This window comes from Streptomyces sp. GL_141 (assembly GCF_057834385.1).
The window spans coordinates 398614-455550 of the sequence record NZ_CM174402.1; the positions used below are offsets into that span (position 1 = coordinate 398614).

Here is a 56937-nt window from a genome sequence, read left to right on the forward strand (position 1 = left end):
TGGACCGGCCTCGGCATCGGGGCACTGACCCTCCCCCAGGAACCCGCCGCGGGCCTGCCCGACGCGGGCGACTTCCTGTGGGGCATCCCCATGGCCGCCCTGATCGGCGTCGTCGTCGCCCTGGGCAAGTCCGCGGGCCTGCGCGTCCACGGCTGGGTGGGCACCTCCGCGCAGCGGATCGTGCTGTGCGCGGTGGCCGTCGGCGTCTGCGTCACCGCCTACGCGCTGATCACCGGACGCTCCCCGGAGGAGGTGGCCCTGTCCGGCCAGAACACCGTCGGCCAGCTGGCCGCCGAGCCCTCGTCCTGGGCGGTGGGCGCGCTGGTGGCCCTCTCGCTCTTCAAACTGATCGGCTGGAGCATCGCCCTCGGCAGCCTCCGCGGCGGCCCCATCTTCCCCTCCATCATGATCGGGGCGGCGATCGGCGTGGCCTTCGGCAGCCTTCCCGGATTCGGCATGGGCCCCGCGCTGGCGGCCGGCATCTGTGCGGCGGGGGTGGCCGGCACCCGGCTCCCGGTGACCGGTGTGGTCCTGGCCGCCGCCCTGCTGGGCAAGGAGGCACCCACACTGATGCCGCTGCTCGTCCTCTCCGCGGTCACGGCGCTGCTGGCCTCGGCCCTGATCGACCACCAGCGCCCCGCGGACCCGGCCCACCTCCAGCCCGCCACCACCGACGCCTGAGCCCTCCGGCCGCTAGGGGGCGCCTCTGAGGGCGTCCTGCCCGAATGACCTACTCTTTGCCCTTTTCATAACTTTTGGTGACGAACCGTTCCTCATCTCAGGGGCTCTCACTCCCCGGCAGCCAAACCGGCGGCCTCCGTACAGGGCTCAGGAGTCACGCACGATGAAGCACGGCACACGCCGGGAGGCGCAGCACGGACACGGCCGGGTCCACGGGCACACCGGCGGGCGGCCGCCCCGGCGGCGGCGGTGGATCGGGGTGGCCGTCGCGCTGGCGGTCGTGGGCGCGGTGGCCGCCGGGGCGATCGCCTACCTCGACCCGTTCGACGACACCGGCGACACCGTGCGCCTCGACGAGCCCCGCACCACGGCCCAGGGCAAGGCCGGTGGCGCGTCGGGTGACCCGCTGACCCTGATGCCCACCGGACCGGCGCCCGAGCTGAAGGTGTCCGGGACCATCCCGGAGGACGGCAGCAAGGTGATGGTGACCACCCTCGCCGGGAAGAAGTCCCACTTCACCGGCAAGGTCTGGCTCTGGGTGCCGCCGCAGTACCACGACCCGAAGTACGCGCACAGCGGCTTCCCCGTGATGATCGCGCTGCCCGGCGGGCCCGGCTTCAACGAGAACTACTGGAGCGGGAGCAACCTCAAGCTGGAGGCCGACATCTCCAAGTGGTCCAAAGAGGGCGCCAGCCTCCCCTTCATCCTCGCGATGCCCGTGCTGAACCCGGCGTCCGACAAGGACGGGCTCTACTGGGACGGCAGCGACATCCCCGGCCAGCCGAAGATGGGCACCTGGCTCACCGAGGACGTCCCCGACCTGGTCCGCGCGACGTTCCGTACGATCAAGTCCCGCGACGGCTGGGCCTTCATGGGCAGCTCCTCCGGCGGGTTCGCCGGGCTCAAGGCGGTGTTGCAGAAGCCCGACCGATTCCGGGCCGTGATCGCCGGCGGGCCCGACATCGTCCCCGACTCCCGGCTGTGGAACGGCCACCCCGCGGAGAAGGCGGAGAACAGCCCGCCCGAGCTCGCGCGGAAGCTGATCGACCGGGGCGGACCCGAGGTGGACCTCGCCTTCCAGGTCGGCACCAAGGGCAGCGACGTCCAGAACCGGCCCCCGATCGAGAAGTTCATCAAGGACTACGGCAAGGGGCCCGTGAAGACGATGTTCCACGTCGACGAGGGCGGCGGCCATGACGCCTACACCTACGCCCCCGGCATGTACGACGGCGGGCTCATCCAGTGGATCAGCAAGCTCATGCGAGGGCCCGTCCCCAGCCCGTGACGGGCGGCGGCGGGCTCACGGCCAGGACCGGCGCCGCCGGGGAGCCGTGCCGGTGCCCGCAGGGCTCGAAGACCAGGACCACCGGCCGGCCCGGACGCTGGCGCCAGGAGATGCGGTCCGGGGCGTCCTCGCACACCGGGCAGCACGGCAGCGGACCCGCCTGACCCGTCGGGCTCGCCTGACCCATCGGGCTCACCGGGCTCGCCGGGCTGCTCGACACCCGCGACGGCCTCGAGGCACTCAGCCGGCTCGGCTCCGGCCGGCACTCGGGGGCGGCCGCGAGCTGCGTGGAGTGCGGATCGCTCATGGAGACTCCCTGGTCGTGCGGTTGGGCTGCTCGCACTGTGCCATGGACGTGCCCCTTGGCGCACGGGTGAATCCTCCAGTGTTCCGGCGATGTTCCGGCAGGTCAGAAGTGTGCGACCCCGGTTCCGCCCGCCGCTCCCGGGCGACTTGGCGCTCAGCGCGCCCCGCCGGTCACCTCCACCAGGCCCGATTCGTACGCGGCGATGACCGCCTGGGCCCGGTCGCGGACGCCCAGCTTGCCGAAGATGCCGGTGATGTGGTTCTTGACCGTGGAGACGCTGATGTCCAGGTCTGCGGCGATCTCCGCGTTGTCGAGTCCGGTGGCGAGCAGCTGCCAGATCTCCCGCTCGCGGGGTGTGAGTTCGGCCGGGACCGCGGCCGCCTGCCGGGCGGGCCGCTCGGGGACCCGTACGTACGTGGAGATCAGCCGGGTCAGCAGGCGCGGCGCCACCGCGGCCTCGCCGGTGTGGACGGTGCGGATCGCGGCGGTCAGCTCCTCCGGGGATACGTCCTTGGGCAGGAAGCCGTAGGCACCGGCCCGAAGGGCGGCGACCACGTACTCGTCCATGTCGAAGGTGCTCAGCGCCAGCACCCGGCACTCCGGCAGCAGCCGGGACAGTTCCCCGGTGGCCCCGACCCCGTCCAGGACCGGCATCCGGATGTCCATGACGACCACGTCGGGCCGCAGCCGCTCCGCGAGGACGACCGCCTCGGCGCCGTCCCCGGCCTCGCCGACGACCTCGAACTCCGGCTCGGGGGCCAGGATCAGTGCCAGGCCCCGCCGGACGAGCGGCTGGTCGTCCGCAATGAGCACACGGATCATCCGCGTTCTTCCTCTCCCTCTTCCCCGGGCGCGTGCGGCCCGGGCGGCGCCGGCAGGCGCGCCGCCACCCGGAATCCGCCGCCGTCGAGGGCGGCCGCCTCCAGGGTGCCGCCCTGCAGGGCGACCCGTTCGCGCATTCCGATCAGACCGTAGCCGGAACCCGGAACCACCCGCGAAGGCGCCGTCCGCTCCCCCGCCCCGTCGTCGCGCACCTCCACCGTCACCTCGTCGGGGCGATACGTCAGCCGTACGTGGGCCCGGGCCCGCCCGGCGTGCTTGCGGGTGTTGGTCAGCGACTCCTGCACGATGCGGAACACCGTCAGACCGAGGGCCGGCGGCAGCGGGCGGACCGGCCCCTCCACGGTGAACCCGGTCTCCAGGCCGCCGAGCCTGGCTTCGGCGACGATCCGGTCCAGGTCGCCGGTGCCGGGCTGCGGGGCCGGCGGGGTGTGTTCCGGCTCCTCCCCCGCCCGCAGCACGTCGAGCAGCTGCCTCATCTCGCGCAGCGCCATCCGCCCGGAACCCTCCAGGGTGACCAGGGCCTCGCGGGCCACCTCCGGGTCGTGCGCCAGGTTGGCCCGGGCTCCGCCGGCCATCAGCTGCATGGTGGTGATGTGGTGGGCCACGATGTCGTGCAGTTCGCGGGCGATGCGGCGGCGCTCCTCGGCCACCGCACGTTCCGCCAGCAGGGTGCGCTTGGCCTCGGTCTCCTGCTGCCAGCGGCGCGTCAGCAGCGCGGCGGCGACGACGAGGAGGACGGCGACCGTGTTGCCGAGCAGGCCCATGAACCCGGTCGTCCCGCCGGAGCCGCTGCCGACCACCGTCAGCGGCACCGCCGCCAGGGCGGCCGCCGCCGTGACCGCGGGGCCGCGCACGCGGGCCACGGAGTAGAGCGCGACGGTCGCTCCCGCGGAGAAGTGCGGGCCCTGTGACGTGATCAGGTTCAGCGCCACGCCGAGGGCGAGAACGGCGCAGAGCACGGCAACCGGCCTGACCCGCCGGGCCAGCAGGCAGGGCGCGGTCAGGACCACCAGGACGAGGGCGGACACCGTGAGGGGCCGGCCGTTTCCGGCTGCGCCGAACGCATAGCCGACCAGGTCCACGACGGTGGCGGCGATGGCCACGAGCGCGTCGTTGCGGGTCCAGTTCAGGGCCCGGTTCGTGCCCTGAACGGGCGCGCTCCCGCCCGCCCCGTCGTCCGTTTTGATCATCGGCATACTCCATCTTCCCATCGCGCGCCCCGCGGACCGTGGGCCCCGAGGAGGAGTGCGGACCAGGACCGGAGTCCTGGTCGGGGCCCGTACCGGTCGCTGGTCCCGGGCGCGAGCTCCTCCCGGGACCCGACGTTTCGGGACGCGGCCGGTGATGAGCTGGTGAGCAGGCCGGGGACCCCCGGCCGCCGCCCCCTTACGGAGGACTCCTTGATCCGCGCCCTGACCGCCTTCGCCACCCGAAGTCCATGGAAGGTCATAGCCCTCTGGGCCGTACTGGGCATCGCCCTGACGATCCTCGGCCAGGCTCTGGTCTTCCGGGCCACGCAGACGAGCACCGGCGCCTTCCTTCCGGCCTCCTACGATTCGGCGGCCGCGCTCAAGGTCGCCGAGGAACACTTCGGGGTCGAGCCCGACGCCAACCCGCTGACCGTGCTGGTGGCCCGCGCCGACGGTGCGCCGCTGACCGCCGCCGACGAGCGGCGGATCGACGCCGGGGCGGCGAAGCTGACCCGGCAGCGGATCGAAATGCCCCGGCCCGAGGACACCCCGCCCTTCCTGGTCCAGGACCGTTCCCAGCTGCCCCGGATCAGCCCGGCGATGACGGCCCCGGACCGGAGCTTCCGGCTGCTGTCGGTCGAGCTGACCGGCAATCCCATGGATCCCGGAATGCAGGACCTGTACCGGGCGTTCCGGGACCACACCCGGACCGAGTTCGCGGAGGCGGGTCTGCGCACCGGCTTCACCGCCGGGCTCGCGGACACCGTGGACACCGTGGACGCGGAGGAGACCCGGTCGAAGATCGTGGGCGCCGTGATGGTCGCGGTGATCGTCCTGCTGCACGTGCTGGTGTTCCGCAGCGTTCTGGCGGCCTTGCTGCCCCTGGTCGCCGTCAGCATCATCGGCGGAGCGGCGGCCGGGGTCGTGGTCGGCGCCGCACTGCTGACCGGCATCGAACTCGACGCGTCCACGCCCCAGTTGATCAGTGTGGTGCTGGTGGGCATCGGCATCGACTACTTCCTCTTCCTGCTCTTCCGCTTCCGCGAGCACCTGCGCAAGCACCCGGAGCAGTCGGGCCGGGCCGCGGCGGCCGAGGTCGCCGGCCGGGTCGGTACGGCGATCACCTGTGCGGCGCTGACCATCGTCGCCGCGTTCTCCACCCTCGCGGTGGCCACCTTCGGCCAGTTCCGGGTGCTGGGCCCGGCCATCGCCGTGTCGGTACTGGTGATGCTGCTCGGCAGCCTGACCCTGATGCCGGCCGTCCTCGCGGTCACCGGCCGCAGGATGTTCTGGCCCTCGCGGGCGCTGGAGCGGGAGCCCCGCGAGGGCGTGGCCGCGCGGACGGGCGGCCTGGTGGCACGGCGGCCGCTGACCCTGGTGCTCGCCTCGGTGGCCCTGCTGGGGGCGCTGGCCGCGGGGATGGCCGGGATGCGGGTGGACTACGGGCAGAGCGGCGCGGGCGGCGGGCGTACGGCTTCGGCGGCCACGGCGGCCGAGATCGCCCGTGCGCTGCCCGCCGGGGTGTCGGATCCTGCCGGGGTGTTCGTGACCGCCTCCGACGGGAGCACGCTGACGGCCGAGCGCCTCGGTGGACTCTCCCGCGCGCTGGCTTCGGTCGACGGGGTGGGCCGGGTGGCACCGACGGTGCTGAGCGAGGACCGCCGGGCGGCCCGCATCGACCTGTTCCCGATCGCCGATGCGCACGGACAGGAGGCCCGCGACCTGGTCTCCGGACCGGTCCGGGAGGCGGTGGCCGCGCACCGGCCGCCCGGTACCGAGGCACATGTCGGCGGTACGGCGGCGATCTTCTCCGACATCGCCTCCGCGGTGGACAAGGACCTGAAGGTGGTCTTCCCGGTGGCGGCGGCCCTGATCGCGCTGATCCTGTTCCTGCTGCTGCGGAGCCTGCTCGCGCCGGTGGTCCTGATGCTCTCGGTGGGTCTGGGCTTCGTGGCCACGCTGGGTGCCTCGACGCTGGTGTTCCAGCACGCGGCGGGCCGGCCCGGCGTGGACTTCTCGCTGCCGCTGGTGCTGTTCCTGTTCGTGGTCGCGCTGGGCACCGATTACAACATCCTGATCACCGACCGGATCAGGGAGGAGATGGACCGGCCCGGCCCGGCCCGTGCGGCCGTGGCCCGGGCCGTGCGCCACACGGCGCCCGCCATCGCGACCGCGGGACTGGTGCTGGCCTTCTCCTTCGGGAGTCTGGCCGCGAGTCCGGGCTCCGCGACGCAGCAGATCGGCTTCGCCACGGGCCTCGGGATCCTGCTCTCCGCGTTCGTGCTGTCGATCGTGCTGGTGCCGGCCCTGGCCTCGCTGCTGGGCCGCTCCTTGTGGTGGCCGGTCGGGCCCGGCCGCGAGGCGCGGGAGCCGGAACCCGTGCCGGAGCCGGAGCCGGCCACGGCCGGCTGAACCACCCCCCGAACCGTGTGGGGCCGGTGCGCGGAGCCCCGTAGGGGCTTCACCGCACCGGCCCCACGCGTTCGGGCGGCACTCGCTCAGGCGAGCTTGTCGACCTCGGGGTGCTCGGCCAGCCAGGCGCGGACGGCCTGCTGTTCCTTGCCCTTCCCGGATTCCTGGATCTTGGCCTCCAGTCCGGTCAGCTGGGCCTCCGTCAGCTTGAAGGAGCTCAGCCAGCGGGCGACCTTCGGCTCGTCGGCCGCGAAGTCCTTGCGGGCGACGTTGTGGATGCCGTCGCCCTTGCCCCAGGCGCCCTGGGGATCTTCGAGCTTGGTCAGGTCGTAGGAGGCGTACGCCCAGTGCGGCGACCAGAGCACGACCGCGACGGGCTCCTTCTTCTCGTAGGCCCGCTTGAGCTCGGCGAGCATGCCCGGGGTCGATCCGTCGACGACCTTGTACTCGCCGTCGAGCCCGTACTGCGGCAGCACCTTGTCCTTGAGGAGGCCCATCGCGCCGGCGCTGGGCTCGATGCCGATGATCCGGCCCTTGAACTCCCCCGCCTTGCCCTTCAGGTCGGCGAGGGTCTTCACGTCCTTCACGTAGGAGGGCACGGCCAGCTCGATCGAGGTGGGCCCGAACCAGGAGCCGAGGTCGTCGAGCTTGTTCCCGTACTTCTTCCAGTACTCGGCCTGCGTCGACGGCAGCCAGGCGTCGGTCTGGAAGTCGACCTGGCCTCCCGCGAGCCCGGTGTAGAGCGCGCCGAGCTCCAGCTGGCGGGCGTCGACCTGGAAGCCGCGGCGCTCAAGGAGCTCCTTCCAGAGGAAGGTCGAGGCGATGCCCTCGTCCCACGGGATGTAGCCGATGCTGAGCTTGCGGCCCTTGCCGATGTTCTCGACACCGGCCCCGCCCACGGCGTTGACCTGCGACTTCCCGGAGTCGCCGAAGACTCCGAGGCCGCCGGCGACCAGGGACAGCACCACGGCCGAGGCCACGGCGAAGACGGGCTGCGGGCGGTGGCTCCACACCTTGGCGGTGCCGGTGGCGGCGGAGCGCGCCTTGGCGAGGGCGCGGCGGCCGAGCGGGGAGACCTGGCGGCCGAGCGCCCCGGTCATCCGGTCCAGGTACATGGCGAGGATGACGATGGAGATGCCGGCCTCGAAGCCGAGGCCGATGTCCACGCTGCCGATGGCCCGGTAGACGGCGCCGCCGAGGCCGCCGCCGCCGACCATGCCGGCGATGACCACCATGGACAGGCCGAGCATGATGACCTGGTTGATGCCCGCCATGATGGTGGGCAGTGCCAGCGGGAGCTGGACCCGTACGAGGGTGTTGCGCGGGGTGGTGCCGAAGGCTTCGGCGGCTTCGACGAGTTCCGCGTCGACCTGGCGGATGCCGAGCTCGGTCATCCGGACGCCGGGCGCCAGCGAGAAGATGATGGTGGCGATGATGCCGGGCACCACGCCGACCCCGAAGAAGATGATGCCGGGGATGAGGTAGACCATGGCCGGCATGGTCTGCATGAAGTCCAGGACGGGCTTCAGGGCGGAGCTGACCTTGTCGGAGCGCGAGGCCCAGATGCCCATCGGGATCGCGAAGACCAGCGTGACCAGGGTGGCGACCAGGACCAGCGCGAGCGTGGACATGGCCTCGGGCCACAGGGCGACGGAGTCGACCAGGGCGAAGCCGGCGAAGGCGAGCAGGGCGGCGAGCAGACCGCGCAGCCACCAGGCGGCGACGGCGAGGATGCCGGCCAGCAGCAGGGGGTTCGGCGCGGACAGGACGGCTTCGATGCCGTCGTAGAGCCCGGTGACGAGCGCGGCTATGGCGTCGAACAGCCAGGACAGGTGGCTCTGGAGGAAGTCGACACCGCTGTCGACCCAGGATCCGAGGTTGAGGCGGGGCATCAGGCGGCCACCTCCGCGCAGTCCAGCGGGGCGCGTCGCTCGTCGCCGATGAAGGCGACGAGGCGGCCCTGCGGGACGGAGCCGACGACGGTGCCGTCCTCGGAGGTGACGGCGACGGGGTGCGGGACCCGGGCGCTGACGGCGCACACGTCGGCGAGCGGGGTTCCGGCGGAGACGGTGGGGCAGCCGCAGTCCGGCCGGCCGCCGGCCGCTCCGGTCATGACGGCGTCGGCCGTCAGCACCCGCGAGCGGTCCACGTCCTGGATGAACGAGGCGACGTAGTCGTCGGCGGGGCGGGTGAGGATGTCCTCGGCCGTGCCCTGCTGGACGATGCGGCCGTCGCGCATGACGGCGATGGAGTCGCCGAGCCGCATGGCCTCGTTGAGGTCGTGGGTGATGAAGACGATGGTCTTGCCCAGGCTCCGCTGGAGTTCGAGCAGCTGGTCCTGCATGTCGCGGCGGATCAGCGGGTCGAGCGCGCTGAAGGACTCGTCCATCAGCAGCAGGTCGGCGTCGGTGGCCAGGGCGCGGGCGAGGCCGACGCGCTGCTGCATGCCGCCGGAGAGCTCGTCGGGCCAGGACTTCTCCCAGCCGCCGAGCCCGCAGAGGGCGAGCGCTTCGGCGGCCCGCCGTTCGCGCTCGGCCCGGGGGACGCCCTGGACCTCCAGGCCGTAGCCGGCGTTCTCCAGCACGTCGCGGTGCGGGAACAGGGCGAAGTGCTGGAAGACCATGCTGATCTTGGTGGAGCGCACGCGGCGCATCTCGGCCGGCGAGAGTGCGGTGAGGTCCTCTCCGTCGAAGAGGATCCGGCCCGCGGTGGGCTCCAGCAGGCCGTTGAGCATGCGCAGCAAGGTGGACTTGCCCGAGCCCGACAGACCCATGACGACGAAGATCTGGCCGGGCTCGACACGGAACGAGGCGTCGATCACCGCTGCCGTCGTTCCCTCGGCGCGCAGCTCGTCGCGGTCGGTCGCGCCGCTTTCGAGCGCGCGGACCGCCTTCGCGACGTCCGCGCCGTTGTCGGGTCCTTTACCGAACACCTTGTACACGTGCTCGGCTATGAGCGTGGACACATACACCTCAAGGGTCGTACCGGACACGGCCCACCGGCGTGCCTGCGGCCGGCGGGCCGTGGAGCGCGACGGGATCCGCCCGTCACCCGCGCCCCGGCCGCTGTCGGCCGGCGGACGGGTCCGCTCCAGCAGCGCTACTTCCCGGTCTTAACCTCTGCAAACGGTGAAGTGAGTCATGTCACTTACGCTGCGCAACCGCCCGTACTCGTGGGTGCGCCCGTGCCATCGGATTCCGCTTGCTGCGGGGTACCGGCTCCGGACCGCTCAGGGTCGGCGAGCATCGAGGCCCGGAGGTGCGCGAGCACCCGGGTCAGGAGGCGCGAGACCTGCATCTGCGAGATGCCGAGGGCGGCGCCGATCTGGGCCTGGGTGAGCTCCTCGCCGAAGCGCATCGACAGCATGCGGCGCTCGCGGTCGCTGAGGCGTTCCAGCAGCGGCGCCAGCGTCTGGATGTCCTCGACCCGCTCCAGCGCCGGCTCCTCGGCCCCCATCGTCTCGGCGAGGCTGTGGCCCTCGGTGCCGCCGTCGGTCCGCTCGGATCCGGGGGCGTCGAGGGAGCCGCTGGTGTGGCCGTTGGCGGCGACGAGCCCCTCGATGACCTCTTCCTCGGTGAGCGAGAGGTGCGCGGCGAGGTCCCGGACCGTCGGCGGCTGGTCGAGGAGCGCGGTCAGCTCCTCCTTGGCCTTGGCCAGGTCGATCCGCAGTTCCTGGAGCCGGCGCGGTACGCGGACCGCCCAACTGGTGTCGCGGAAGTGCCGCTTGATCTCCCCGGTGATGTACGGCATGGCGAGGGAGGCGAACTCCACCTCGCGGGCCGGGTCGAACCGGTCGATGGCCTTGATCAGGCCTATGGTGCCGACCTGGAGCAGGTCCTCCAGGTCGCCTCCGTCGCCGCGGCCACGGAAGGGCCGCATCGCGAACCGGACGAGCGAGATGTTCATCTCGATGAGGGTCTCGCGGACGTACCGGTACTCGGGGGTGCCCTCGTCGAGCTCGTGGAGGCGGCGGAAGAAGAGCCGCGTCAGCTCGCGCGCGTCCGCGGGGGCCACCTCGCGGGGGTCCGCGATCCGGGGCGGGAGCACGGTGCCGGCGGGGTCCGCGGCGGCGGGGCCGGAGGGTCTGCCGGCGGCCGGGCCCGGCACGGGGCCGGCCAGCCGGCCCGCACAGGGGCCGGGGCGGCGACCGGTCCGGGGACCCGGAAAGGAGCCCGGCAGGGAGCCCGGCAGGGAGCCCGGCAGGGACTCGTTGCGGGGACCGGGAAGGGGGCCGGCGGTATGGGAGAACGGGGCGGGCATCGGCACGGGGTCGCTCCTTGGGCTGGTCGGCTTGCGGCGCATGACCTTGATGGGCGTTCACCCTAGCCGGTTCCGGATCCGTTCCCCAGTTCCCTTCCCAAGAGATCAACCGGACGGATCCCGGACGCATTTGCGGCAGGGATCCGTTCCGGTCGCACATCGGCCGTCCGGCCGCAGTTCCCTCGGCCGTCCGGTCAATTCCCTTCGCCGGCGGGCCTGGTGGCCCTGCCGGAAGCGGCCCCCGGGGTGGCTCCGGAGGCGACTCCCGAGGTGGCGCGCAGTGCGCGGATCAAGGCCTCGACGCCGGCTTCGGCCTTGGAGCGCGGGCAGCCCACGTTGAGGCGCACGAAGCCCGCGCCTTCGGGCCCATAGGCGGTTCCGGGCATGATCGCCACCTTCTCGGTATGAATCAGCTCACGTTGGAGCACCTCGTCGGGAACACCGAGGGGCCGCAGATCGATCCAGGCGAGGTAGCCGGCCTTCGGGGGCTGCCAGTCGATCTCGGGGAAGGCCCGTGCGAGGCGTTCCCGCACCAGCTCCAGGTTCTGCGCGACGTAGGCGTCGAGCGCGTCGAGCCACGGTCCGCCCTCGCGGTAGGCGGCGATGTGCCCGGCCACGGAGAGGACGGCCGGGGAGGACAGTCCGTCGGCGTCCTTGAGGAGGGTGAGGTAGCGCTCACAGGACTCCGCGTCCCCGAAGATCCCGTAACTGCCGGTCAGTGCAGGGATGTTGAAGGACTTCGAGGCGGAGGTGACGATGGCCCAGCGGGTGCCGGGGCGGCCGTGCAGCGCCCAGGGGCGGTGCCGGTGGGGGGCGTGTGCGAGATCGGAGTGGATCTCGTCACTGATCACCGCGACCCCGTGGCGTTCGCACAGCTCCGCCATCCGCTCCAGCTCGGCCGCGCTCCATACGTGGCCGGTCGGGTTGTGCGGGGAGCAGAGCACCAGGACGGTGGTGTCGGGGCGGGCCAACTCCCGCTCCAGGGCGTCCTCGTCGTGGAGCGGGACGCCGCGCATCTGCCGGCCCCGGGCGGCGAGCAGGCGCGGGAAGGCGTCGTAGGCCGGGGTGTGGACGACGACTCCGTCGCCGGGCGAGGACCAGAGGTCCAGGATCCGGCCGAGCTGGTAGAGGACGGCGGGGGCGTAGGCGATGCGGTCCGCGGGGAGCGTGGTCTCGTAGCGGGTGGCGTACCAGTGCCGGACCGCTTCGAGGAAGTCGGCATGGCGCCAGCGGGAGTAGCCGAGGACCCCGTGCTCCAGGCGGCCGCGCAGGGCGGCGAGCACCTCGGGGGCGGTCTCGAAATCCATGTCGGAGATCGTGAAGGGGAGCAAGTCCGGGGTACCGAAGCGGTCCTCGACGTAATCCCACTGCGTGCACCAGGTGCCGTGCCGGTCGACCGGTGCGTCGAAGTCGTAGGCCGCGGGGGCGGGGGCGGGGGTGTGGGCGGCGGCGGGGGCGGGGATGTCGGCCATGGGTCAGCCGATCGGGGTGAGCTTGGCGAGGGCGTCCTTCACGGACTGCACCTGGGGACCGACGATGACCTGCACGTTGTGCTGGTCGAGCCGGACCACGGCGATGGCTCCGAGCCTCTTCAGCCGGGCGTCGTCCAGCAGGGCGGCGTCGCCGACCGTCATGCGCAGCCGGGTGATGCAGTTGTCGAGGGCGTGGATGTTGGCCGGGCCGCCGAGGGCTTCGAGGATGGCGACCGGGTCGTACTTGCCGGCGACCAGCTCGGCCTTCGGGGCGTCCGCGTCGGCTGCGGCGCCGGCGGTGGCGCCCCCGACGGGGCCCGCCGCTCCGGAATCCGAGGGCTCGTCGTCGCGTCCAGGGGTCTTCAGGTCGAACGTGGTGATCGCCCAGCGGAAGAGGAAGTAGTACACGGCGAACCAGATCGCGGCGATCACCGGGACCAGGTACCACTTGGTGGTCGTGCCCTGGAGGACTCCGAAGACCAGCAGGTCGATGATGTTGCCGTCGGTGTTGCCGATGTACACGCCGAGGACGGCCGAGACCAGGAAGCCGAGGCCCACCAGGACCGCGTGGATCAGGTACAGCCACGGGGCGATGAAGAGGAAGAGGAATTCGAGCGGCTCGGTGACCCCGCCGACCACGCAGGCGACGACGCCGGAGATGAGCAGCGCCTTGATCTCCGGACGCATGGTGCGCTTCGCGCAGTGGTACATGGCCAGCGCCGCGCCCGGCAGGCCGCCGAGGTACGCGGCCATCTTGCCCTGGGACAGGAACTGCGTCGCGGTGTGCGCCGCACCGGAGGGGGTGGGGCAGGAGAGCTGCGCGTAGAAGAGGTTCAGGGCGCCGCTGACGTTCTCCCCGCAGACCACGCCGGCGCCGCCGGCGTCGGTGAAGCGGAACAGCGCGACGAGGATGTGGTGCAGTCCGATGGGGCGCAGCAGCACCTCGCCCATGCCGAAGAAGAAGGGACCGAAGACCCCGGCGTGCGCGATGCCCGTGCCGACGGAGGCGATCCAGCTTCCGAGGGTGGGCCAGACCAGCGGGACGAGGAGTCCGACGATGCTCATGGCCAGGGCGGAGACGATCGGTACGAAGCGCAGACCGCCGAAGAAGGCGAGCGCGTCGGGCATCTGCTTGGTGCGGTAGCGCTTGTGCAGCAGGGCCACGATCACACCGACGGCGACCGCGCCGAGCAGTCCGGTGTCGATGGACTTCACGCCGAGCACGTCGGCGATGCCGTAGTGCGCGATCTCGCCCTTGTCCTCGAAGTCCACGCCGCGCGTGGTGAGGAAGAAGTTGACGGCGAGGTTCATGGAGGCGAAGCCGACGAAACCGGAGAAGGCGGCGACGCCCTTGTCCTCCCGTGCCAGGCCGAGCGGAATCGCCATCGCGAAGAGGACCGGAAGGAACTTGAAGGCGACCAGCCCGGTGTTGGACATCCAGGTGAACGCCAGCTGGAGGGGTTCGTGGTCCAGGAAGGAGAGGTTCTGCAGCACGGCCGGGCTGGAGAGCGAGGAGCCGACACCCAGCATGATGCCGCAGAAGGCGAGGAGCGCCACGGGCAGCATGAAGGTCTTGCCCAGGCCCTGGAGGAGAAGGACCCCGATCCCCAAGGCCTGATTCCTCCCGCACGGGCCCTTGTGCGGGCCTCTTGTGCGGAGCTTGTGAACGCAGCACTCTGAGCGGACGACTCAGGGGGGTCCGATTTCATGATCATGCGATCGCATTTACTGCGGCGGTACGGAGCCGTGTTCGCACTCGCCTCGGCGCTCGCGCTCGGCGTGGACACCGGGGCTTCGGCCGCCTCTCCACCGGAGGGGGAGGTCCTGTACGCGGGAGCGCCCGGAGCCGTCGCCGACAGCTACCTCGTCCTGCTGGACCCGGCGCGCGCGGAGTCCCGTACGGACCGGGGCAGGGCCGTGGTCGAACGGTTCGGCGGCGCGGTCGGCCGGACGTACGAATCGGCCGTCAACGGATTCTCCGTCAAGATGACGGAGAAGCAGGCGCGCCGGCTCGCCTCCGATCCGGCCGTGACCACGGTCGCGCAGAACCGGAAGCTGCGCCTGGACTCCACCCAGCCGACCCCGCCGTCCTGGGGCCTGGACCGGATCGACCAGCGCAGGCTGCCGCTGAACGACTCCTTCACCTACGCGACTTCGGCCGGTCTGGGCGTGACCGCCTACGTCATCGACACCGGGGTCAACATCGGCCACCAGGACTTCGGCGGGCGGGCCCGGTACGGCTACGACGCGATCGACGACGACTTCGTGGCCGACGATCTGCACGGGCACGGCACGCACGTGGCCGGGACGGTCGCGGGCAAGACCTTCGGCGTGGCCAAGAAGGCGAAGGTGGTGTCCGTCCGCGTCCTCGACTGGAACGGCGAGGGCACGACGGAGCAGGTGGTCGCCGGGATCGACTGGGTCACCCGCAACGCCGTGAAGCCGGCCGTCGCGAACATGAGCCTGGGCGGGGACCCGGACACCGTGCTGGACGCGGCCGTCCGCGGCTCCATCGCCTCCGGGATCACCTACGCGGTGGCCGCCGGCAACCAGAACAAGGACGCCTCCACGCACTCGCCGGCCCGGGTCTCCCAGGCACTGACGGTCGGGGCGGTGGGCATCCACGACGCACGCTCCTCGTACTCCAACTACGGTCCGCTGGTGGACCTCTTCGCCCCGGGCGACTCCATCACCTCGGCGGCCTACTGGAGTACCGACTGGAGCACCGTGATGTCGGGCACCTCGATGGCCAGCCCGCACGTGGCGGGTGCGGCGGCGGTCTACCTGGCCCTCCATCCGACCTACACCCCGGCCCAGGTGGCGTACTACCTGAAGGCCAAGGCCACCACCGGCGCGGTCCTCTCCCCCGGCAAGGGCTCCCCGGTGCTCTCCCTCTACATGGGGAACGCGCCGAACAAGGTGCCCGTCAAGCGCTTCGCCAACGGGACGAACTACAACGTCGGGGACCTCAAGACCATCCAGGCGCCGATCACGGTCAGCGGGATGTCCGGCAACGCTCCGGCCCAGCTGGACGTGGAGGTGTACGTCAAGCACCCCGACTCCGGGACCCTGCGGATCGACCTGATCGCGCCCGACGGGACGGTGTACCCCATCAAGGACGAGTACACGGACTGGGGCGAGACCAACCTCACCGGGCTGTACGGGGTGAACGCCTCGTCCGAGACCGCCAACGGGGTCTGGAAGCTGCGCGTGTTCGACGCCTTCGCCGGGAACACCGGTTACCTGGACGGGTGGGCGCTGCGGTTCTGAGTGGGTGCCGTGGTCCCGAGTGGGCGCCGCGGCAGTGAACGGCCGGGCGGCCGCGCGCTCCGGGGCTGGGTCCCCGGAGCGCGCCGCCGTTCGCGGTGGCCGGGTCAGCCGTTGGGGACGGTGTCCACGAAGGCCGTGCCCGCGGTGCGGTAGCCGCCGACCTTGGCGGCGACCTGGGCCGGGGTGAGGACCTGGTCCTTGACGTGCAGGACGTAGTCGACCTTCTGGTCGTAGGCGCGCGGGGTCGAGCCCGGCTGCCCGTTGAGGTCGATCAGCCACTGGTTGAAGTTGATCGACATGCCCCGCTCGGGCAGGTACTTGGCGTCGTGCGTGCCGAAGAGCTGCCCGTCGATGTAGTAGGTGATCGTGGAGTTGTCGATGGTCAGCACCAGGTCGTGCCAGCCGGCGTAGCTCTGCCTCGACTCGGTGTGCTGGTTGACGGCCACCCACGGGTCGGCCTGGTACGTCTCCCAGGACGTGGTGTAGAGGATGTTCGAGGGCTCGCCCCAGCCGCCGTTGGGGAGGTACTCGAAGTCGTACTCCGAGTAGTCGTCGGCCAACGGGGCCTTCAGGTCGTTGATGGGGAAGAAGGTCTGCACGAGGTGGTCCCCGTCCGGACCGTACTTCGGGGCGTCGGAGAACTTCACCCGCGCCGCGTACGTGCCGTTCTTGAACTTCATCGTCTTGGTGAGGATCTCGGTGTGCTTGGTGCTCTCGCCGGTGCCGGCCGTCGAGGTCTCCAAGTTCATGATCGTGTTGCCGCCCTCGGCCGCGAAGGTGACGTTCTCAGGTGCCCAGGTGGCGCCCGGGACCCCGGGGCCGCCCGCGTTGGAGCGCACGCTCCAGCCGTGGGCCCCTATCGCCGGGTCGGCGGAGGAGGTGTAGGTGAAATCGTCGAAGAGGGTGGCTCCGGCCGGTCCCGGGTCGGTCGGGGTGGGCGTGGGGTCGGTCGGGGTCGGCGTGGGCGTGGGGTCGGGGACGTTGCCTCCGGGCGCGGTGCCCCAGACGGTGCCGGTGCCCAGCTTGGCGGTCACCTTGTCCCAGTCGGCGTAGGCCGTGCGGGAGCCGTCGAAGGAGTAGTCGTCGGACTGGCGCAGCGTCTGCCAGTCGGCGCGGTGGAAGCGCAGCTGCATGTCGCCGGTGTCGGCTCCCGGGGCGAGGCTGCCGGCGCCGCCGGTGAAGGCGATCTCCAGGTAGCGGTCGGCGGTGGCCGTCGGGGTGGCCATGGTGTGGAAGGTGCCGGTGATGTTGGCGCAGCCCTTGACCGCCCACGAACAGGCGTACCGGTACTGGGTGTCCGGGCCGTCGGCCTTGAAGTAGTAGCGGAAGGAGACCTGGCTCAGGGCGACGCTGCCGGAGCCGTTGTTGACCACCTTGAACCAGGGCTCCACCTGGTCGGCGGTGGCCCCGGTCGCGCTGGTGCGGTACTGGACCTTGACGGAGTCGGCTGCGGCGCTGGCGGGCAGGGCCGTCAGCGCGGCCGAGCCCAGACCGGCGGTCAGCGCGACGGCCAGGGCCATGGCCGTACGGCGCTTGCGGAGGGGGGTGTTGCTCGGGGCGTGGGTCGGGGCATGCGTCGGGGTCTGGCTCGGGGTCTGGCTCGGGCCGTGGCTGGGGGTGTTCATACTGCGGTCCTCTCGGGGTGGGGGGAGGGGAGGGGTCGGCCGCGCACGCCGAGGGCGGCGAGCCGGGTCTGGTGGTGGCCTTGGCGGCGCAGGAAGTCCGGCCAGTCGCGGTGCGCCGACCAGGCGGTGTCGGCCAGGGCGCACAGCCGGGGGAAGGCCAGGTATTCGAGCTCGGCCGGGGTGCGCGCGTACTCGGTCCACAGCTGCGCCTGGGTGCCGAGGACGCGGCGCGCGGCCTCGGGCTCCCAGTGCGCGGGGGCGGGCTCGTTGTCGTAGACGCCGCGCAGGTCGAGCACGCCGCCGTCCTGGCCGCGCGGTTCGCCGGGGTCGGCGGACTGCGGGTAGTCGAGGTAGGTGGAGCGGTACGGGGTCATGATCACGTCGTGGCCGCGCAGTGCGGCGGCCCGCCCGTGGTCCGCGTCGAGCCAGGCCAGGGCCGTGAAGGGGGCGGGGAGTTCGGTGCCGGTGCCGGTCCAGCCGAGCGGGCGGCGGCCGAGCCCGGCCAGGTGCCTCGCGGCCTCGCCGAGGAACCAGCCGTGGAGGGCGCCCGGGTCGGCCAGCCCCTCGGCGGCGATCCGGGCGCGGGCGGCCGGGGACCTTTCCCATTCCGCTCGGGGGCATTCGTCGCCGCCGAGGTGCACGTACGGCCCGGGGAACACGTCCGCGACCTCGTCCAGTACGCCCCGGCAGAAGTCGAGGACGGCGTCGTGGACCCCGAAGACGTTCTCGCAGACGCCCCAGCGGGTCCACGTGTCCAGCCGGACGCCGGGCCGGTTGCCGAGTTCGGGGTAGGCGGCGAGGGCGGCGCGGGCGTGGCCGGGCATCTCGATCTCGGGCACGACGCCGACCCCGCGACGGGCCGCGTAGGCGACCAGCCCGGCCAGCTCGGCGCGGGTGTAGGCGCCCTCGTGCGGGATCCCGTCGCCCGCGGTCTCGGCGCGGCGGCCGCCGACCTCGGTGAGCCGGGGGTAGGCCGCGACCGGCATCCGCCAGCCCTGGTCGTCGGTGAGGTGGAGGTGCAGGACGTTGAGCTTGTGCAGCGCGAGCAGGTCCACGAAGCGGCGTACGTAGGCCACGGGCTGGAAGTGACGGGCCACGTCCAGCAGGGCTCCGCGCCAGGCGAACCGCGGCCGGTCGGTGATCCGTACGCAGGGCAGCGACCAGCCGGCGGCGGGCGTACGAAGCCGCGCGCCCCCGGCGGCCAGCGCCTCGGGGGGCAGCAGCTGGCGCAGGGTCTGCACCCCGTGGAGCAGCCCCTCGGGGCGGGCGGCGCGCAGCAGGACGGAGTCGGGGCGGACGGTGAGGACGTACCCCTCGGCGCCGAGGGGCTCCTCCCCGGAGGCCGCGGAGGCCACGGAGGCCGCGGGGGTCAGGAGGAAGACGATCCGTCCGTCGGCGTCCGGGGCCAGCGGCAACCCGGTGGCGGGGGTGAGCAGTTCGCGCAGCAGGGCGGCCGCCGCCTCGGCGCCGGGTCCGGCGCGCAGCCCGGTGCGGTGGTCCAGGGTGAAGCGGCCGGGCAGGGCGGTGACCGAGTCGGGGCGCGGCACGAGCGCGAGGTCGGGGCGGAGGGAAGCGGCGGCGGGCGCGGTCACGGTCACGGCGTCGGTCACGGTCTCGGAGATTCCTCACCTGGTTGCTGCGTCAACTCATCCGGTGGGGAGCAGAGTTGACCAACTGACCAATTGGTTAGCTGAGTGGCTAGAAGGTGACACGGCCCGAGTGCGCCGTCAACCCCGCAGGGAATGAATAGTTTCGACGGACTCCTCGCGCCGCCACCTCACCGAGTGGTTATATGCACATGACCAGTTGGACAGGTGAGCAGAGAGAAAGGGGGGCGGGCCATGACAAGGGACGCAACCGACTCGTCAGGGTCCGTACTCAAGCGCGAACGGGTCCGCGAGCACCTGCTGGGGCTCATCGACATCCGGCGGCCCGGCGACGCGATCCCCTCCGAACGCACCCTGTGCGCCACCCTGGAGGTCTCCCGTCCCACCCTGCGCGCGGCGGTGGACGAGCTCGTGGCCACGGGGCTGCTCGTACGCGAGCACGGCCGCGGGATGTTCGTCGCCCCCGCCAAGATCACCCAGGAACTGGCCGCCGACGAGGCCGCCTTCGCGATGCGGCAGGCGGCCGGCCACTGGTCCAGCCGGGTCCTGGAGCACTCCACCGTCCAGGCGGGCGCCCGGATCGGCCGCCGCCTGCGCATCTCCCCCGGCGCGAACCTGCTCTACATCGCCCGGCTGCGGCTGGTGGACGGGGCTCCGATGGCCATCGAGCACCTGCACATCCCGGCCGATCTGGTACCGGCCCTGACCCCGGCGGAACTGGAGGCCGGGGACCTCTACGAGCACCTGCGCGACCACCACGGCGTGTACGTGCACGAGGCGCAGCAGTCCATCGAGCCGACGGTGGTGAACGAGGGCGAGGCGGGCCTGCTCGACGTCCCGCTGCTCTCCCCCGCCCTGCTCATCGAGCGGCTCACCACCGACTCCACCGGCCGGCCCGTGGAGTACGTGCACTCCGTGTACCGGGGCGACCGCTACCGGATCGTCTCCCGGCTGGCCCTCGGGGTGTCCCCGGGGGCGGGCCGGCCGGGAGGCCACCACCCGGGGATCCCGCCGGGCGACCTCGGCCGCCGGGCGGTCATCACCTCCACCACCACCGGGGACGTCCACACGAGCACGTGACGGTCCTGAACGGCCCGGACGCCCCGAACGCCCCGTGCTGCCCGAGCGGCCCGGTCAGACGCGGACGAAGACCGCCTTGAGGTCGTGGGCCCGGTCCATCGTGACGTTGACCTGGCTCGCGGTGATCGCGTGGCGCTGCCCGTCCAGCTCCCACGCGGCGATCCGGTACCCGCGCGGCGGGGTGGCGGTCACCTTGATCGAGGTCCCCGGCCGGTACGGGCCCCAGGTGTCGGGGCGCAGTCCCTCGCCCAGGGTCAGGGCGTGGCGCTGGCGGAGCTGCGCGGGGGCGCGGTAGCCGGCGACGATCGGGGTGGTGAGCCGGGCGACGGCCGCGTTGTTGTTGTAGGCGTCGCCGAGCGGCTGGCCGTCCCAGGTGTTCTCGGTGTTCGAGTACTGGTTGACGGCCGTGCAGGGTCCGCCGCAGGCCGAGGAGTAGGCCATCAGCGTGTGGTACCGGCGGTCGGGTGTGACGTAGCCGGTGCTGTACGGGGTGGTCAGGTAGGGGCGGTAGTCGGCGCCGCCCGCCTGCTCGTCCAGGGTGGTGCGGTCGTGCCACAGCCCGAGGTTGTGGCCCACCTCGTGGCCGAAGTTGTACCAGAGCGCCACGGTCCGGTAGTCGACGACCGAGTAGGCCTGGTCGTCGGTCTTCTCGCTCGGCGGCTGCGGGAGGTTGCCCTGCCCGCTGCTCGTTCCGTTCGGGACCTCGATCATCAGGGAGACCAGGTCGGCGCCGTACTGCTCGCGCAGCGCGGCGGCCGGGGCGCCCAGCCGGGGCTCCCTCGGGTTGGAGAGCAGGCCGTGCACGACCGGCGCGGTCTCCTGGTCCGCCGGGGCGTAGTAATTCGCCTTGTAGGTGGCAACGATGTCCACGCTCGCCTTGACGTTGCTGTCGGCGAAGGCGTGGTTGATGCTCGTCTCGGCGAAGGCGATCCGGGCGAGCATCGCCTCCTGCCCGCCCATGCCCCACTCGGCGCGCGGGGTGTAGCCGACGACCATGTCGATGACGACCGGCTCCGCGGAGGCGGCGCGGGTCGTCAACTGCCTGCGCGCCTCCGCGATGACCGCGGGGTCGGGGTTCTCGTACTGCGGGTCCGCGTCGTCCTGCGGGGGCTTGACGTGGAGGTCGGGGTCCTCCTCGGTGATCAGCAGCCGGCCCGGTTCGTTGCGGGGCCGCACGATGCGGAACGCCCGCTCGCCCAGGTCGAAGAGGGCGTCCACGCCGACGGTGTCCGGTGCGGCTCCGGGGTCGCAGACACCGGTGGTCGACAGCACCACCCGGCGGTGCACCCCGGGCTCGGCCGGGTGCCCGTCGACCCTGACGACGTCACCGCTCCATTTGACGGCGCCCCCCGCGGGGTCCCGCTCCACACCGGACTCCACCACCTCGAGGGAGGTGTCGGGGAACGGCCTGAAGGTGTGCCTGCGCGGCGCACCGAAGGGCTGGTCCGTGCACAGCCAGCGGTAGTCGGCCAGGTCGAGGTCGATGGTGCGGCTGCGCAGGACGTGGCCGGGCGGCGGGGGCTCGGCCGTCGGGTGCGCGGGCGCGGCGGCCAGGGCGGGCGGCAGGCCGAAGGCGGTGGCGGAGAGGGCGGCGAGCAGCCCGGTGGCCAGGCCGAGGCGGGAGATGATCATGTGCGTACGAACGCACGTCCGCGCCGGCCCGGTCCACGCCGACACCCGCTCCCGCCACCGTGTCACCCGACCACCCCGCCCGGCCTCACCCTGACGGGCCCGGTCCGGTCCGGCACGGCCGTCCGGGGCCCGGGCCGCACGAGCCCGTCCGGCCTGCACGGGGCCCGCACGGCCTGCACGGCCTGCACGGGCCCGCCCGATCCGCCCGACCCCGACCCCGCCCCCGGCCGCGCCGGTCTACGTCACCCGGAAGCCGATGGCGGCCGGGGACCGGTCGAAGGTCAGCCGGTCCCAGGTGGGGAAGGCGAAGTCGGTGACGGCGAGCAGCCGGCCGGAGGCGTCGTGCAGGGTGCGGCGTACGGAGAGTCCGCCGGCCGGAGTGGCGGCCTGGGGCGAGTTGGTCCGGGTCATGGTGATGGTCTCGGCGACCCGGCCGGCCCGCGCGGCCCCCTCCAGCCAGTGGTGCAGGGGACCCAGGTCCACGTCCCGGGCGCCCGCCACCAGGCGGTCCCGGTAGCGGGACAGTTCGGGGGTCCGCAGGACGGTGCGGGGACAGAGGTACGTCACCGCGTGCCGCCGGGTCTGGCCCGTCGGGCCGCTTTCGCGGTGGTGGTGGACCAGGGTCTGCTCCCCGCCGCGCATGCCGAGCTGCTCGGCGAGCGCCGGGGCCAGGGTGACGAGGGTGAGCCACGCCTGGACGGGGCCCCCGGCGGGCGTCGGCGCGGCCGCCGGTGCGGGGGCGGCCCCGGCCGCCGGTACGGAGCCCGGGGCGGAGCCGGCATGCGGGGCCTGGGCCGGGGCGGAGCCCGGGGCCGGATGGCCGGCCGGGAACCCCGCCGGGGTCCGCTGCGCCGGCACCGGGAAGGCCGGGCGGGTGCCGCGCCGGCCGGTGACGACGAGGCCGTCCTGCCGCAGGTGCTGGAGGGCGGCCCGGATCGTCTGCCGGTTGACCTCGTAGCGGGCGGCGAGGGTGCGCTCGGAGGGCAGCCGGGCGCCGGGAGTGAGTGCGGTGAGGTCGATCTCGCGCCGCAACGCTGCGGCGATCCGCTGGTACTTGGGCATGGCGGCCGGGCCGCCGCCCCGCGAAGGGGAGGGCATGGCTTCTCCTCTGACGGGAGGTCAAGGACTGCGCGGTCTGCTCGACCAACGTAGCATTGGTCTATACCTGTCGGTGAGGGGGGATCCGGTATCCGGACCCTGATTGGCCGGAACCGCACGCCCCCTCAGGGCCGCAGCGGGTTGGGAAGCGGCAGGTAGCGGGAGTCGGCACCGTCCGCACGGGTCCAGCGCAGCAACAGGTTGGTCTTGGCCGGTAGGTTCGGGGCGGCCAGCAGAGCGGCGACCTCGGGCAGGTCGTGGGCGGCGCCGAAGCGCCGGAACTCCGCGCGGGCGGCGGGCCACAGTTCCCCGGCGGCCTCCGGGTGGCTCTCCGCGAGCGCGCCCGCCACCTCGGTCAGGTGGTTGACCACCAGGCAGTAGACGAGGCGCTGCCAGGCGGCGTCCCGGTCCAGGTCCGGGAGGAGTTTGACGCCCTCCGCGTCCCGGAAGATCGCCTGCGCGGGCATGCCCGCGGTGTCGACGGCGACCAGGGTGTTCTGGAGGTGCGCTTCCAGGACCACGCCGTGCCGGGCGAAGAGCTGCAGCACGGGCGGCACCACCTGGCGCAGGTACGCCCGCCACCACGCGGCCGGGTCGGCCGTGCCCGCCAGCGGGCTGCCCGGGTACCCCTCCGCCAGCGCGGCCGCCAGCAAGGGGGTGACCCCGGGCTCCGCGTGCGCCGCGAGACCGTCACGGACGAGCACGGCGAGCTCCTCGAAGGCGAAGGCGGCCGTCCGGTACCCCCGGTCGGGCAGCCAGGCCGCGACCGAGCCGGACCGGCGCAGTTCCGCGAAGCCCGCCTCGACCGCCGCGTCCGTGCGGCGCAGTTTCAGCAGGTCGTGCCGCCACAGCCGGCGGACGTCGTTGGTGATCCGCACGTCCAGGCTGAACTTCACGAACAGATCGCCGGCCGCGCCGCTCCCGCTGCTGCTGCTCCCGCTGCTGCTGCCGCCGCTCCCGCTCCCGCCGGGGACGTACAGGGTCCGGATCGAGGCGGTCGGCCAGACCGGCACCCGCCCGGTTCCCAGCGGCAGCAGCCTCCCGTCCGCGAGGGCCTCGCGGAGGGCGGGCCTGCCCGCGACCAGGTCGAGCTGCCAGGGGTGGGCGGGCAGCAGCCGGTAGCCGGCCGGCGGGCGCGGGCCGCCCAGCGCCTCCGCGAGCGAGTCGACCGCGGCGGCCGCGGCCGGCCCGCCCTCCTCCGCCACCTGGTCCTCGCGCACGCCCAGGAAGGCCAGCGGGAAGCGGGCGTACGCCTCGGGGGCGTACGGCAGCCAGCCGCTGGCCGGCCCGCCGCCCCGGGCCTTGGGGGCCGGGTGGTGGGGGTGCCCCATGACCAGGGACTGTTCGGAGCGGACGTACGGGTCCGCCGGCGGCGGCGCGGCCGCGCGGGCGGCCAGCAGCGCGGCGATGGTCTCGCGGCTGTCGGCGATCTCGACCGGGAGCTCGTCGTTGGACACCCCGGTGTACTGGCGCAGCTCGTCGGAGACGAGTTTGACCAGCTCGGTGTGGGTCAGCGGATGCCAGCCGGCCTCGGTCCCCAACTCGGGCCGCTCGGGCCTGCGCCCGGCACGCACCCGCAGCAGCCGCCCGCTGCCCGACAGCCGGTACGCGCACCAGCCGTCCTCCGCGGCACCCGCGGCCCCCCCTGCTCCCTCGGCCCTCCCGGCTCCGGCGAGCGGGACCGGTTCGGCGGCCTCCCTCAGGAGGCAGTTCAGGAGCGGGGCCGCCGCGTAGGTGTCGGCGGCGTTGTCGGTGGCGTTGAGGTCCACGGATTCCATTCGGTCCAGCCGGAGCGCCGGAGGTGCGCGGGGCGTACCACCGGCCGTGATCTTCAGTATCCGCGATGATGAAGTGATCATCACGTCATCCGAGAGGACCGGGGCCCTGGATCCCAGCATGCACCTCCCCGCCACCGCGGCCGAAGAGGCCGTGGCCGCCGAACTGGCCGGGCTGTCCGAAACCGCCCCTGCCGGACCCACCGGACCGGGCGGCCCCGCCGGCCCGCGCCCCGGCAGCCTCGGATCCGCGTACGCCGCCGCGCTCCCCGGCGCGCGCAGCGCCGTACTCACCCGGCTGTGGCGGGCGTTCGCCTTCGAGCCGCTGCCGTGGATCACCCACCGGGAGCGGGGATCCGGCACGCTCGCGCTCCGGCTCGCCTCGGGCTCCCGGCTGGAGGGCCCCCTCCCCGACCCGTACGCGACGACGTTCTCCGCGGTCCGCGCGAGCGCGCCCCCCGTGACCGAGCTGCTGCTCGACGGCCGCCCCTACCGGCGGGCCTCCCTGCTGGTGGCGGCGCTCGGGCTGCCGTACGGGGAGGAGTTCGCCGCCGAGCTCGACGAGAGCACGGCCTCCCTCGCCCTGTCCCGCGCCGGCCAGCCCGGCGGCCCCCCAGCCGACTCCACCGCCGGCGACACCGGGCGGCTGGCCGCCTGGGAGTGGGAGCAGCGGGTGGTGGACGGCCATCCGTACCATCCCAACTGCCGCTCCCGCCCCGGTTTCACGGTGGCCGAGCAGCTCGCGTACGCACCCGAGCACCGGCCCGTCGTCACCCTCGGGCTGGCCGTCGTACGGGCCGGGGAGTGCCGGGTCACCGGAGAGTGGCCGGACCGGTGGCGGGAGGCCGGGCGGATCCTCGTACCGGTCCATCCCTGGCAGGCCGAGCACGTGGTGAAACAGGAGGACCTGGAGGGGCAGGGGCAGGGGCAGGGGAACGCCCACGGGCACGAGCTGCGGCCCGGGCCCGCCGCGCACCCGTTGATGGCCCTGCGCACCCTCTCTCCAGCGGACGGCGGGCCGCACGTCAAGACCGCCCTCAGCACCCGCCTCACCTCCTCCGTGCGGGACATCTCCGTCTACTCCATCGAGACGGCCGCCGCGGTCTCCGCCTTCGCCCAGAGCCTGTCCGAACGGCTCGACGGCCGCCTGCACATCACCCGCACCCTGGGCGCCGTCACCGCCGGCACCCCGGACCTGGCCGCCGTGCTCCGCGAACCGCCCGAGGCCTACGCGGACCGGGGTGCGGGCGAGCAGGTGCTGCCCGTGGCCGCCCTGGCGCTGACCCCGTACGCGCGCTCCGACGCCTGGCGGGCCGGTTTCGCCCGCCTCGCGCTGTCGGTGTGCCTGCGGGTCCTGGATCTCGGGGTGGCCCTGGAGGCCCACGGCCAGAACCTGCTGGTCGTCCTGTCCGCCGACGGCGCCCCGCTGCGGCTCGTGTACCGCGACCTCGCCGACATCCGGATCAGCCCGGCCCGCCTCGCCCGGCACGGCCTGCCGGCGCCACCGCTGTCGGGGCGGCTGATCACCGACGACGTGACCCTGCTGCGCCGCAAGCTCTTCGGTTCGCTGGTGGCGGGGGCGCTCGGCTCCACGGCCGGTTCGGCCGCCGCGCTCGCGGCGGACCTGGCGGCGGCCGCGCCCGGACTGCCGTCCACCGCCGACACCCGGGCGCTGCTGACCGGACCGCTGCCGACCAAGGCGCTGACGCTGATGCGGCTGAGCCCGGGCGTGCCCGGCGATCAGTGGGCCGAGCTGGACAATCCGCTGACCGGGACCGGGGGCTGAGTTCGGGGCCCGGGCGGGCTACTGTCCGGGGGCATGGCATCGACTTCGCACCTGAACTCCGTCCGGTCGTCCTACGACGCCGTCGCCGCCGACTACGCCGCGCTGCTGACCGGTGAGCTGGAGGGCAAACCGCTGGACCGGGCCATGCTGGCCGCCTTCGCGGAGTACGTGCGCGGGGACGGGCCCGGCCCCGGCCGGGCCGTCGCCGATCTGGGCTGCGGTCCGGGCCGGGTGACGGCGCACCTCGACGGGCTGGGGGTACGGGCCTTCGGAGTCGACCTGTCCCCCGCGATGGTGGCGGTGGCCCGCCGGACGTATCCCGGGCTGCGGTTCGAGGTCGGCGCGATGGCCGCGCTGGACATCGCGGACGGGGTCCTCGGCGGGGTGCTGGCCTGGTACTCCACCGTGCACACGCCACCGTCCGGGCTCCCCGCGCTGTTCGCCGAGTTCGCCCGGGTGCTGGCCCCGGGCGGGTACCTGCTGATCGCGTTCAAGGCCGGCGACCGGCAGCTCCGGCTGGAACACGCGTACGGGCATCCGGTCGACCTCGACGTGTACTGGACCCCGCCCGAGCTGATCAGCGAACTGCTGGCCGGAGCGGGCCTGACCGAGACGGCCCGCCTGGTCCGGGAACCGGACGCCGCGGAGAAGTCCCCGCAGGGCTTCCTGCTGGCCCGCCGGGGGGACTGACCCGGGCCGGGGCGCGGTGGGCGGCCCGGCCGGGGGAAGGCCCGCCGGAGTGCGGCCGGGGAGCCGGGCGGGTCCCGGCCCGCGCCGCCGGGCACCCGGGCGTGGGCCGTTCGGGGGGCAAGCCGGCCCGCGTGGGCCCGCCTTCGCGCCGAACGGGCAAGGCGGTGGCAGGAAGGAGGGATGACCCTCCACCGCCGCCGGATCCTCGCGGGAGCCGCCACGGGCGTCCTCGCCTCGATCGGCGCGACGGCCCGCGCGACGGCCCGCCGCGCGGACCCGGATTACGGGGCGCTGGCCCGGACCCTCGACGGCCGGGTGGTGACGGCCGGCGACGGGGACTACGACGAGGCCCGGCAGCTGTTCCAGCCCCGCTACGACACGGTCCGGCCGGGCGCGGTGGCCTACCCCGCGCACCCGGGCGACGTGGCCGCCTGCCTGGACTTCGCCCGGCGCTCCGCCGTCCCCGTGGTGCCGCGCGGCGGTGGCCACGGCTACGCGGGCTGGTCCACCCGCGAGGCCGGACTCGTCATCGACACCGGCGCCATGGCGGACGTGGCCCCGGAGTCCGGGACCGGGGTCCGGATCGGCGCGGGCGCCCGGCTCGGGGAGGTGAACGCCGTCCTCGCCGCGCGGGGCCTGGCCGTCCCGACGGGACTGTGCCCCTCCGTCGGCATCGCCGGTCTCACCCTCGGCGGCGGGCTGGGCCTTTCCTCCCGCTCCTGGGGCGCCACCTCCGACCGGCTCACGGAAGTGACCGTGGTGACCCCCGACGGGACGGTCCGCGAGGTCGCCGCCGACCGCGAGCCCGACCTGTTCTGGGCCCTGCGCGGCGGCGGGGGCGGCAACTTCGGGGTGGTCACCGGCTTCCGCTTCCGCACCCACCCGGTCTCCGACTGCGCCTTCGCTGAGCTGCGCTGGTCCGCCGCCGACTCCCCCGCGGTCCTGCGCGGCTGGCAGCGCTGGCTGGAGGCGCTGCCCGATCCGTTCTGGAGCCAGGTGGAGTTCACCGTGGACGGCGGCCCGGTGGGCGCCCCGGCCCTGCGGATGCTCTGCCTGGACGGCGGGCGCGCGGAGCTGGAGCGGCAGCTGACCCGGCTGTCCGACCTGGTGGGCGGCCCGCCCCGGGACAGCTGGACCGTCGTACGCGGCTACGGGGACACCGTCCGGGCGATGGCCGGCTGCCCGGACCGGACCCCCGCCGCGTGCCGGCTGCCGGGCAGCCTGCCGGGACACGATCCGCAGGGCCGGCTCGGCCGCGCCTCCTACGCCGCCCGGTCCGACTTCTGGTCCCCGGACGGGCTGACCGAGGCGGCCGCGTCGGCGGTCCTGGCCGCCCTGCGGCGCTACGCCGGGAGCGTGCCGCGCGGCGGGTTCGGCGTGGTGCAGTTCGACGGGGTCTGCGGCGGGGCCCTCAACCGGATCCCGGCGCGGGCCACGGCCTTCGCGCACCGCACGGCCGGGTTCCTCGCCCAGTACCTCGTCTACTGGCCCGGCGCGGCTCCGGCCGCCGACACCGTCCGGCACCAGGGCTGGCTGGACGGGCTCTGGCAGGACCTGCGGCCCTGGGCGGGCGGAGCCGCGTACCAGAACTACGCCGACCCGAAGCTGACCGGCTGGCGCGAGGCCTACTACGGGCCGAACCTGGCCCGTCTCGAAGAGGTCCGGCGCCGCTACGACCCGGACCGGCTCTTCAGCTTCCCCCAAGCCGTATAGCCACCCCGGCCCCCCAGACCCTCGCCCTCCCTGCCCATCCCCGAAGAAGGAGACGGACATGCGACGTACGTTGACGGTGGCGGCGGCCACGGCCGCCCTGCTGCTGCCCGGCGGGCCCCTGCCCGAGGCCGAGGCCGGCACCGCCCCGGCCAAGTCCCCGGTGACCGACCGGTGGTCGGCCCGGGAGGCGGAGTCGTTCTGGACCCCCGACCGGATGGCCTCCGCGGTCCCGATCAGCCGCGGCGGCGCCCCGGCGGCGGTGGACGGGACCGGCCGGGACTTCGACGGCATCCCGGTCGTCGGCCGGATGTTCGTCATGAAGGGCGGCGGCGCGTACTTCTGCACCGCGAGCGTGGTCGCCTCCCCCGGCCGCGACCTGGTGCTCAGCGCGGCGCACTGCCTGCTCGGGACGGACGCCCGCCAAGTGGCCTTCGTACCGCAGTACACGGCCCAGAACCCCCAGCCGTACGGGATGTTCCCCGTCCTGCGCGACGCGGCCGGCCGCTCCAAGGTGTGGATCGACCCGCGCTACCGGGAGCTCGGCGCCGACAAGGGCGCCGCCCTCGACGTGGCCTTCGCCCAGGTCGGCCCGGACGCCGACGGCTTCCCCGTGGAGGACGTGGTGGGCGGGAACCGGCTGGTCACCGGCGCCCCGTACGCGCACAAGCAGGTCTCGCTGATCGGCTATCCGGCCTCCGCCGCCCGGCCCCGGCTGTGCGTGAACCGGACGACGAAGTTCACCAGCACCGATCCGGGGATCCCCGGATCGTTCCTGCGGATCGACTGCACCGGCTATCCGGGCGGCACCAGCGGCGGCCCGTTCCTGACCGGCTTCGACGAGCGGACCGAGACCGGCGACGTGGTCGGGGTGATCGGCGGCTGGAAGACGGGCGGGGACACCCCCGACACCTCCTACAGCTCCTACTTCGGCGCCGACGTCAGGAAGTTGTACGAGAAGGCTCTCGCCGGGGCGCGGGTGGCGTGAGCACCCGCACCCAGCGGGTGCGGCGCGGGTTGCCCACCGTGCGCGGGGTCGCCGGCAGCCCCTCCGCGCTCAGCGGTTCGGCGGGCGCGAGGCCGAGCTGCCGGCGCAGGTCCGCGAGGGCGGTGTGCACGGGTCCGAGGATGACCTCGGCCCGCGGATGGGCGTACGCGAGGGCGTGCGCGGCCGTCTCGATGGCCTCGGCGGCGTCCTCGGCGGCGCCCCGGCTCCACCCTCCGGGGGCGGTGCGGCCCCAGGGCGCGAGGGTGTCGTAGAGGTGGCAGGCGGCATCGGCCACGGCGTCGGCCTGTTCACCGACGCCGGGCGCCGCGATCGACGGGAGCTCCATACCCGCTCAACGAGCGGAGTCCGCCCGGGGAACGGAGGCCGCCGCGGTCACGCGGACACCGCCTGCAGCCAGAGCGGCAGCAGCAGGAGGGAGACCAGGGAACTCTTGATCACGACGGCCGCGGAGAGGTTCACGCCCACGTCGTAGCGCTGGGCGAAGATGAACAGGTTCTGGGGCGTCGGCATCGCGGCGATCAGCACGAGGTACGTGAGCCACTCGCCCCGGACCCCGAACAGTCCCCCGCACACGGCCCACGCCAGCAGCGGGAAGGCCACGCACTTGAAGCCGATGAGCGCCAGCTCCTCCCGGGTGGTCCCCCGGACGTCGAGGCCGATGCCGCCGAGGTGCAGTCCGAGGGCGAACAGGGCCACCGGGGAGGCGCTGTCGCCGACGAAGGCGGCCCCGTCGAGGACCACGTCCGGGACGTGCACGGAGAGCAGGTTGAGCAGGATCCCGGCGTTGCAGGCGAGCACCAGCGGGGTGACCAGCGAGGCGCTGACGGCGCGGCCCAGGCGCCGGGCGGGGCCACCGCCGGAACCGGGGCCGGTGCGGCCCAGTTCCATGATGGCGATGACGACCAGCGACAGGACGCAGACCTGGAAGAGCAGCACCGGGAAGATCGGCGCCGCGGTGCCGAAGAAGGTGATGAAGACGGGGACGGCGAAGTAGGCGGTGTTGACCTGGACCCCGGCCATCACGCGCAGCGCCACGTCCCGGGGGTCGCGCAGTCCGGCCGCCGCGGAGGCGGCCGCGACGGCCGCGACCGCGAGGGCGGCGGCCGCCGCGTAGCCGCCGATGGCCCGCCAGTCGAAGAGGGCGGAGAGGTCCGCGGCGTAGATGTTGCCGAACAGGTAGCAGGGGACCGCGAAGAGGAAGGCGTAGTCGGCGAAGGCCTTGGAAGCCTCGGCGGGGACCACCTTGCGGCGCGCGAGGAGCACGCCGACACCGAAGGCCAGCGCCACCGGGATCAGTTTCTCCAGCGCGGCCGCCCCGCCCATGCGTCCCCGCTCCCCGCCGTCGAGTGATCGCCGCTCGGTGATCGTCGTTCGGTGATCCCGTTCAGTGATCGTCCGTGCCGGGCGCAGTCTATGCCGGGCGGATGCGGCGGCCGGAGCGGGCTTGACCCTGACGTGCGGGTCAGGGTTTAGCGTCGGCGCACCCACCCGCCCCGGCCCGGCGGCGGCCGCCCCCGCCGTCACCGGCCGCGCCCTGCCGAGGAGCCCCGATGGCCACGGACCTGCCCCGTACCGCACGCGAGATCCGCCTCGCCGCCCGCCCCGGAGGGCTGCCCGAGCGGGCGGACCTCCCGGACCTTGGGCCGATGCCAAGGTCAAGGCCGGGGCCGGGGCCGCGGCCAGTGCCGGTGCCCGGGCCGGTGCCGCGGCCGGTGCCGGTGCCGGTGCCCGGGCCGGAGACCGGGCCAGAGACGAGCCCCGGGTCGGGGCCGGCGGCCGGGCCAGGGCTCGGCCCGGGCTGTCGGGGTGGGTCGGGGAGAGGCGTCCGGGGTCCGGGCGGGGCTCGGGCGCATACGCTGGGCCGATCATGAGCGAGCGCGCCCGATCCCGTTTCCGCACCCTCTTCCGAGCCCGGCCCGGATCCCGGTCCCCGGCCGGATCGCCGCATGGATCCGCGTCCGGATCCCCGTCCGGGGATCGGCCCGGGTCGCCGCCCGGGTCCTCCCCCGGGTCCCGGACCGGATCGTCGTCCCGGTCCGGGCCGGGCGAATCCGGGTCTTCGCCCACCGCCCCGCGTGGGCCCCGCGTGCCGGGGCGGTTCGCGGTGGCGTTGCGGACGCCCGCGCGGGCGGCCGAGCCGCTGCTCGCGCAGGCGCCCGAGGCCTGGCAGCGGATGCTGCCGTACGCCGTGACCGCCGTGTGCGTGCTGACGCTGCTGCCGGTGACCATCGCGGTGCTGACCAACGACTACAAGGCGGGCGGCGGCTGGGCCGGGGCGCTGGGCGTGGCCCAGACCCTGCCGCTGCTGCTCGCCGTGACCCGGCCGCTGCCCGCGTGGGGCCTGGTGCTGCTCGCGGACACCATCGGGGCCGCCGTACTGACCCAGGCCGACCGGGTGGCCGGGCACGCCTGGCCCTGGACCCCGATGGTGATCATCGGCTACCTGGTGCTGATGGCCTGCCTGGGGCTGCGCGAGTCCATCCGGACCCTGGTCGGGGTGTGGCTGGCGACCGGGGTGGTCGGGGCGGTGCTGAGCGCCTTCCAGCCGGACGGGGTGACCAACACGGTCGCCCTGCTGTTCGTCCTGGCCGGGGTGGTGCTCGCGCTGACGGGAGCCCTGCGCGGGCTCGGCGACGCGCGCCAGAAGATCGCCGAGCAGGAGAGCATCAGCGAGGCCGAACGGGCCCGGCGCACCTTGCTGGAGGAACGGGCCCGGATCGCGCGGGAGTTGCACGACGTGGTGGCCCACCACATGTCGGTGATCACGGTGCAGGCGGATTCGGCGCCGTACCGGCTGCCCGGCATGGCGGAGCCGGTGCGCGAGGAGTTCGCCGCCATCGCGTCGAGCGCCCGCGAGTCGCTGGGCGAGATGCGGCGGCTGCTGACGGTGCTGCGCGGCGACGAGGCGAACGGCGCCGACCGGACCCCGCAGCCGGGGCTCGCGCGGTTGCAGCAGCTGGTGGAGGCGACCGTACGGGCCGGGCAGCCGGTGGAGTTGGCGCTGGCCGCGGGCGCGGCCGGGGCGGCGTCGCCGGCCGTGGACCTGTCGGCGTACCGGATCGTCCAGGAGGCGCTGGCCAATGTGGTGCGGCACGCGCCGGGGGCTCCGACGCGGGTCTCGGTGACCTTCGACGAGGAGGAGCTCCTCGTGCTGGTGGTCAACGGCCCGGCGCGGGACGTCGTGGTGGCGGTGGAGACTTCGGGGACCGGGCACGGGCTGGTGGGGATGCGGGAGCGCGTACGGTTGACGGGCGGGACGCTGGACACCGGTCCGCTGCCCGACGGCGGCTTCCGGGTCGCCGCCCGCATGCCCCTCAACACCGCTCCCGAGGAACCAAGTTGACCATCCGCGTGATCATCGTCGACGACCAGGCCATGGTGCGGGCGGGTTTCGCCGCGCTGTTGTCGGCGCAGGCCGACATCGACGTGGTGGGCGAGGCGCCCGACGGGCGCCAGGGGATCCAGGTCTCCCGCACCGTCCACCCCGACGTGGTGCTGATGGACGTCCGGATGCCGGAGATGGACGGGCTCAGCGCCGCCCGCGAGCTCCTCGACCCCCCGCCGGGGGTGGTGCACCGGCCGAAGGTGCTGATGCTGACCACCTTCGACATCGACGACTACGTGTACGAGGCCCTGCGCGCGGGAGCCTCCGGCTTCCTGCTGAAGGACGCCCCGCCGGCGGATCTGATCGCGGCGGTACGGGTGGTCGCCTCCGGCGAGGCGCTGCTGGCTCCTTCGGTGACCCGGCGGCTGATCGCGGACTTCGTCGAACGGCGGCCCGCGCCGCGCCGCGATCCCGCACTGCGGCTGAACGGGCTGACCCCGCGCGAGACCGAGGTGCTGGAGCTGATCGCGCGCGGGCTGTCGAACCAGGAGATCGCCGGTCACCTGGTGGTCGCCGAGCAGACCGTCAAGACCCACATCGGGCGGGTGCTGGGCAAGCTGGACCTGCGGGACCGGGCCCAGGCCGTGATCTTCGCCTACGAGGCGGGGCTGGTGCGGCCGGGCGACTCGACGGCCTGACCTCAGCTGACCTGACCTGACCCACCGGCCTGACCCACCGGCCCGGCCCGGCCCCGGCCCGGCCCCGGGCCGCCGGGGAGGATCTCCTCCTCCACCCCCTACCCCGGTATGACATCCGGTTTGGCACCACGGTGCGACGCCCGGTGCGACACCTCCTTCTTACCTTCCTCCTCGTCACGAGGAGAGGAGAAGGGGCATGCGCCGCTTCGCAAGGACACTGGTCGCCGCCGCGCTGGCGGGAGCCGTCGTCGCGGGAACCGCGGGATGGGCCTCCGCCGACGCGCAGGCGGCGGTCACCGGCCCGCTGCCGGGCACCGCAGCCTGGCGGGCCGACGCGGTGTCCGGGCGGCCGCTGCCGGACCCGGCCCGGGCGACGCCGGCCGAGGTCGCGCGGTTCTTCGCCGGGCTGGACGGGACCCGCGCACAGGGCCTCGTACGCTCCCACCCGCTGGTGGTGGGCAATCTGGACGGGGCTCCGCTCCCTCTCAGGTACGAGGCCAACCGGCTGGCAGTGGGGGCCACCGGCGAGCCCCGTTTCGCTTCCCTGGCCGCACCCGGCCGGCAGATCCTGGCCTTCGACCCGCGCGGACGGGGCACCGTCGCCGAGGTGTTCGGGGACCTGGAGCGGACCGCGCACGTCTCGGTGATCGTGCCGGGCTCGGACAACGACGCCACCACCTACGACCGCCCGCGGGCCGCTCACACCGGCCCGGCGGGCATGGCCCGCGCCCTGCGGTCCGCGACCGGCGAGAGCGTCGCCGTCATCGCCTGGACCGGCTACACCACACCCGTCGGGGTGGGGCTGGACACGGCCCAGGGGCGGCTGGCGCAGGCGGGCGCGGTCCGCCTCGCCCGGTTCACCGACGGACTCGAAGCGGTCGGCGCACCCGACCCGGTGCTGTTCTGCCACAGCTACGGCTCGGTGGTCTGCGGGCTGGCGGCCCGGCACACGGACGCCACCGACATCGTCGCCTTCGGCTCCCCCGGGATGCGGGCCGACAGCGTCGCCGACCTGCACACCGGAGCCCGCGTATGGGCGGCGCGCGGACCCTCCGACTGGATCGCCGACGTGCCGAACGTGGAGTTCGCCGGGCTCGGCCACGGCGCCGATCCCACCTCGGCGGCCTTCGGCGCCCGCCCGGTCCCGGCCGCCGACGTGGCGGGCCACACCGGCTACTTCACCCCCGGCACCGGGTCCCTGAGGGCCTTCGCCGCGATCGCGACGGGAGCGGCACGATGAGCATGCTGGAGACGAGGCCGGCGAGCCGGCCGGCGAGCGCGGCGGCCGACGCGTCGGCGAGCAAGCCGGCAAGCCCGTCGGCAAGCACACCGGGGAGCACCCCGGCGCGTACCCCCGTGAGCGCCCCGGGCGTCCTCGCCAAGGCGCGGGCGGCCGCCGGCCGGATCGACGCGAAGACCCCCGCCCACCGCGACCGGGCGATCGACGGACTGCGGGCACTGGCCCTGCTGGCCGTTCCGACCGGGCACTGGCTGCTCGGCGGGTTCACCCTCGACTCCGGCGGGGCCCTGCACAACGCGAGCCCCCTCGCCGCCTTCGGCGCTCTGGCCCCGGCCAGTTGGGTGCTGCAGATGCTCGGTGTCTTCTTCCTGGTCGGCGGCTACGCCTCCGCGCTCTCCTTCCGGCGGCACACCGGATCGGCCGGGGCCTGGCTGAAGGGCCGGATCGCCCGGCTGGGGCGGCCGGTGCTCGGGGTCACGGCGGTGTGGGCGCTGGCCGCGCCCGTGCTGTACGCGGCCGGGGTGCCCGAGGCCACCCTGCGGACCGGGGCGAAGCTGGTGATCCAGCCGCTCTGGTTCGTCGGGGTGTACGTGGTGGTCACCGCGCTGACCCCGTACTGCGTGCGTGCCGCGCACCGGCTCGGCGGCTGGGCGGCGGCCCCGCTGCTCGCCTCGGTCGCCGTGGTGGACTTCCTGCGCTACGGGCCCTTCGCGGACTCGGTGCCCGGGTGGGTGGCGCTGGTGAACATCCTGCCGGGCTGGCTGTTCGCGTACCAGCTCGGCGTGACCTGGGGCGAGGGCCGGATCGGGCGGCGCGGGGGCTGGCTGCTCCTGGCGGGCGGGGGCGTACTGTTCGCGGCCCTGCTGATGGTCTTCCACTACCCGGCCTCGATGGTCGGCGTGCCGGGAGAGGCCCGGACCAACTCGCATCCGCCGTCGCTGCTGGTAGTGGCCCTGGCCGCGGCCCAGTCGGGCGCGGCGATCCTGCTGCGGGACCGGCTGGCGCGGCTGCTGGCCCGGCCGCTGCTGTGGGCTCCGGTGGTCGTGATCAACCTGTGCGCGATGACGATCCTGTGCTGGCACCAGACGGCGATGCTGGCGGCCGCGGTACCGGGGTCGTTCGCGGGCGGGCTGGCCGGGCTGACCACGGCGCCGGACAGTGTCGGGTGGATCGTGGCGCGGCTGGCGTGGATGCCGGTGTTCGCGGTGCTGCTGGTGGGCATCGCCCGGTACGCGCGCCGGTTCGAGCGGCCTCCAGCAGGCCTGACGCGGGCCACGGCGGTGCGCCGGACCGTGGCGGGCTTGCTGGCGGCCGGGTTCGCGGTGTTCGCGCTGGGGTTGGCGTAGGGCGGCGGCCGGAGCACCCGTACGAAACGAGAGCGCCGCTCCCTTCGGGGAGCGGCGCTCTCGTGCGATCTCTGCGATTCGTCAGGCGATGGAAGCGGCGACGATCGCGGCGACCGCGAGGTTGCAGGAGGCCGTCACCCACACGGCGGGGTGCGGCTCCGGGTCGACCACGATGGCGCCGAGCTTGCCCGGGGTCACCAGGTCCAGCACCAGGAAGGCCACGGCCATCAGGACCAGCCCGAGGAGTCCGAACGCCGCCGTGGAGAGCAGGCCCTTGCCGAAGCTGTCGTACGTGGTCCAGATCGAGGTGAAGACGATGCCGCCGATGCCGAGCAGTGCCGAGGAGAGCATCACGGAGGCGTTGCGGTTGCGCTCTTCCCAGATCTGCTTCGGCAGCTTGCCGGGGGTCAGCACGTCCACCAGGACGATGCCGAGGATGAGCAGCACCAGGCCGACGCCGCCGAATGCGGTGGTGCGGCCAAGTCCGTTGATGATGTCGCTCATTGGGAAGCCGTCTCCGGGGTGGGGTAGGAAGTACGTCGCGTGCCTGTCGTCGCGGTGGCCGAATCTATCGCACGGCATGGCGCCCGACCATGGGGAGGTCAGGAAATGGCAGAGCTCAGGGCCGCACGGGCCGGGGAGGCCGCGGAGCTGACGGGGCTGGTCATGCGGTCCAAGGCCCATTGGGGGTACGGGGCGGAGTTCCTCGCCGCGTGCGCGCCGGAGTTGCGGATCGGTGCCGGGGACGAGGTGCGGCGGCGGATCGTGGTCGCCGAGGGCGTGGCCGGGCCCGCCGGGACCCGGTCCGGCGGCGGCCCGCCCGTCGTGCTCGGGCTCGCCTCCCTGGACGGGGAGCCGCCGTTCGGGCGGCTGGGGCTGCTCTTCGTCGAACCGGCCGCCATCGGCGGGGGCGTGGGGCGCCTGCTGTACCGGGACGTGCTCCGGCGCGCCGCCGCACTCGGCTTCCGCCGCCTCCTGATCGACGCCGACCCGCACGCCGCCGGCTTCTACCGGGCGATGGGCGCGGTGGCATCGGACGCGGGAGCGAACCAGGAGCCGAAACCCGGGCCCGCGCCGGTGCCGGAACCAGGGCTTGGGCCTGCGCCGGAGCCTGGGCCGGGGCTGGAGAGGGAGCCGGGGCCGGAGCTTGGGCTTGGGCTTGGGCTTGGGCCCGAGCCTGGGCCGGGGCCGGGGCCGGGGCCGGGGCCGGGGCCGGTGCCCGGGCCGGCGCCGGGGCCTGGGTTGGTGGCCGGTCTCGGTGCTGTTGGTGGGCTGGTGCGGTTTGAGGTGGCGCCCGTGGCGCTGGCCGGGTGGGCGCGGGCCTGGACGGGCGGCGGGGCGGCCGTGCACGTGGGCAATGTCGCCGAGTACAACGCGCAGTTCGCGGACGCCTCCCTGGACCGGGAGCAGCGGGCCGCCCACCACTACGCCTGCCTGGCCGCCTTCTACAGTCCGCGGCCGGCCGCGCTGGTGCTGCCGCGCCCGGTGCCGCCGGGCTGGATCTCCCTGCTCGGGCGCCAACTGGACTGGCCCGCCGGGGTGGAGGTGTACGACGGGCTCGCGGAGGGGGATCCGGGCCTGTCGCAGGCCGTACGGGCCCGGCCCGCGCTGGCCGCGCGGCTGACCGGGACCGGGGTGCCCCTCGTACCGTGGGGCCTGACCGCCCCCTTCGCACGGCTGGCCCGGCGGCCCTGGCGGCCGGACGAGCTGCGGTACGAGTCGAAGTCGGCGGCACACGGGCTGTTCGGGCGGATCCTCGCGGAGGGCGGGCACCCCGCGATCACGCTGCCCGCGCAGTGGCGGGCGGGCACCCGGCGGGCCGCGGTCCGGCTGCTGGCGTCCCGGACCAGGGCGGGCGAGAGCACCGTTCTCAAATCGGAGCACGGCGTCGGCGGCTCGGGCACCACGGTGCTGACCCCCGAGCGGGTCCGTGCGGCGGGCGGGGCCCGGGCCGTGGTCCGGACGCTGGCGCGCGGGCCGCTGCTGGTGGAGGAGTACGTACGCGGTCCGGCGGATCCGGCCGAGCCGCGCGACCTCACGTACGACGGGTTCGTGGACGCGGGGGGCCGGGTCCACGAGGTCGGCGGGGCGGTGATGGACGTGGCGGACGGCGGGTACCGCGGGGCCACGGTGGGTCCGGGGGTGGTTCCCGGGTGGGCGCGGGAACCGCTGCTGGCCTTCGGCCGGGCGGTGGGCCTTGAGCTGTCGGCGGCGGGCTACCGGGGCTGGTTCGACGTGGACTTCGTCGCCGACGGCGCGGGTCGGCTCGCCCCGACGGAGACGAACCTGCGCCTGACCGGGCCGTCCGTCGCCTTCGTGGTGGCGGCCCGGCTCGACGAACTGCGGGGCGCGGGGCACTTCGTACGGATCGCCGACCGGGTGGAGCTGGGCGCCCGGCTGCCGGAGGAGGCCTTCGGCGAACTGTGCGAGCGGCTGTCCCGCCGGTGCGCCGGGATGGGCGCGGTGTTCCTCCCCGCCATCCCCACCGGAGCCTTCGAACCGGCGCCCTGGATGGGCGCCCTGGTGGCCGCGACCGGCAGGGAACTGCTGGACGCGGCCGAACGGCTGGTACGGGCGGAGGCGCTGTCCGTCGGGGCGATGTTCGAGCAGCCGGACGGGGCTCGGCCGGCCCCGACCCGACCGGCCCGGACCCAGGCGACCGGGACCCCTGCAACCCGGGCCCGGGCCCAGCCGGCGTGGGTTCAGCCGGCCGGATCGGTGGACCTGGCCCCGTCGCGGTCCGTTGCCTGCACCGGAACCGCTGCCGATCCCGTCGCCGATCCCGATGCCGATCCCGATGCCGTGTCCGGCTCCCCGTCGAACACGCTGAGCGGCGGGCGGGAGACGTAGACCGCCACGATCCCGGCGGCGATCATCAGTGGAATGTTGAAGGCGTAGACGAGCGCGGCCTGTTGGGGCCAGTCCCGCTTGCCCGCGAGCCGGTAGAAGTTGTCCTGCGGCCACCAGGCGGCCAGCAGGTAGACGATCGCCAGGTGGGCGGCCGCGGTGATGCGGGGGCCGCGGCGCCCGTGGCGGCGCATCCGGGACCGGCCGGTGAACAGGAACCACACTCCGGCCGCGAACGCCCAGCACTCGCACATGTAGAGGAGGAAGAAGAGCGTCGCGTACGGGTTCGGGACGCCGGCGAGGTTCGTGGAACCGGGCCAGAAGATCAGGGTCAGGATCATGGTGAAGCCCGCCACCAGGACCAGCCCGACCGCGATGAAGAAGATGACGCCGGCCCATCCCGCGATATCGGGCCCCGAGTCGCTCCTCGCGTACCTGCCGCCGTACTTGCCGCTCCCGCCCTTGCTGCGATCGTCCCGGCTGCCATCGTCCCCGCTGCCATCGTCCCCGGCCCGTCCCGGCGGCATCGGGAGCGCGGCCCGCTGCTCGCGGCCGGCCCGGTCCCGGGGGATCCTGGGCAGCCGGAACACGGCGCTCGGCAACATCGCCCCGGGGAGCCTGCCCGCCAGGTGGCGGCGGAGCTCCATGCCGGTGGGGAGGTCGGATCCCGGGGGCCAGGAGTCGTCCTCCGCGGGCGGGGCGAGGAAGGCGACGAGCAGGGGCCGCGCGTTGACGCCCTTGCCGCCGCCCCTGACCTCGGCCAGGAGCGCCGCGCCGACCGCTTCGTGGCCGCGGATCGCGGACTCGACGGGATGCGGGTCGAGGACCTTGCCGTCCGTGGTGAGCCGGTCGCGGATCCGGCCGCGGAACTCCAGCAGTCCGTCGGGGCGGAGCACTCCGAGGTCCCCGGTCGGGACCGGTTCGCCGCCGGGCACGGTGAGGTGGATCTCCCCGTCCCGTACGTCCAGCCGGCAGCCGGGGAAGGCGGTGCCGATCAGCGAGAGCTCTTCGGCCCCGTCCAAGGGGGCCGCGAGCTGCGGGAGTTCGAACCGGGCTCCGGTACCCGCCGCTTCGGTGGGCCCGTAGACGTTGAGCAGCCGGGCGCCGGGCCGCAGCCGGGAGAGCAGGGCGGCCTGTTCGTCGAGGTAGAGGCGGTCGCCGGCGACCGTGACCATGCGCAGGGTCCGCAGCCCCTCGTCAGGGCGGTGCAAGCTCCGCGCCAGGGAGGCCTCCCGGTCGCGTACGAGGAGCTGGGTGGCGGTGCCCGGGTCGGTGTGCAGGACGGTGACCCGCTCGGCGTCGACGGCGCGGCGCAGCGATTCCGGCGTCCAGCGCGGGCCTTCGGGCAGGACGAGGGCGCCGCCCTCGCAGAGGGCCCGCGTCCATCCCGCCGCGAAGCCGGTGAGGTCCGGGGCGGCGGTGATCAGGTGCCGGTCCTCGGGCGCCGGCCCCGCGACCCGGGCCCACCCTTCGTGGGCGGCGAGGAACCGTTCGTGGGAGAGCGGGACGGCGCGCCGGTCCGTACCCCCGGTGAACAGCACGGCGGCCGTGTCCCCTCCCGGTGCCCGGTCCGGCGGGCCGGTGGGCAGTGCGGCGGTGGCGACCGCGTGCGGCCCGCCGGTGCGGATCACCCGCAGGTCGCCGCCGTCGTCGAGGCGGGCCTGGTCGGCGGCGTCGGCGAGCAGGGCGAAGGGTCGGGCGGCGGCGAGCTGGCGCTGTCCGGTGCGCGGGTTCTCGACGTCGATGACGGTGTAGGCGGCGCCGGCCTTGAGGATGCCGAGGAGGAGGACGACGAGCTCGGCCCGCGGGGCGGAGCACACGGCGACGACGGCCCTTTCGGGCAGTCCGCAGTCGAGCAGGTGGCGGGCCGACTGGTTGGCGCGTGCGTCGAGTTGTCCGTAGGTGAGGCTGTCGGTGCCCGCGGCCACGGCCCGGGCCCCCGGGGTGTCGCGGGCCCAGCGTTCGAAGCGGGAGAGAACGGTGTCGCCGGCGCGTCGGCCGGAGTGCGTGAGGGGCTCTGATCCCTGCGTCATGGGCCGATTCTGGCACCGGGCACCGACAGGCACGAGGGCCACGAAAATCCCTCGTACGAGTGAGGGTTGATCCACTATCGTCCTGCGCTGGTGCCAACGGGTACCGGTGAACGAGTTTCGAATGGTCGGAGGCCACATGGCCAAGGAAATCCAGGTGACGTACGACTGCGCCGATCCGGGCGCGCAGGCGGCTTTCTGGGCGCAGGCACTGGGCTATCGGGTCCAGCCGGGGGGCTCCGCCGACTGGGCGGCCGCCTCGGATCCGGACGGCAAGGGGCCGCGGCTCTACTTCCAGAGGGTCCCGGAGGCCAAGACGGAGGCGAAGAACCGCCTGCACCTGGACGTGCGCTCGGCACCCGGCCTGAAGGGGGACGAGCGGATGGCCGAGCTGGAGGCGGCGGCGGCCAGGCTGGAGGAGCTGGGCGCGAAGCGGCTGTACCGCCTGGAGTCCGACGAGGAGAACGAAGGGATCATCGTGATGGCCGATCCCGAGGACAACATCTTCTGCCTCGACTGACGGGTCGAACCCGTTTCCGTTCACCCACGAGCCCTCCGCCCCTTGACCTCAAGTTTGCTTGAGGTCCTAGCGTTCGGCTCATGGATATGGAAGTCACCGCCTGGACCTCGCTCCACAGCGCGATCAACGCCCAGCAGGACCGGCGCCCGCTCTCGCGGGCCGGCCTGCGCCGGATCGCCGCCTTCGCCCGCCCGCACCGGCGCGGGCTGACGTTCTTCCTCCTCCTCAGCGTGGTGACCGCGCTGCTCGCGGTGGCCACCCCGGTGCTCGCGAGCCGCGTGGTCACCACGATCGTCGAGGGCCGCGAAGGCGGTACGGTCACCCGCCTCGCGCTGCTGATCGCGCTGATCGCGGTCGCCGAGGCGGGGCTGGGGCTGGTACTGCGCCGGCTCTCCTCCACCCTCGGCGAGGGGCTGATCCTGGATCTGCGGACGGCGGTCTTCGACCACGTGCAGCGGATGCCGGTGGCGTTCTTCACCCGGACCCGCACCGGGGCGCTGGTCAGCCGGCTCAACAACGACGTGATCGGCGCGCAGCGGGCGTTCAGCAACACCCTGTCGGGAGTGGTGTCCAATACCGTGACGCTGCTGCTGACCCTGACCGTGATGCTGGGCATCTCCTGGCAGATCACCCTGCTGGCCCTCGTACTGCTGCCGGTGTTCGTGCTGCCCGCCCGCCGGATGGGCGTACGGATGGCGGCCCTGCAGCGGGAGGCTTCGGCGCTCAACGCCTCGATGGGCACGCAGATGACCGAGCGGTTCTCGGCGCCGGGCGCCACGCTCGTCAAACTGTTCGGACGGCCCGACGAGGAGTCGGCGGAGTTCGCGGCGCGCGCCGCCCGGGTGCGTGACATCGGGATCCGGACGGCGATGGCCCAGTCGGCCTTCATCACCGCCCTCACGCTGGTCTCCGCGCTGGCCCTGGCGCTCGTGTACGGACTCGGCGGCCACTACGCGCTCGCCGGCACCCTGGACGCGGGCTCGGTGGTCGCGCTCGCCCTGCTCCTGACCCGGCTGTACGCGCCGCTGACCGCGCTCGCCGGGGCGCGAGTGGAGGTGATGAGCGCGATGGTCAGCTTCGAGCGGGTCTTCGAGATCCTCGACCTGAAGCCGCTGATCTCCCAGAAGCCGGACGCCCGCCGGGTGCCCGAGGGTCCGGTGGCGGTCGAGTTCGACCGGGTCTCCTTCGGCTACCCCTCCCCCGACAAGGTGTCCCTCGCCTCCCTGGAGGAGGTCGCGACCCTCGACGCGCGGGGCGGCACCGAGGTACTGCACGAGGTGTCCTTCCGGGCCGACCCCGGGCAGATGATCGCCCTGGTCGGCTCGTCGGGCGCCGGCAAGTCGACCATCGCGCAGTTGCTGCCCCGGCTGTACGACACGGACGCGGGCGCGGTGCGCCTCGGCGGGGTCGACGTACGGGACCTCACCGCGGACTCCATCCGCGAGACGCTGGGCATGGTCACGCAGGACGGCCACCTCTTCCACGAGTCGGTACGGGCCAACCTGCTGCTGGCCCGCCCGGAGGCGGCGGAGGAGGAAATCTGGGAGGCCCTGCGCCGGTCCCGGCTGGACGGGCTGGTCGCCTCGCTCCCGGACGGGCTGGACACGGTCGTCGGCGAGCGCGGCTACCGGCTCTCGGGCGGGGAGCGCCAGCGGCTGACCATCGCCCGGCTGCTGCTGGCCGGCCAGCGGGTGGTCATCCTGGACGAGGCGACCGCCCATCTGGACTCCACCTCGGAGGCGGCCGTCCAGGAGGCCCTGGCCGAGGCCCTGTCGGGCCGGACCGCCGTGGTGATCGCGCACCGGCTGTCGACGGTGCAGGCCGCCGACCTGATCCTGGTGGTGGAGGACGGCCGGATCGTGGAACGCGGCACCCACGCCGAGCTGCTGGCGGTGGGCGGACGGTACGAGGAGCTGTACCGCACCCAGTTCGCGGCGGCCGGTCCGGACGGGGACACGCCGGCGGCGCGGGCCGTTCCGGGCGGCGCGGCGGCGGTCTCCGGCGGATGATGGCCAGCGGGGCGCCGGCACCGGCCCCCGCAAGCACTGGGACACCGGAGTCAGGAGAAGCCGATGGACATCAAGCTGGAACTGGTCGCCGTACCGGTCACCGACATCGACCGGGCCAAGGCCTTCTACGAACGCATCGGCTTCCACGCCGACCACGACATCACGGTCAGCGAGGAGATCCGCTTCGTCCAGCTGACCCCGCCGGGCTCGGCCTGTTCGATCGCCATCGGCAGGGGCCTGACCCGGATGACACCGGGGTCGCTGGACAACATGCAGGTCGTGGTCGCGGACATCGAGGAGGCCTTCGCCGATCTCAAGGGCCGGGGCATCGAGGTGACGGAGATCGAGGACATGCCCTGGGGGTCCTTCGTCTACTTCTCCGACCCCGACGGCAACGGCTGGGCCGTCCAGCAGACCACCCCACGCACGGCCACGGCGGGCTGAGGGCCGGGCTCAACTCTCGTACGGGCGGGGCCGGGTGCGCAGGGCGTGGCCGTGCCGCAGGCCCTCGCGGAAGGCCGCCTCGTACGCCTGGTCGCCCAGTGCCCCGCGCGCCGTGCGCTCGAACTCCTCCCGTACGGAGGCCAGTTCTGGCGTGCCGCGCTGCGGGTGGCCGACCGCCTGCCAGTAGGCGTGGCCGGTGCCGTACGCGCGCGCCGCGCCGGCCCCGTCTCCGGTCGCCGCGCGGGCCGCCGCGAGCAGGTCGAGGCCCAGGGCCGTGCCGAAGCTGTCGCCCAGTTCCCGCTTGCTCTCCAGCATGGCGCGGGCGTGGACGGCGGACTCGGCGGGGCGGCCCTCGAAGAGGCAGATCAGGGCCAGTTGGTAGTCGGCGTAGGCCCGGGTCCAGTGTTCGCCCCGCTCGGCGCAGCCGGCGCGCAGCAGTTCGGCCTCGTCCCGGGCGTCGGTGAACAGGCCCGTGCCGGTGAGCGCGAAGACCCGTACGAGGTGGCAGCGGATCCGGGGCCCCGAGTCGAAGGGCGTGCCGGGGAAGGCCTCCAGGGCGTTGTCGGAGACGATCCGCGCGGCCAGCGGCCGCCCGGCCAGCAGGTGACTCAGGCCCAGCAGGTACGCGGCGTCGAGCGCCGGGCCGGAGTCCCCGTCGAGCCCCGCGGCCAGGGCTTCGCAGCCGACGGCGATCCGGTGGGCCTGCTCGTGTTCGCCCTGGAGCAGCAGGGTCACCCCGAGGGCCCACAGGGCGCGCACCCGGATCCGCGGGGCCACCTCCTCGGGCCGTGCGGCGGCCAGCGCCCGCTCCAGGTAGCCGCGCGCGGCGTGCAGGTGGCCGCAGCAGGCCCAGTAGAAGCCGGCCCGGGCGGCCAGGTCCAGGGCCCGGTCCGGGGCGGTGACCAGGTAGTGGTCGAGGGCCGCGCACAGGTCTCCGTGCACCGCCTCGACGCGCCGGTACCCGATCCGCTGGGCGGGGCCGAGCCAGTCCCGTTCGGCGGCGCGCACGAGCTCGGTGAAGTACCCGGCGTGCGCCTCCCGCAGCGCCTCGCGCTCCCCGGCCTCGTCGCGCCACATGGCCCCGTACTCCCGGATCGTGTCCAGCATCCGGTACGAGCCGTCCGCGCCCCGGCGTACGACGGACTTGGCGACCAGGGCGTCGAGCAGCGGGGGGACGTCCGTCTCGGTGAGGGGGGCGGCGGAGCACACGGCGCGTGCGGCCGCCGGGTCGAAGGCTCCCCCGAACACGGACAGCCGGAGCCACAGCAGCCGTTCGCGCGGTGCGCACCACTCGTGGCTCCAGCCGATGGCGGTGCGCAGCGCGCGGTGGCGCGGTGGCCGGCCGGGGACGGGGCCGGGGGCCGGTGCGGGTGCGGGTGCGGGTGCGGACAGCGGGCCGATCCTGCGGGCCAGCCGGACGGCCAGCTCCTCGATGGTGTGGTCGGTCAACTGAGCGGCGGCCAGTTCCAGCGCGAGGGGGATGCCCTCGAGGCGGGCGCACACGGAGCGGGCGGCCGCGAGCCGGGCCTCGGTCCAGGGCGGCGCCTGCCCGGGGGCGGCAGCGGCGGCCCGCCGGGTGAACAGGGCGAGGGCCTCCTCGGCGCCGAACGGGTCCACGGCGTGCGGCAACGGGCCGACGTCCAGGACGCGTTCGTCCGCGAGGCCGAGCGGCTGCCTGCTGGTGACCAGCAGGACGAGGTGCGGGGCGGCGTCGAGCAGCTCCCGTACGAGGTCCCGTACGGCGGCCACCAGGTGCTCGCAGCAGTCCAGCACGAGGAGCATCCGGCGCCCGCCGATCCATTGCCGCACCGCTGCGGCCGGGGTACGGGCGGTGTGATCGGCGAGGTCCAGCGCATCGGCCACGGTGGCCACGAGCAGCCGCTCGTCGGGCAGCGGCGAGAGGTCGGCCCAGTGCACCCCATCGGGGAAGAGCCCCGATGGGACGGCGGAGCCCACGGACCGCCCGGGACCGTCCGAAGGGGCGGCGTCCGCCGGGGCGACAGCACCGGTCGGACGGGCCGCACCGGCCGGAGTGGCAGCACCGGCCGGACCGGCAGCGTCCGTTCGACGCGCAGCACCAGTCGGACCAGCAACGTCCGCCGGAAGGGCAGCGCCGGACGGACCGGCGGGGGCGGCCGGACCGGTGGGGGCAGCCGGACTGGGGGCGTCCGCCCGGCCGGCGGACCCGGTCGCCTCGGCGGGCCGGGTCGCGCCGGCGCCTTCGCCCGCGCCTGCCGCCCCCGCGAGGTCGGCCGCACGGCGGGCCAGGCGGGTCTTGCCGACGCCGCCCGGGCCGGTCAGGGTGATCAGCCGGTCCTCACGCAAAGCCCGTTCGAGTGCGGCCAGTTCATCGGTCCGCCCCACGAAGGAGGCGGAGTCCGCGGCCTCGTACCCGTCGTCATGTCCCAACACCCGCCCAGTGTGGCGTACGGGGCGGGTGCCGTCGGGCGGTCACTCCGGGGCGGCCGCTCCGGGGCCGGGTCCCGGGTCAGGCCGCCGGCGGCGGGGGCGGGACCGTTCCGGGCTGTGGATGCACGGGCGCCCAGGGTGCGTCACAGGTGACGGCACGCCCGTTGGTCCCGCAGTGGGTGTGGTAGAGCGTGCCCGTCTTGGTGATGGCCTTGACCTTCACGTCGTTGCCCTGGATGGCCAGGGCGACGGTGCAGACGTCGGCGGGGTAGCCCGTGACCGGTGCCACGGTGAGGTCGGTCCAGCTGAAGTCGCCCCACTGGCCCGCCATATCGCGGGCGCGGCGGCCGAGGTAGGTCTTGCCGTCCTTGAGGACGAGCGCGAACTCCTCGGAGTTGTTGGGCATCTGGTTGTCCACCGAGGCGCAGGGCCCGACCGGGCCGGGCACCCCCTGCGGTCCCACCAGGCCCAGCGGGCCGAGCGGCCCGGTCGCACCGGTCGGGCCCGGGGCACCTTGCCGTCCGGGCGGTCCCGCGAACCCCTGCGGGCCCGCGGTGCCGGGAAGCCCGGGCAGCCCCTGCGTGCCCGCCGGCCCGGCCGGACCCGCGGGTCCCTGCTGTCCTTGCGGCCCGGCCGCCCCGACGTCTCCGGTCCGTCCGACGTCCCCCTTGGGGCCCGGGTCACCCTTGCGCCCGACGGCCCCCCGGTCCCCCTTGGGCCCGGCGAGCCCCTTCTGGCCCTGCTCGCCCTTGGCACCGGGCGTCCCGGCATCACCCTTGGGCCCGGCGCTCCCCCTCTCGCCCGGCGCACCCTGGAGTCCCGGCGGCCCCGCATCACCCTTGGCACCGGCGTTGCCCTTCACGCCCGGCTCGCCCCTGGGACCCGGCGGGCCCGCGTCGCCCTTGGGCCCGGAGCCGCCCTTCTCCCCCTTGGCGCCCTTGGGACCCCGTGGACCCTGGGCCCCGGCGGGAGCGGGGCACGGGTGGCCGCCCTCCGGGACCGCCTCGGCGCGCTGCCGCCCACAGTTGACGCCGGGCCCGCCGGGTCCCGCCTCCGTCGCACGGCCGGCGCGCGTCGACCGCGGGGCACTCGGCACGCCGGACACCGAAGGCGCGTACGCCGCCTGCGGGACGCTCCGCTCACGGGAGCCGCCCCCACCGACGAACTCCCCCGCCACCACACCCACGTCCCCGACCCCACCCCGCCCGGAGCCGAGCGCCGCACCCCTCCCGTTCTCCGTCACCACACCGCCACCCGAAGACGGCACACCGACCGCGACGGTGACCGGCACCGCACCACCACCGGACCCCGAAGCCACGACCCTCCCGGAATCCAAGGCCGCGCCCTCCCCGGACTCCGAAACCTCGCCCTGACCAGATTCCAGCGCCACGCCCTTCCCGGACCCCGGCGCCGCACCACCGTCCGAAGACGGCACACCGGCCTCAACGGCCGACACCTTGCCACCGCCGGAGGCCACCGCCGGGACCGTGAATCCGCCCAGTGCCACGGCCACTGGCAGTACGAGGCCGCCGGCCAGCCGGGCCCTTCGTCCGGTTCTTGCTGTGGAAGACATGCGAGTACCCCTTCGCCGCACGGAAATGATGGTCGTCTGCTCCGGCCGAAGCGAGGGGGAGCATCTCCCGGAAGGGCATCCGACGAAGATCAAAAGCGCTCATGCCGCCGCAGCGTCAACGAGTTGGTCCAACGACACGCGGTACCGGTACGCCGGACGGCGGGGGCACCCGCACCCCCACCCCGGCCGACCGCCAATCCGGGCCCGACCCGACGAACCCACCAGCCCCACGAGCTACACCAGCCCGCCCAACCCACAGCCCTACGAGCTACACCAGCCCACCCAACCCACCGGCCCACCGGCCAGACTGACCCGTCCGGCCAGACCAACGTGTCCGACCAACCGGGTCAGCCCGGTCAGCCCGACCAGTCCACCCCGCGGCCAGCGGTCACCGAACGTGCAGCCCGAACCCCCCGCGCCCCGCCGGCTCCAGCCCCTCCTTCAGGTGCAGCGAGGGGATCTCGTAGTCGCCGAAGTTCTGCCGCCGGAAGGCGATGGGTTCGGTCGACTCCAGGGTGAGCAGCCGCTCCACCCACGCCTTGGCCACGACCGCGTAGTCCTCGCCGCTCATCCGGTCGGTGCCGTACAGCACGAACGGCGGCAGCGGCTCGATGCCGGGGTAGTAGAGGATCCCGTGGTGGATCGGGAACAGCAGGTCGTCGATGGGGCCGTTGATCCCGCGGGCGGAGTAGTGCGACTCCGGGCCACCGGTGGTCACCGACAGCAGGGCCCTGCGGCCCGCGAGGATGCCTTCGCCGAAGCGCTCCCCGTACTTGGTGTCGCTGTGTTCGCCGACGCCGTACGCGAAGCGGTAGGTGAACACCCGGTCCACCCAGCCCTTGAGGATCGCGGGCATCGTGTACCACCACAGCGGGAACTGGAAGATGACCGTGTCGGCCCACAGCAGCTTCTCCTGCTCGGCGAGCACGTCCGGGGTGAGCGCCCCGGCGTCGAAGGCCCGGCCCGAGTCCAGCGCGACCTTCAGCGGGCTCGAGGCGTGGGGGCCGTAGTCCTCGGCGTCCACGACCGCCTTCCAGTTCATGGCGTACAGATCGCTCACCCGCACCTCGTGCCCGGCGCCCTCGAGCGTGGACACCGCCAGGTCCTTCAGCGAGCTGTTGAGCGACTTCGGCTCGGGGTGGGCGTAGACGATGAGCGTCTTCACGGGAACTCCTCGGGACTCGGGATCGGATGCCTCGATCCTGGGCCCCGCCGCGCCCGCCGTTCAGGGGCGCGCCTTCCGTCGGACCGGGCTTCCTGGTACCGGCAGGGCCACCCTCGCGGGCGTCGCCGCGGCCATACTGGGCCCCATGGACGATCTTGCTGGCTTCCTGCGGACCCGGCGCGCACGGGTCGACCCGGCGGCCGTCGGCATACCCACCGACAGCCGCCGCCGGGTCGAAGGCCTGCGCCGCGAGGAGGTCGCGCACCTGTCGGGTGTGAGCGTCGACTACTACGTGCGCCTGGAGCAGGGCCGCGCGACCCAGCCGTCCGAGCAGGTGCTCGACGCGCTCGCCCGCGTCCTCGGCCTCGACGAGACCGAGCGGGAGCACCTCTACCGGCTCGCCCGGCAGCGCCGCCGCCGTGCGAAGGCGCCGGGCGGGCGGATCCGACCGGAAGTGCTGCGCGTCCTCGACCTCGTCGCCGGCGCGCCCGCGCTGATCATGAACCACCGTCTGGACGTGCTCGCCGGGAACGCCCTCGCCGGGCTCCTCTTCGGCCGGCCGATGCCGGGCCTGAACATCGCCCGGAACCTCTTCCTGGAGGAGGCCGAGCGCGGCCTCTACGCGGACTGGGAGCACTGCACCCTCGACGTGGTCGGGCACCTGCGCCTGGCCACCGGCCAGTACCCCGAGGACCCCAAGCTGGCCTCGCTCATCGGTGAACTGGCGATGGGCAGCGAGCGGTTCCGCCGCCTGTGGGCCCGCGCGGACGTGCGCGCCCGCACCCACGGCCGCAGGGCGTACCGCCACCCGCTGATCGGGCTGCTGGAACTGCACCAGGAGAACTTCGGGCTGCCCGGCGAGTCGGGCATGGAACTGCTGGTCCTGTCCGCGGCCCCCGGCACCCCCGCCGAGGACGGACTGCGCCTCCTCGCGGGCCTGGGCGCGGCCGGCACCGACGCCCGTCCCCCGGCGACCGCCCCGGTACGCGACTAGGCCGTCTCTTTCGGATCTTGCCCGGCCCCCGCCGCCTAGGGTGCGAGCACGTCCAGTTCCTCCAGCGCGCCCACCGCGATCTGCCGCGTCAGCGCCTCCGCGCCGGCCGCGTCCCCCTCCCGTACGGCCTCGGCCACCCGTACGTGCAGGGTGACGGCCGCCGGGTCGGGGTCGTGGAACATCACCGCGTGCCGGGTGCGCCCGGTCAGGACCTCGGCGACGACATCGCCGAGCCGCGCGAACATCTCGTTGCCGGAGGCGTTGAGCACGATCCGGTGGAAGGCGATGTCGTGGTGGAGGTACCCGTCGAGCTGGTGGCCGCGTGAGGTGCGGACCATGCCCAGGGCCGCCTCGGTGAGATCGGCGCACTGCTCCGGGGTGGCCCGGAGCGCCGCGAGTCCGGCCGCGACCGGTTCGATGGCCGAGCGCAGCACGGTGAGGGAGCGCAACTGCCGCGGGCGGTCCGCGCCGGCGAGGCGCCAGCGGATGACGCGCGGGTCGTAGACGTTCCACTCCTCGGTGGGGCGGACGGTGACGCCGACCCGGCGGCGGGACTCGACCAACTGCATCGATTCCAGTACCCGGACCACCTCGCGGACCACGGTGCGCGAGGCGCCGAAGCGTTCGGCGATCTCGTCGGTGCGCAGCACGCTGCCGGGCGGGTGCTCCCCCGCCGTGATCGCCAGGCCGATCGTGTCCAGTACGTGGGCGTGGAGCCCTTGGCCGCCCGGCCCGCCCGGCTCGCCCGTTGCGCCCGGTCCGCCCGGCCCTTCAGTGGTCATGGCGTAAGCGTACGGTGACGCCCGGAGAGACAAAAGATGTGACGTTTTACCGAATAGCTCTTGAATAAGTACTACGTAATGCGTTTCAGTGGTGCCCAGGCCTTCCGGGCCGATGTCAACGGGGACAAGTACAACGAAGAAACGAAAACGAGGTGCGCGATGACGCGCGTCATTGTGGTGATGGGCGTGGCCGGGACGGGAAAGACGACCGTGGGCCGGCTGCTCGCCGACGCGCTCGCCCTCCCCTACGCGGAGGGCGACGCCTTCCACCCGGCGGCCAACGTCGCCAAGATGTCCGCCGGCGTCCCCCTGGACGACGCGGACCGCTGGCCCTGGCTGGACTCGATCGGCGAGTGGATGCGCAACCGGGCCCGGGTCGGCGGCGGGGTCATCTCCGCCTCCTCCCTCAAGCGGGCCTACCGGGACCGGCTCCGGGCCGTCACGCCGGACACGGTCTTCGTCCACCTCACCGGCGACCGGCCGCTGATCGAGGAGCGCATGGCCGCGCGCAAGGGACATTTCATGCCCACCACGCTGCTGGATTCGCAGTTCGCCGCCCTGGAGCCGCTCCAGCGCGACGAACTCGGCGTCCTCGTCGACGTGTCCGGAACCCCGGAGGAGATCACCGCGCGGGCGCTGGCCGCCCTGCGCCGCCTCCCGGCCCCGGTCGCGTAACCGCCCGGGCACGCCCCCCGAAGCCCGGAGCCCGAAGCCCGGACCTCGCCCCCGTCCACCCTGCCCCGCACGCAACAACGAAGGAACCGTCACCGTGACCAGTCTCAGCGTCGAGACTCTGGCAGCGGCCGCCACCGAGCCGATCACCTCGGCCGGCAACACCCAGCTGGGGATAGCCGTCCTCGCGGGCATCGCCGTCATCGTCCTGCTCATCACGCGCCTCAAGCTGCACGCCTTCCTGGCGCTGACGCTCGGCTCGCTCGCCCTCGGGGTGTTCGCCGGCGCCCCCCTGGCCAAGACCGTCTCCAGCTTCACGGCCGGGCTCGGCGCCACCGTCGCGGGCGTCGGGGTGCTCATCGCGCTCGGCGCGATCCTCGGGAAGCTGCTCGCCGACTCGGGCGGCGCGGACGAGATCGTGGACACCATCCTGGCCCGCGCCAAGGGCCGGGCCATGCCGTGGGCGATGGTGCTGATCGCCTCGGTGATCGGCCTCCCGCTCTTCTTCGAGGTCGGCATCGTGCTGCTGATCCCGGTGGTCCTGCTGGTGGCCAAGCGGGGCAACTACTCGCTCATGCGGATCGGCATCCCCGCGCTGGCCGGCCTGTCCGTGATGCACGGGCTGATCCCGCCGCACCCCGGGCCACTGGTCGCCATCGACGCCCTCGACGCCAACCTCGGCCTCACGCTCGCGCTCGGCGTGCTCGTCGCCATCCCCACCGTCGTCATCGCGGGCCCGGTGTTCTCCCGGTACGCGGCCCGGTGGGTGGACATCCCGGCGCCCGAGCACATGATCCCGGAGCGGCCCTCGGCGGAGCTGGAGCGCCGCCCGAGCTTCGGGGCGACGGTCTTCACCGTGCTGCTGCCGGTGGTCCTGATGCTGATGAAGGCCCTGGTCGACATCGTGGTCAACGACCCGGCCAACGCGGTCCAGCGGGTCACCGACGTGGCGGGCTCACCGCTGATCGCGCTGCTCGCGGCGGTGCTCGTGGGCATGTTCACCCTCGGCCGGGCGGCCGGCTTCACCAAGGCGCGGCTGTCCGTGACGGTGGAGAAGTCGCTGGCCCCGATCGCGGGCATCCTGCTGATCGTGGGTGCGGGCGGCGGTTTCAAGGCCACGCTGATCGATGTGGGCGTCGGCCAGATGATCACGGACCTGTCCGAGAACTGGGCGATACCCACCCTCCTGCTGGCCTGGCTCATCGCGGTGGCCATCCGCCTGGCGACGGGCTCGGCCACGGTCGCCACCATCTCCGCGGCCGGCCTGGTGGCCCCGCTCGCGGCGGGCATGTCCTCCACGGAGACCGCCCTGCTGGTGCTCGCCATCGGAGCGGGGTCGCTGTTCTTCAGCCACGTCAACGACGCCGGGTTCTGGCTCGTGAAGGAGTACTTCGGCATGACGGTCGGCCAGACCCTGAAGACCTGGTCGGTGATGGAGACCATCATCTCGGTGGTCGGCCTGGGCTTCGTCCTGCTGCTGTCACTGGTCCTCTGACCGACCGCCGCCGCCCGCTCCGCCGCCGCGTCCCCGCCGGTTTCCGGTCAGCCGGTCCGCCGGTGCCTGCCCCGCGTCCCCTCCCGGGACCCGGGGCAGGCCAGTTGGGCCGCCGCCAGGTCGAAGCCGCCCGCCGCGGTGGCGCAGCGGTCGGCCAGGGACTCCACCTCTGCGCGGAAGGCGTCGCCCCCCGGGCCCTGCCAGCGCAGGTCTCCGGCGGCGCGGCGGAGCCGCTCGGCGTGCGAACGCAGGGCGGCCGAGTGGGCGCGCAGGCCCTCGGCCGGGGCCGTCGGGGTCTCGGACCGGGGCGCGGGCCCGGCGGTGTCCGTCACTGGGGCCGCCCCGGAACGTAGACGTCGGGGTGGCCGGGCAGCCGCACGAGGTGGCTGCCGGTGACCCGGCCCCCGAAGGCGGCGAGGGCCGCCGCCGGACCCGGCTCGGGGCCGGAACCCACCCAGGTGACCCGGTAGACGGAGGTGAACTCCCGGCTCGCGGCCAGCCGTCCGGCCGTCCGGGCACCCGGACCGTGGCCGAGCAGGGCGAGTTCGGTGCCGGACGGCACGAGGCGGCGTACGGTCGCGGCCACGTCCCGGACGTGCGCGGCCGGCTCCTCGTACGGGGCGTCCGCGCGGCCGGACTCCGGTGGCGGTCCGGCGAGTTGGAGCACGCACCGCTCGACCTCGTCCGGGCCCACGACCTGCTGGAGCAGGACCGCGCCCGGGGACCCGCCGATCCGGTCGGCATTGCCGCGGTACCCGGCCGGGGTTCCGGTGGTGTCCAGTTCGGCGAGGAGGCGGCTGCCCGGCTCGGAGCAGGCGGGTCCCCGGTCGAAGAAGGCCCGCAGGGCGGCGCCGATCCCGAGGAGCGGCTCGGCGGCGACGGCCCTGCCGGTGGCGACCTGCCAGCCGGCGTGGTCGTTGAACGGGTTGTCGTCGGTCAGCGCGTTCCAGGCCAGGATGTCGGCGAAGGAGGGGTTCAGCAGCGCGAAGGCGGGTCCTTCACCGCGGTGGCGCACGAGCTCGCGGAACGCCCGGACGGCGTCCGCCTGCCGGTCCTCCTCCACCGCGAGGAACAACTCGGCGGCGGCCGGGTCGGCGGACCTCGCCGGGTTACGGGTGCTCTCGGCCCGGATCCGGCCCTTGAGCCCGCACACCGCGAGGCTGACGGCGAGGCTCTCCCGGCCGGTGAAGACCCCCGCGAGCCACCCGGCCCGGGCCACGCCCCGCCCCCGCGCGGCCCAGCCGAGTCCGTCCGGGTCGGCGAGGGCGCGCAGCAGCGTACGCCAGGCCGCGCGGCGGCGGCTGCCGCGGCCCAGCGCGGTGACCGGCAGCCGGGAGCCGAGGGCGAGCCGGGAGGCGTAGCGGGCGGCTTCGCCGACGGCGTCGGCCGCCTCGGCCAGTTCCCGGCACAGGGCGCCCAGTTGATCGGCGTCCGGGTCGGTGGTCGCGGAGGTCCCGGGGGTCGCGGCGTCGGACATGGATTCCTCGTCGGGTCGGATGAACATCGGGCAGGACGGGGCGGAACGAACAGCTCGGCAGACAAGTAGGCAGGCAAACAGGCTGGCAGGCAGGGCGGGCGGGCCGGATCCGTGGCACCGCCGGGGTGCGGGCGGGGCCGGTGGTGGGGTCAGCGGCGGGTCAGGCGCAGGCGGATGCCCTGCGGGTCCAGGGCCGCGGGGAGCGGGCCGTGGGGGTCGAGCACGGGCCGGACGGACCGGACCCGGTGTCCGCGCAGCACCTCCGCGCAGAGCGCCGCGGTGACCAGCAGCCCGAGCTGTTCACCGGGGCAGCGTCCGCCGGCATGGCTGAAGGGGGCCATCCGGACGTCCCGGTCCGCTTCGCGCGAGGCCCACCGGCCGGGTACGAAGACGTGCGCGGCGGGCACGTGTTCGGGGTCGCGCTGGTGGAACAGCACGGGCAGCACCACGCAGGTCCCGGCGGGATGCCGCACGCCCCGCCATTCGGTCTCGGCCCGGGTGATCCGTATCAGGTCGGGCACGGCCGGATAGAGGCGCAGCGATTCCCGGACGCAGGCCCGCAGCCGGGGCAGCGCGCCCTGGGCGGCGCCCTGCGCCCATCCGGCGGCCCGGGCCTCGGCGGCGACGGCGTCCTGTTCGGCCGGGTGCGCGCCGAGGAGCAGCAGGGTGCGCAGCAGGACGCCGGGGACGAGGTCGAAGGCCGCCAGCCACTGGCGGACCTGCCCGACCGGGTCCGGCCCGACCCGGTCCGGCCCGACCGGCCCGCAGCAGGGCTCCGCGTGGCGGCGGGCCCGCCCGATGAGGGTGTGCGGCTCGGCGAGCTCGGCGTACGCGGCGATGCGCGCGCCGGCCCTCTCGTGGAAGCGCCCGAGCCGGCGGCCGAGTTCCGCGTCCTCCGCGGCAGCGTCGCCGAGGACGATGCGCCGGGCCGCGCGGGCCACGGAGTGCCGGACGCGGGCGAGTTCGAGGGAGCCGCCCGCCGTCAGGCGCCGGGCCTCGTCGGTGAGGACCGAGAGGATCGCCCCGCACGAGGGGTGCACGGCCAGCCCCGCGGCGAGCACGGAGTCGTCGACCGCGCGCCGCTCGGCGTGGAGCCCGGCGTGGGCGCAGCCGTCCGGGCCGGCGGCGGGCCGGACCGCGGAGCCGACGGGTTCGGCGTAGAACTGCCGGATGTCCTGCGGATCGAGGATGAGCAGGACGGTGCCGGTCAGCCCCCGTACGAGCACGGGAGCCCCGCCGTGCCGCTCGCGCAGCGCCCGCAGGGTGGCTGCGGACCAGCGGGGCCGGTCCGGGCCCGCGTGCCCGCGCACCGCACGGGGGCGGGCGCTCACGAAGCCCCGTACCAGGGCGGGCAGGGTGTGGGCGGCGGCGAACCGGGCGCTCTCGCCGCGCCCCGCCCGCGCCGTCATACGGGCGCCTCCGCGGCCGGGGCCGGTGGCGTGCGCGCATCGCGGGCGGTCTCGTGGGCCGTACGCATGTGTGTACCTCCGCGCAGCCTGGAGTCGACGTTCGGTGATCTCGCGCTCACCGTACGTCGACCGTCCCGGGTCCGCGCTCCGAGGACCACGAGGGGGGTACGGGCGGGCTACGGACGGGCCGGGGTGCGCGGTTCGGGGTCGGGACCGGAATCGGGGCCGGAATCGGGGCCCGCACCGGGATCGAGGTCGACGAGCAGCGCGGCGACCTCCGGACCGGCGGCGAGGTAGTCCGTGAAGGTCTCGTTGTGCAGGGCCCAGGGGGAGCGTCCGAGGCGGACGAGGCCGATGGCGGCGGCCGGTGCGAGGCCGCCGTCGACGAGGCACTGGGCGACGACCAGGCCGGAGCGGTTGTAACCGGAATGGCAGCGCACCAGGATCCGCCGTCCGGCGTCGAGGGCCGCGCGGGCGGCTGCGGCGAGGCGGAGGACGGTGTGCAGCTGCGCGCCCGTGAGCGGGGCGTCGGGCATCTCGCCGACCAGGTGTTCCACGACCGGGTCGGGGCCGTGGCCCGGGCGGGTGAAGAGGCTGATGACGAGGTCGAACTCGGCTCCGACGACGACCGGCCGCAGCTCCCCGGCCGGGTCGGTCCAGTAGTGGCCGCCCATCCACAGGCCGGGGGTGATCTCGTCCCAGGGACTCTGCGGACCGGGTACGTCAGGGTCCTTCTGCCGGGTCTTCTTCATCGAACTCCGAAGATACAA

At 74.1% G+C, this 56937-nt stretch carries 44 protein-coding genes and 1 pseudogene (1 of these 45 only partly in view); 20 read left to right on the forward strand and 25 right to left on the reverse strand.

What is annotated here, in order from left to right:
- Both AC3IX6_RS01745 and AC3IX6_RS01750 read left to right on the forward strand, forming a co-directional pair.
- Positions 1–681 carry the 3' portion of a chloride channel protein gene (locus AC3IX6_RS01745; protein WP_489368384.1) on the forward strand. The gene continues 654 nt to the left of window position 1, outside the view, so 681 of the gene's 1335 nt are visible here — the last part of the coding sequence; its start codon lies off the left edge, out of view; its stop codon occupies positions 679–681.
- Positions 682–844: 163 nt separating this feature from the next.
- Positions 845–1966, forward strand: a complete 1122-nt coding sequence (locus AC3IX6_RS01750; RefSeq protein WP_489368385.1) for an alpha/beta hydrolase — start codon at positions 845–847, stop codon at positions 1964–1966.
- Here the strand turns inward: AC3IX6_RS01750 and AC3IX6_RS01755 are convergent.
- From AC3IX6_RS01755 to AC3IX6_RS01765, 3 genes are all read right to left on the reverse strand, one after another.
- Complete coding sequence (locus tag AC3IX6_RS01755; protein WP_489368386.1) at positions 1938–2273, reverse strand: hypothetical protein; 336 nt, start codon at positions 2271–2273, stop codon at positions 1938–1940. The two genes, AC3IX6_RS01750 and AC3IX6_RS01755, sit on opposite strands and share 29 nt — an antisense overlap.
- A gap of 153 nt (positions 2274–2426) precedes the next feature.
- Positions 2427–3095, reverse strand: coding sequence for a response regulator (locus tag AC3IX6_RS01760; protein WP_489368387.1), 669 nt, complete (start codon positions 3093–3095; stop codon positions 2427–2429).
- Positions 3092–4306 carry a sensor histidine kinase gene (locus tag AC3IX6_RS01765; protein WP_489368388.1) on the reverse strand — a complete coding sequence of 405 codons (1215 nt, stop codon included), beginning with the start codon at positions 4304–4306 and terminating at the stop codon, positions 3092–3094. Before AC3IX6_RS01765 ends, AC3IX6_RS01760 begins: the two co-directional genes overlap by 4 nt.
- A gap of 210 nt (positions 4307–4516) precedes the next feature.
- Here AC3IX6_RS01765 and AC3IX6_RS01770 point away from each other — a divergent pair, with 210 nt between their 5' ends.
- A complete protein-coding gene (locus tag AC3IX6_RS01770) occupies positions 4517–6718 on the forward strand; it encodes an MMPL family transporter (protein ID WP_489368389.1) in 2202 nt (733 codons plus the stop codon).
- Between the two features lie 86 nt (positions 6719–6804).
- Here AC3IX6_RS01770 and AC3IX6_RS01775 read toward each other — a convergent pair whose 3' ends face one another.
- From AC3IX6_RS01775 to malX, 5 genes are all read right to left on the reverse strand, one after another.
- Positions 6805–8610, reverse strand: coding sequence for an ABC transporter permease/substrate binding protein (locus AC3IX6_RS01775; protein WP_489368390.1), 1806 nt, complete (start codon positions 8608–8610; stop codon positions 6805–6807).
- Positions 8610–9683 carry a quaternary amine ABC transporter ATP-binding protein gene (locus tag AC3IX6_RS01780; protein ID WP_489368391.1) on the reverse strand — a complete coding sequence of 358 codons (1074 nt, stop codon included), beginning with the start codon at positions 9681–9683 and terminating at the stop codon, positions 8610–8612. The genes AC3IX6_RS01775 and AC3IX6_RS01780 overlap by 1 nt, the downstream gene beginning before the upstream one ends.
- Before the next feature lie 182 nt (positions 9684–9865).
- Complete coding sequence (locus tag AC3IX6_RS01785) at positions 9866–10984, reverse strand: SigB/SigF/SigG family RNA polymerase sigma factor (protein WP_489368392.1); 1119 nt, start codon at positions 10982–10984, stop codon at positions 9866–9868.
- A 188-nt stretch (positions 10985–11172) separates the two neighbouring features.
- Positions 11173–12450, reverse strand: coding sequence for a MalY/PatB family protein (locus AC3IX6_RS01790; protein WP_489368393.1), 1278 nt, complete (start codon positions 12448–12450; stop codon positions 11173–11175).
- Positions 12451–12453: 3 nt separating this feature from the next.
- Positions 12454–14061, reverse strand: a complete 1608-nt coding sequence (gene malX, locus AC3IX6_RS01795) for a maltose/glucose-specific PTS transporter subunit IIBC (RefSeq protein ID WP_489368394.1) — start codon at positions 14059–14061, stop codon at positions 12454–12456.
- A gap of 96 nt (positions 14062–14157) precedes the next feature.
- On the opposite strand from malX, the gene AC3IX6_RS01800 reads away from it, so the two are divergent.
- A complete protein-coding gene (locus tag AC3IX6_RS01800; protein ID WP_489368395.1) occupies positions 14158–15720 on the forward strand; it encodes a S8 family peptidase in 1563 nt (520 codons plus the stop codon).
- Between the two features lie 104 nt (positions 15721–15824).
- Here the strand turns inward: AC3IX6_RS01800 and AC3IX6_RS01805 are convergent, their stop codons facing one another.
- On the reverse strand, positions 15825–17240 hold the full coding sequence (locus tag AC3IX6_RS01805) for a cellulose binding domain-containing protein (protein ID WP_489371709.1): 1416 nt from the start codon (positions 17238–17240) through the stop codon (positions 15825–15827).
- Between the two features lie 101 nt (positions 17241–17341).
- The gene (locus AC3IX6_RS01810; protein WP_489368396.1) at positions 17342–18955 is read right to left on the reverse strand and encodes a beta-N-acetylhexosaminidase; all 1614 of its coding nucleotides are present in this window, start codon (positions 18953–18955) and stop codon (positions 17342–17344) included.
- Positions 18956–19186: 231 nt separating this feature from the next.
- On the opposite strand from AC3IX6_RS01810, the gene AC3IX6_RS01815 reads away from it, so the two are divergent.
- The gene (locus AC3IX6_RS01815; RefSeq protein ID WP_489368397.1) at positions 19187–20032 is read left to right on the forward strand and encodes a GntR family transcriptional regulator; all 846 of its coding nucleotides are present in this window, start codon (positions 19187–19189) and stop codon (positions 20030–20032) included.
- Between the two features lie 54 nt (positions 20033–20086).
- Here AC3IX6_RS01815 and AC3IX6_RS01820 read toward each other — a convergent pair whose 3' ends face one another.
- From AC3IX6_RS01820 to AC3IX6_RS01830, 3 genes are all read right to left on the reverse strand, one after another.
- Positions 20087–21664 (reverse strand): M12 family metallo-peptidase, encoded by a 1578-nt coding sequence (locus tag AC3IX6_RS01820; RefSeq protein WP_489368398.1) that lies wholly within the window; start codon positions 21662–21664, stop codon positions 20087–20089.
- A 237-nt stretch (positions 21665–21901) separates the two neighbouring features.
- Positions 21902–22762, reverse strand: coding sequence for a GntR family transcriptional regulator (locus AC3IX6_RS01825; protein ID WP_489368399.1), 861 nt, complete (start codon positions 22760–22762; stop codon positions 21902–21904).
- A 125-nt stretch (positions 22763–22887) separates the two neighbouring features.
- Entirely contained in the window at positions 22888–24540 is a 1653-nt protein-coding gene (locus tag AC3IX6_RS01830; protein ID WP_489368400.1) for an IucA/IucC family protein, read from the reverse strand.
- 118 nt (positions 24541–24658) lie between these two features.
- Here AC3IX6_RS01830 and AC3IX6_RS01835 point away from each other — a divergent pair, with 118 nt between their 5' ends.
- From AC3IX6_RS01835 to AC3IX6_RS01850, 4 genes are all read left to right on the forward strand, one after another.
- Positions 24659–26323, forward strand: a complete 1665-nt coding sequence (locus AC3IX6_RS01835; RefSeq protein WP_489368401.1) for an IucA/IucC family protein — start codon at positions 24659–24661, stop codon at positions 26321–26323.
- Positions 26324–26356: 33 nt separating this feature from the next.
- Positions 26357–27013, forward strand: coding sequence for a class I SAM-dependent methyltransferase (locus AC3IX6_RS01840; protein ID WP_489368402.1), 657 nt, complete (start codon positions 26357–26359; stop codon positions 27011–27013).
- Positions 27014–27193: 180 nt separating this feature from the next.
- Positions 27194–28726, forward strand: coding sequence for an FAD-binding oxidoreductase (locus AC3IX6_RS01845; RefSeq protein WP_489368403.1), 1533 nt, complete (start codon positions 27194–27196; stop codon positions 28724–28726).
- Positions 28727–28784: 58 nt separating this feature from the next.
- The gene (locus AC3IX6_RS01850; protein ID WP_489368404.1) at positions 28785–29711 is read left to right on the forward strand and encodes a S1 family peptidase; all 927 of its coding nucleotides are present in this window, start codon (positions 28785–28787) and stop codon (positions 29709–29711) included.
- On the opposite strand, the gene AC3IX6_RS01855 is transcribed toward AC3IX6_RS01850, so the two are convergent.
- Together AC3IX6_RS01855 and AC3IX6_RS01860 are read right to left on the reverse strand one after the other, a co-directional pair.
- On the reverse strand, positions 29665–30057 hold the full coding sequence (locus tag AC3IX6_RS01855) for a hypothetical protein (RefSeq protein ID WP_489368405.1): 393 nt from the start codon (positions 30055–30057) through the stop codon (positions 29665–29667). The genes AC3IX6_RS01850 and AC3IX6_RS01855 overlap by 47 nt on opposite strands.
- 47 nt (positions 30058–30104) lie before the next feature.
- Positions 30105–31055 (reverse strand): AEC family transporter, encoded by a 951-nt coding sequence (locus tag AC3IX6_RS01860; protein ID WP_489368406.1) that lies wholly within the window; start codon positions 31053–31055, stop codon positions 30105–30107.
- Positions 31056–31836: 781 nt separating this feature from the next.
- Between AC3IX6_RS01860 and AC3IX6_RS01865 the strand changes: the two genes are divergently transcribed.
- The 4 genes from AC3IX6_RS01865 to AC3IX6_RS01880 all read left to right on the forward strand — a co-directional run bounded on the left by AC3IX6_RS01865 (position 31837) and on the right by AC3IX6_RS01880 (position 36341).
- Positions 31837–33075 (forward strand): sensor histidine kinase, encoded by a 1239-nt coding sequence (locus AC3IX6_RS01865; protein WP_489368407.1) that lies wholly within the window; start codon positions 31837–31839, stop codon positions 33073–33075.
- Positions 33072–33755 carry a response regulator gene (locus AC3IX6_RS01870; protein ID WP_489368408.1) on the forward strand — a complete coding sequence of 228 codons (684 nt, stop codon included), beginning with the start codon at positions 33072–33074 and terminating at the stop codon, positions 33753–33755. Before AC3IX6_RS01865 ends, AC3IX6_RS01870 begins: the two co-directional genes overlap by 4 nt.
- A 196-nt stretch (positions 33756–33951) precedes the next feature.
- On the forward strand, positions 33952–34995 hold the full coding sequence (locus AC3IX6_RS01875) for an alpha/beta hydrolase (protein ID WP_489368409.1): 1044 nt from the start codon (positions 33952–33954) through the stop codon (positions 34993–34995).
- Positions 34992–36341 (forward strand): acyltransferase family protein, encoded by a 1350-nt coding sequence (locus AC3IX6_RS01880; protein WP_489368410.1) that lies wholly within the window; start codon positions 34992–34994, stop codon positions 36339–36341. Before AC3IX6_RS01875 ends, AC3IX6_RS01880 begins: the two co-directional genes overlap by 4 nt.
- A gap of 81 nt (positions 36342–36422) precedes the next feature.
- Here AC3IX6_RS01880 and AC3IX6_RS01885 read toward each other — a convergent pair whose 3' ends face one another.
- Positions 36423–36845 carry a DUF350 domain-containing protein gene (locus tag AC3IX6_RS01885; RefSeq protein WP_274551086.1) on the reverse strand — a complete coding sequence of 141 codons (423 nt, stop codon included), beginning with the start codon at positions 36843–36845 and terminating at the stop codon, positions 36423–36425.
- Between the two features lie 105 nt (positions 36846–36950).
- Between AC3IX6_RS01885 and AC3IX6_RS01890 the strand changes: the two genes are divergently transcribed.
- Positions 36951–39191 (forward strand): GNAT family N-acetyltransferase, encoded by a 2241-nt coding sequence (locus AC3IX6_RS01890; protein WP_489368411.1) that lies wholly within the window; start codon positions 36951–36953, stop codon positions 39189–39191.
- A 914-nt stretch (positions 39192–40105) separates the two neighbouring features.
- Here AC3IX6_RS01890 and AC3IX6_RS01895 read toward each other — a convergent pair.
- A pseudogene (locus AC3IX6_RS01895) lies at positions 40106–41359 on the reverse strand (AMP-binding protein); the annotation flags it as partial.
- On the opposite strand from AC3IX6_RS01895, the gene AC3IX6_RS01900 reads away from it, so the two are divergent.
- The 3 genes from AC3IX6_RS01900 (at position 41358) to AC3IX6_RS01910 (ending at position 44191) form a co-directional block, all read left to right on the forward strand.
- Positions 41358–41738, forward strand: a complete 381-nt coding sequence (locus tag AC3IX6_RS01900; protein WP_489368412.1) for a VOC family protein — start codon at positions 41358–41360, stop codon at positions 41736–41738. The pseudogene AC3IX6_RS01895 and the gene AC3IX6_RS01900 overlap by 2 nt on opposite strands.
- An 80-nt stretch (positions 41739–41818) precedes the next feature.
- Entirely contained in the window at positions 41819–43747 is a 1929-nt protein-coding gene (locus AC3IX6_RS01905; protein WP_489368413.1) for an ABC transporter ATP-binding protein, read from the forward strand.
- A 63-nt stretch (positions 43748–43810) separates the two neighbouring features.
- Positions 43811–44191 (forward strand): VOC family protein, encoded by a 381-nt coding sequence (locus AC3IX6_RS01910; RefSeq protein ID WP_489368414.1) that lies wholly within the window; start codon positions 43811–43813, stop codon positions 44189–44191.
- 9 nt (positions 44192–44200) lie between these two features.
- Here the strand turns inward: AC3IX6_RS01910 and AC3IX6_RS01915 are convergent, their stop codons facing one another.
- The 3 genes from AC3IX6_RS01915 to AC3IX6_RS01925 form a co-directional block, all read right to left on the reverse strand.
- On the reverse strand, positions 44201–46603 hold the full coding sequence (locus tag AC3IX6_RS01915) for an ATP-binding protein (protein ID WP_489368415.1): 2403 nt from the start codon (positions 46601–46603) through the stop codon (positions 44201–44203).
- Positions 46604–46679: 76 nt separating this feature from the next.
- Positions 46680–47843 (reverse strand): collagen-like domain-containing protein, encoded by a 1164-nt coding sequence (locus tag AC3IX6_RS01920; RefSeq protein WP_489368416.1) that lies wholly within the window; start codon positions 47841–47843, stop codon positions 46680–46682.
- 718 nt (positions 47844–48561) lie between these two features.
- Positions 48562–49338, reverse strand: a complete 777-nt coding sequence (locus AC3IX6_RS01925; RefSeq protein WP_489368417.1) for an NAD(P)H-dependent oxidoreductase — start codon at positions 49336–49338, stop codon at positions 48562–48564.
- Between the two features lie 145 nt (positions 49339–49483).
- Here AC3IX6_RS01925 and AC3IX6_RS01930 point away from each other — a divergent pair, with 145 nt between their 5' ends.
- Entirely contained in the window at positions 49484–50332 is an 849-nt protein-coding gene (locus AC3IX6_RS01930; protein WP_489368418.1) for a helix-turn-helix transcriptional regulator, read from the forward strand.
- A 35-nt stretch (positions 50333–50367) separates the two neighbouring features.
- Here the strand turns inward: AC3IX6_RS01930 and AC3IX6_RS01935 are convergent, their stop codons facing one another.
- A complete protein-coding gene (locus AC3IX6_RS01935; protein WP_489368419.1) occupies positions 50368–51114 on the reverse strand; it encodes a FadR/GntR family transcriptional regulator in 747 nt (248 codons plus the stop codon).
- Positions 51115–51273: 159 nt separating this feature from the next.
- Here AC3IX6_RS01935 and AC3IX6_RS01940 point away from each other — a divergent pair, with 159 nt between their 5' ends.
- Both AC3IX6_RS01940 and AC3IX6_RS01945 read left to right on the forward strand, forming a co-directional pair.
- Entirely contained in the window at positions 51274–51789 is a 516-nt protein-coding gene (locus AC3IX6_RS01940; protein ID WP_489368420.1) for a gluconokinase, read from the forward strand.
- A gap of 94 nt (positions 51790–51883) precedes the next feature.
- Positions 51884–53281, forward strand: coding sequence for a GntT/GntP/DsdX family permease (locus AC3IX6_RS01945; RefSeq protein ID WP_489368421.1), 1398 nt, complete (start codon positions 51884–51886; stop codon positions 53279–53281).
- 47 nt (positions 53282–53328) lie between these two features.
- Here the strand turns inward: AC3IX6_RS01945 and AC3IX6_RS01950 are convergent, their stop codons facing one another.
- The 4 genes from AC3IX6_RS01950 to AC3IX6_RS01965 all read right to left on the reverse strand — a co-directional run bounded on the left by AC3IX6_RS01950 (position 53329) and on the right by AC3IX6_RS01965 (position 56919).
- Positions 53329–53613 carry a hypothetical protein gene (locus tag AC3IX6_RS01950; RefSeq protein WP_489368422.1) on the reverse strand — a complete coding sequence of 95 codons (285 nt, stop codon included), beginning with the start codon at positions 53611–53613 and terminating at the stop codon, positions 53329–53331.
- Entirely contained in the window at positions 53610–54758 is a 1149-nt protein-coding gene (locus tag AC3IX6_RS01955; protein ID WP_489368423.1) for a hypothetical protein, read from the reverse strand. The genes AC3IX6_RS01950 and AC3IX6_RS01955 overlap by 4 nt, the downstream gene beginning before the upstream one ends.
- Before the next feature lie 149 nt (positions 54759–54907).
- Positions 54908–56167 (reverse strand): cytochrome P450, encoded by a 1260-nt coding sequence (locus AC3IX6_RS01960; RefSeq protein WP_489368424.1) that lies wholly within the window; start codon positions 56165–56167, stop codon positions 54908–54910.
- 176 nt (positions 56168–56343) lie between these two features.
- Positions 56344–56919 (reverse strand): protein phosphatase, encoded by a 576-nt coding sequence (locus AC3IX6_RS01965; protein ID WP_489368425.1) that lies wholly within the window; start codon positions 56917–56919, stop codon positions 56344–56346.
- Positions 56920–56937 lie beyond the last annotated feature (18 nt).

What these genes read in the sequence shown, in the direction of transcription:
- AC3IX6_RS01955 (WP_489368423.1), bottom strand. Translation starts at nt 54,758, where the DNA reads ATGTCCGACGCCGCGACCCCCGGGACCTCCGCGACCACCGACCCGGAC.
- AC3IX6_RS01855 (WP_489368405.1), bottom strand. Translation starts at nt 30,057, where the DNA reads ATGGAGCTCCCGTCGATCGCGGCGCCCGGCGTCGGTGAACAGGCCGAC.
- AC3IX6_RS01875 (WP_489368409.1), top strand. Translation starts at nt 33,952, where the DNA reads ATGCGCCGCTTCGCAAGGACACTGGTCGCCGCCGCGCTGGCGGGAGCC.
- AC3IX6_RS01790 (WP_489368393.1), bottom strand. Translation starts at nt 12,450, where the DNA reads ATGGCCGACATCCCCGCCCCCGCCGCCGCCCACACCCCCGCCCCCGCC.
- AC3IX6_RS01815 (WP_489368397.1), top strand. Translation starts at nt 19,187, where the DNA reads ATGACAAGGGACGCAACCGACTCGTCAGGGTCCGTACTCAAGCGCGAA.
- AC3IX6_RS01965 (WP_489368425.1), bottom strand. Translation starts at nt 56,919, where the DNA reads ATGAAGAAGACCCGGCAGAAGGACCCTGACGTACCCGGTCCGCAGAGT.
- AC3IX6_RS01910 (WP_489368414.1), top strand. Translation starts at nt 43,811, where the DNA reads ATGGACATCAAGCTGGAACTGGTCGCCGTACCGGTCACCGACATCGAC.
- AC3IX6_RS01835 (WP_489368401.1), top strand. Translation starts at nt 24,659, where the DNA reads ATGCACCTCCCCGCCACCGCGGCCGAAGAGGCCGTGGCCGCCGAACTG.
- AC3IX6_RS01760 (WP_489368387.1), bottom strand. Translation starts at nt 3,095, where the DNA reads ATGATCCGTGTGCTCATTGCGGACGACCAGCCGCTCGTCCGGCGGGGC.
- AC3IX6_RS01860 (WP_489368406.1), bottom strand. Translation starts at nt 31,055, where the DNA reads ATGGGCGGGGCGGCCGCGCTGGAGAAACTGATCCCGGTGGCGCTGGCC.
- AC3IX6_RS01905 (WP_489368413.1), top strand. Translation starts at nt 41,819, where the DNA reads ATGGATATGGAAGTCACCGCCTGGACCTCGCTCCACAGCGCGATCAAC.
- AC3IX6_RS01880 (WP_489368410.1), top strand. Translation starts at nt 34,992, where the DNA reads ATGAGCATGCTGGAGACGAGGCCGGCGAGCCGGCCGGCGAGCGCGGCG.
- AC3IX6_RS01830 (WP_489368400.1), bottom strand. Translation starts at nt 24,540, where the DNA reads ATGGAATCCGTGGACCTCAACGCCACCGACAACGCCGCCGACACCTAC.
- AC3IX6_RS01935 (WP_489368419.1), bottom strand. Translation starts at nt 51,114, where the DNA reads ATGACCACTGAAGGGCCGGGCGGACCGGGCGCAACGGGCGAGCCGGGC.
- AC3IX6_RS01900 (WP_489368412.1), top strand. Translation starts at nt 41,358, where the DNA reads ATGGCCAAGGAAATCCAGGTGACGTACGACTGCGCCGATCCGGGCGCG.
- AC3IX6_RS01765 (WP_489368388.1), bottom strand. Translation starts at nt 4,306, where the DNA reads ATGATCAAAACGGACGACGGGGCGGGCGGGAGCGCGCCCGTTCAGGGC.
- AC3IX6_RS01800 (WP_489368395.1), top strand. Translation starts at nt 14,158, where the DNA reads ATGATCATGCGATCGCATTTACTGCGGCGGTACGGAGCCGTGTTCGCA.
- AC3IX6_RS01890 (WP_489368411.1), top strand. Translation starts at nt 36,951, where the DNA reads ATGGCAGAGCTCAGGGCCGCACGGGCCGGGGAGGCCGCGGAGCTGACG.
- AC3IX6_RS01750 (WP_489368385.1), top strand. Translation starts at nt 845, where the DNA reads ATGAAGCACGGCACACGCCGGGAGGCGCAGCACGGACACGGCCGGGTC.
- AC3IX6_RS01820 (WP_489368398.1), bottom strand. Translation starts at nt 21,664, where the DNA reads ATGATCATCTCCCGCCTCGGCCTGGCCACCGGGCTGCTCGCCGCCCTC.
- AC3IX6_RS01775 (WP_489368390.1), bottom strand. Translation starts at nt 8,610, where the DNA reads ATGCCCCGCCTCAACCTCGGATCCTGGGTCGACAGCGGTGTCGACTTC.
- AC3IX6_RS01930 (WP_489368418.1), top strand. Translation starts at nt 49,484, where the DNA reads ATGGACGATCTTGCTGGCTTCCTGCGGACCCGGCGCGCACGGGTCGAC.
- AC3IX6_RS01845 (WP_489368403.1), top strand. Translation starts at nt 27,194, where the DNA reads ATGACCCTCCACCGCCGCCGGATCCTCGCGGGAGCCGCCACGGGCGTC.
- AC3IX6_RS01840 (WP_489368402.1), top strand. Translation starts at nt 26,357, where the DNA reads ATGGCATCGACTTCGCACCTGAACTCCGTCCGGTCGTCCTACGACGCC.
- AC3IX6_RS01960 (WP_489368424.1), bottom strand. Translation starts at nt 56,167, where the DNA reads ATGACGGCGCGGGCGGGGCGCGGCGAGAGCGCCCGGTTCGCCGCCGCC.
- AC3IX6_RS01805 (WP_489371709.1), bottom strand. Translation starts at nt 17,240, where the DNA reads ATGGCCCTGGCCGTCGCGCTGACCGCCGGTCTGGGCTCGGCCGCGCTG.
- AC3IX6_RS01885 (WP_274551086.1), bottom strand. Translation starts at nt 36,845, where the DNA reads ATGAGCGACATCATCAACGGACTTGGCCGCACCACCGCATTCGGCGGC.
- AC3IX6_RS01940 (WP_489368420.1), top strand. Translation starts at nt 51,274, where the DNA reads ATGACGCGCGTCATTGTGGTGATGGGCGTGGCCGGGACGGGAAAGACG.
- AC3IX6_RS01755 (WP_489368386.1), bottom strand. Translation starts at nt 2,273, where the DNA reads ATGAGCGATCCGCACTCCACGCAGCTCGCGGCCGCCCCCGAGTGCCGG.
- AC3IX6_RS01825 (WP_489368399.1), bottom strand. Translation starts at nt 22,762, where the DNA reads ATGCCCTCCCCTTCGCGGGGCGGCGGCCCGGCCGCCATGCCCAAGTAC.
- AC3IX6_RS01850 (WP_489368404.1), top strand. Translation starts at nt 28,785, where the DNA reads ATGCGACGTACGTTGACGGTGGCGGCGGCCACGGCCGCCCTGCTGCTG.